The organism is Snodgrassella alvi, from assembly GCF_002777745.1.
Lineage (GTDB): Bacteria > Pseudomonadota > Gammaproteobacteria > Burkholderiales > Neisseriaceae > Snodgrassella > Snodgrassella alvi_D.
On the sequence record NZ_MEIO01000025.1, the window covers coordinates 173,014 to 230,684 of the forward strand.

Annotated in this window: 45 protein-coding genes and 2 tRNA genes (1 of these 47 running past the window's edge); 16 read left to right on the forward strand and 31 right to left on the reverse strand. The window is 42.4% G+C overall.

The features are described 5' to 3' along the window. The 3 genes from recD to sbmA all read left to right on the forward strand — a co-directional run. Window positions 1–494, forward strand: partial view of an exodeoxyribonuclease V subunit alpha gene (gene recD, locus BHC51_RS01910; RefSeq protein WP_100153180.1) — the 3' end only. The gene continues 1,291 nt to the left of window position 1, outside the view; the window shows 494 of its 1,785 coding nt (coding positions 1,292–1,785); its start codon lies beyond the left edge, outside the window; its stop codon occupies window positions 492–494. A 138-nt stretch (window positions 495–632) separates the two neighbouring features. Continuing rightward, a complete protein-coding gene (locus tag BHC51_RS01915) occupies window positions 633–1,346 on the forward strand; it encodes a 5'-methylthioadenosine/adenosylhomocysteine nucleosidase (protein WP_100153181.1) in 714 nt (237 codons plus the stop codon). A gap of 684 nt (window positions 1,347–2,030) precedes the next feature. Continuing rightward, window positions 2,031–3,233, forward strand: coding sequence for a peptide antibiotic transporter SbmA (gene sbmA, locus BHC51_RS01920; RefSeq protein WP_100153203.1), 1,203 nt, complete (start codon window positions 2,031–2,033; stop codon window positions 3,231–3,233). Between the two features lie 336 nt (window positions 3,234–3,569). Here sbmA and BHC51_RS01925 read toward each other — a convergent pair whose 3' ends face one another. Continuing rightward, entirely contained in the window at window positions 3,570–5,336 is a 1,767-nt protein-coding gene (locus tag BHC51_RS01925) for a cation:proton antiporter (protein ID WP_100153182.1), read from the reverse strand. Window positions 5,337–5,723: 387 nt separating this feature from the next. On the opposite strand from BHC51_RS01925, the gene fumC reads away from it, so the two are divergent. Beyond that, on the forward strand, window positions 5,724–7,112 hold the full coding sequence (gene fumC / locus BHC51_RS01930; RefSeq protein WP_100098850.1) for a class II fumarate hydratase: 1,389 nt from the start codon (window positions 5,724–5,726) through the stop codon (window positions 7,110–7,112). A gap of 125 nt (window positions 7,113–7,237) precedes the next feature. Here the strand turns inward: fumC and BHC51_RS01935 are convergent, their stop codons facing one another. The 6 genes from BHC51_RS01935 to BHC51_RS01960 all read right to left on the reverse strand — a co-directional run bounded on the left by BHC51_RS01935 (window position 7,238) and on the right by BHC51_RS01960 (window position 14,308). Beyond that, window positions 7,238–7,684 (reverse strand): META domain-containing protein, encoded by a 447-nt coding sequence (locus tag BHC51_RS01935; RefSeq protein ID WP_100123735.1) that lies wholly within the window; start codon window positions 7,682–7,684, stop codon window positions 7,238–7,240. A gap of 91 nt (window positions 7,685–7,775) precedes the next feature. Then, complete coding sequence (locus BHC51_RS01940; RefSeq protein WP_180296404.1) at window positions 7,776–8,618, reverse strand: RnfABCDGE type electron transport complex subunit B; 843 nt, start codon at window positions 8,616–8,618, stop codon at window positions 7,776–7,778. Window positions 8,619–8,758: 140 nt separating this feature from the next. Then, a complete protein-coding gene (locus BHC51_RS01945; RefSeq protein WP_100153184.1) occupies window positions 8,759–10,159 on the reverse strand; it encodes an efflux transporter outer membrane subunit in 1,401 nt (466 codons plus the stop codon). Further along, window positions 10,156–11,400 (reverse strand): HlyD family secretion protein, encoded by a 1,245-nt coding sequence (locus BHC51_RS01950; protein WP_100098854.1) that lies wholly within the window; start codon window positions 11,398–11,400, stop codon window positions 10,156–10,158. Before BHC51_RS01950 ends, BHC51_RS01945 begins: the two co-directional genes overlap by 4 nt. A 14-nt stretch (window positions 11,401–11,414) precedes the next feature. Next, window positions 11,415–13,094 carry an MFS transporter gene (locus BHC51_RS01955; protein ID WP_100098855.1) on the reverse strand — a complete coding sequence of 560 codons (1,680 nt, stop codon included), beginning with the start codon at window positions 13,092–13,094 and terminating at the stop codon, window positions 11,415–11,417. 1,138 nt (window positions 13,095–14,232) lie between these two features. Beyond that, window positions 14,233–14,308 (reverse strand) — tRNA-Thr (locus BHC51_RS01960). Between the two features lie 201 nt (window positions 14,309–14,509). Here BHC51_RS01960 and BHC51_RS01965 point away from each other — a divergent pair. Beyond that, entirely contained in the window at window positions 14,510–15,730 is a 1,221-nt protein-coding gene (locus BHC51_RS01965) for a uracil-xanthine permease family protein (RefSeq protein WP_180296405.1), read from the forward strand. A 291-nt stretch (window positions 15,731–16,021) separates the two neighbouring features. Here BHC51_RS01965 and BHC51_RS01970 read toward each other — a convergent pair whose 3' ends face one another. After that, a complete protein-coding gene (locus tag BHC51_RS01970) occupies window positions 16,022–16,225 on the reverse strand; it encodes a cold-shock protein (RefSeq protein ID WP_025330479.1) in 204 nt (67 codons plus the stop codon). A 226-nt stretch (window positions 16,226–16,451) separates the two neighbouring features. Between BHC51_RS01970 and clpS the strand changes: the two genes are divergently transcribed. After that, on the forward strand, window positions 16,452–16,757 hold the full coding sequence (clpS, locus tag BHC51_RS01975; RefSeq protein ID WP_100098857.1) for an ATP-dependent Clp protease adapter ClpS: 306 nt from the start codon (window positions 16,452–16,454) through the stop codon (window positions 16,755–16,757). A 144-nt stretch (window positions 16,758–16,901) separates the two neighbouring features. Next, on the forward strand, window positions 16,902–19,196 hold the full coding sequence (gene clpA / locus BHC51_RS01980; RefSeq protein WP_100153185.1) for an ATP-dependent Clp protease ATP-binding subunit ClpA: 2,295 nt from the start codon (window positions 16,902–16,904) through the stop codon (window positions 19,194–19,196). Between the two features lie 246 nt (window positions 19,197–19,442). Here clpA and BHC51_RS01985 read toward each other — a convergent pair whose 3' ends face one another. The 3 genes from BHC51_RS01985 to BHC51_RS01995 form a co-directional block, all read right to left on the reverse strand. Next, window positions 19,443–21,026: a phosphoethanolamine transferase gene (locus BHC51_RS01985; RefSeq protein ID WP_180296406.1), complete on the reverse strand. Its 1,584-nt coding sequence runs from the start codon at window positions 21,024–21,026 to the stop codon at window positions 19,443–19,445. 7 nt (window positions 21,027–21,033) lie between these two features. Next, window positions 21,034–22,035, reverse strand: coding sequence for an FAD-binding oxidoreductase (locus BHC51_RS01990; RefSeq protein WP_100098860.1), 1,002 nt, complete (start codon window positions 22,033–22,035; stop codon window positions 21,034–21,036). A 198-nt stretch (window positions 22,036–22,233) separates the two neighbouring features. Continuing rightward, window positions 22,234–23,025 carry a basic amino acid ABC transporter substrate-binding protein gene (locus BHC51_RS01995; RefSeq protein ID WP_100098861.1) on the reverse strand — a complete coding sequence of 264 codons (792 nt, stop codon included), beginning with the start codon at window positions 23,023–23,025 and terminating at the stop codon, window positions 22,234–22,236. Window positions 23,026–23,267: 242 nt separating this feature from the next. Between BHC51_RS01995 and panC the strand changes: the two genes are divergently transcribed. From panC to BHC51_RS02010, 3 genes are all read left to right on the forward strand, one after another. Then, window positions 23,268–24,113 carry a pantoate--beta-alanine ligase gene (gene panC / locus BHC51_RS02000; protein WP_100153187.1) on the forward strand — a complete coding sequence of 282 codons (846 nt, stop codon included), beginning with the start codon at window positions 23,268–23,270 and terminating at the stop codon, window positions 24,111–24,113. Between the two features lie 47 nt (window positions 24,114–24,160). Beyond that, entirely contained in the window at window positions 24,161–27,859 is a 3,699-nt protein-coding gene (locus BHC51_RS13000; RefSeq protein WP_257384753.1) for a DNA translocase FtsK, read from the forward strand. Window positions 27,860–28,452: 593 nt separating this feature from the next. Beyond that, window positions 28,453–28,830 carry a DUF805 domain-containing protein gene (locus tag BHC51_RS02010; RefSeq protein WP_100153188.1) on the forward strand — a complete coding sequence of 126 codons (378 nt, stop codon included), beginning with the start codon at window positions 28,453–28,455 and terminating at the stop codon, window positions 28,828–28,830. A gap of 548 nt (window positions 28,831–29,378) precedes the next feature. Here the strand turns inward: BHC51_RS02010 and BHC51_RS13240 are convergent. The 10 genes from BHC51_RS13240 to thrS all read right to left on the reverse strand — a co-directional run bounded on the left by BHC51_RS13240 (window position 29,379) and on the right by thrS (window position 39,174). Beyond that, window positions 29,379–29,606 carry an integrase core domain-containing protein gene (locus BHC51_RS13240; protein ID WP_100153204.1) on the reverse strand — a complete coding sequence of 76 codons (228 nt, stop codon included), beginning with the start codon at window positions 29,604–29,606 and terminating at the stop codon, window positions 29,379–29,381. 1,545 nt (window positions 29,607–31,151) lie between these two features. Next, window positions 31,152–31,228, reverse strand: a tRNA-Pro gene (locus tag BHC51_RS02025). Window positions 31,229–31,263: 35 nt separating this feature from the next. Next, window positions 31,264–31,590 carry a hypothetical protein gene (locus tag BHC51_RS02030; RefSeq protein WP_100153189.1) on the reverse strand — a complete coding sequence of 109 codons (327 nt, stop codon included), beginning with the start codon at window positions 31,588–31,590 and terminating at the stop codon, window positions 31,264–31,266. Then, entirely contained in the window at window positions 31,574–31,876 is a 303-nt protein-coding gene (locus BHC51_RS02035) for an integration host factor subunit alpha (protein ID WP_100098866.1), read from the reverse strand. The genes BHC51_RS02030 and BHC51_RS02035 overlap by 17 nt, the downstream gene beginning before the upstream one ends. Before the next feature lie 100 nt (window positions 31,877–31,976). Next, a complete protein-coding gene (gene pheT, locus BHC51_RS02040; protein WP_373885677.1) occupies window positions 31,977–34,352 on the reverse strand; it encodes a phenylalanine--tRNA ligase subunit beta in 2,376 nt (791 codons plus the stop codon). A gap of 252 nt (window positions 34,353–34,604) precedes the next feature. Beyond that, on the reverse strand, window positions 34,605–35,594 hold the full coding sequence (pheS, locus tag BHC51_RS02045) for a phenylalanine--tRNA ligase subunit alpha (protein ID WP_100153191.1): 990 nt from the start codon (window positions 35,592–35,594) through the stop codon (window positions 34,605–34,607). 277 nt (window positions 35,595–35,871) lie between these two features. Then, a complete protein-coding gene (gene rplT / locus BHC51_RS02050) occupies window positions 35,872–36,228 on the reverse strand; it encodes a 50S ribosomal protein L20 (protein WP_025330521.1) in 357 nt (118 codons plus the stop codon). Between the two features lie 12 nt (window positions 36,229–36,240). Then, window positions 36,241–36,438 (reverse strand): 50S ribosomal protein L35, encoded by a 198-nt coding sequence (gene rpmI / locus BHC51_RS02055; RefSeq protein ID WP_100098926.1) that lies wholly within the window; start codon window positions 36,436–36,438, stop codon window positions 36,241–36,243. A 288-nt stretch (window positions 36,439–36,726) separates the two neighbouring features. Further along, on the reverse strand, window positions 36,727–37,260 hold the full coding sequence (infC, locus tag BHC51_RS02060; protein ID WP_257384754.1) for a translation initiation factor IF-3: 534 nt from the start codon (window positions 37,258–37,260) through the stop codon (window positions 36,727–36,729). A 6-nt stretch (window positions 37,261–37,266) separates the two neighbouring features. Further along, a complete protein-coding gene (thrS, locus tag BHC51_RS02065; protein ID WP_100153193.1) occupies window positions 37,267–39,174 on the reverse strand; it encodes a threonine--tRNA ligase in 1,908 nt (635 codons plus the stop codon). Between the two features lie 245 nt (window positions 39,175–39,419). Here thrS and tgt point away from each other — a divergent pair, with 245 nt between their 5' ends. From tgt to BHC51_RS02080, 3 genes are all read left to right on the forward strand, one after another. After that, window positions 39,420–40,535 carry a tRNA guanosine(34) transglycosylase Tgt gene (gene tgt, locus BHC51_RS02070; protein ID WP_100123997.1) on the forward strand — a complete coding sequence of 372 codons (1,116 nt, stop codon included), beginning with the start codon at window positions 39,420–39,422 and terminating at the stop codon, window positions 40,533–40,535. Between the two features lie 121 nt (window positions 40,536–40,656). Continuing rightward, window positions 40,657–42,039 (forward strand): argininosuccinate lyase, encoded by a 1,383-nt coding sequence (gene argH, locus BHC51_RS02075; RefSeq protein ID WP_100123985.1) that lies wholly within the window; start codon window positions 40,657–40,659, stop codon window positions 42,037–42,039. Between the two features lie 1,332 nt (window positions 42,040–43,371). Further along, window positions 43,372–44,499, forward strand: a complete 1,128-nt coding sequence (locus BHC51_RS02080) for a hypothetical protein (RefSeq protein WP_143558732.1) — start codon at window positions 43,372–43,374, stop codon at window positions 44,497–44,499. 326 nt (window positions 44,500–44,825) lie between these two features. Here BHC51_RS02080 and xerD read toward each other — a convergent pair whose 3' ends face one another. The 8 genes from xerD to rph all read right to left on the reverse strand — a co-directional run bounded on the left by xerD (window position 44,826) and on the right by rph (window position 51,580). Next, complete coding sequence (gene xerD / locus BHC51_RS02085) at window positions 44,826–45,725, reverse strand: site-specific tyrosine recombinase XerD (protein ID WP_100098874.1); 900 nt, start codon at window positions 45,723–45,725, stop codon at window positions 44,826–44,828. Then, on the reverse strand, window positions 45,719–46,177 hold the full coding sequence (locus BHC51_RS02090) for a methylated-DNA--[protein]-cysteine S-methyltransferase (RefSeq protein ID WP_100123987.1): 459 nt from the start codon (window positions 46,175–46,177) through the stop codon (window positions 45,719–45,721). Before BHC51_RS02090 ends, xerD begins: the two co-directional genes overlap by 7 nt. Beyond that, window positions 46,170–46,616: a peroxiredoxin gene (locus BHC51_RS02095; RefSeq protein ID WP_100123988.1), complete on the reverse strand. Its 447-nt coding sequence runs from the start codon at window positions 46,614–46,616 to the stop codon at window positions 46,170–46,172. The genes BHC51_RS02090 and BHC51_RS02095 overlap by 8 nt, the downstream gene beginning before the upstream one ends. 36 nt (window positions 46,617–46,652) lie before the next feature. After that, window positions 46,653–47,036 carry a hypothetical protein gene (locus tag BHC51_RS02100; protein ID WP_100123989.1) on the reverse strand — a complete coding sequence of 128 codons (384 nt, stop codon included), beginning with the start codon at window positions 47,034–47,036 and terminating at the stop codon, window positions 46,653–46,655. A 72-nt stretch (window positions 47,037–47,108) separates the two neighbouring features. Then, window positions 47,109–48,347 carry an MFS transporter gene (locus BHC51_RS02105; protein ID WP_218966109.1) on the reverse strand — a complete coding sequence of 413 codons (1,239 nt, stop codon included), beginning with the start codon at window positions 48,345–48,347 and terminating at the stop codon, window positions 47,109–47,111. Between the two features lie 7 nt (window positions 48,348–48,354). Further along, on the reverse strand, window positions 48,355–49,287 hold the full coding sequence (gene ttcA, locus BHC51_RS02110) for a tRNA 2-thiocytidine(32) synthetase TtcA (protein WP_100123991.1): 933 nt from the start codon (window positions 49,285–49,287) through the stop codon (window positions 48,355–48,357). A gap of 109 nt (window positions 49,288–49,396) precedes the next feature. After that, window positions 49,397–50,638 (reverse strand): aspartate kinase, encoded by a 1,242-nt coding sequence (locus BHC51_RS02115; RefSeq protein WP_100153195.1) that lies wholly within the window; start codon window positions 50,636–50,638, stop codon window positions 49,397–49,399. Window positions 50,639–50,842: 204 nt separating this feature from the next. After that, window positions 50,843–51,580: a ribonuclease PH gene (rph, locus tag BHC51_RS02120; protein WP_100153196.1), complete on the reverse strand. Its 738-nt coding sequence runs from the start codon at window positions 51,578–51,580 to the stop codon at window positions 50,843–50,845. A 161-nt stretch (window positions 51,581–51,741) separates the two neighbouring features. Between rph and BHC51_RS02125 the strand changes: the two genes are divergently transcribed. After that, entirely contained in the window at window positions 51,742–52,614 is an 873-nt protein-coding gene (locus BHC51_RS02125; protein WP_257381396.1) for a YicC/YloC family endoribonuclease, read from the forward strand. Between the two features lie 101 nt (window positions 52,615–52,715). Here the strand turns inward: BHC51_RS02125 and dapC are convergent, their stop codons facing one another. Both dapC and BHC51_RS02135 read right to left on the reverse strand, forming a co-directional pair. Next, window positions 52,716–53,903: a succinyldiaminopimelate transaminase gene (dapC, locus tag BHC51_RS02130; RefSeq protein WP_100123998.1), complete on the reverse strand. Its 1,188-nt coding sequence runs from the start codon at window positions 53,901–53,903 to the stop codon at window positions 52,716–52,718. A gap of 159 nt (window positions 53,904–54,062) precedes the next feature. Beyond that, window positions 54,063–55,232: an NAD(P)H-dependent flavin oxidoreductase gene (locus BHC51_RS02135; RefSeq protein ID WP_100123992.1), complete on the reverse strand. Its 1,170-nt coding sequence runs from the start codon at window positions 55,230–55,232 to the stop codon at window positions 54,063–54,065. A gap of 345 nt (window positions 55,233–55,577) precedes the next feature. Between BHC51_RS02135 and BHC51_RS02140 the strand changes: the two genes are divergently transcribed. Beyond that, on the forward strand, window positions 55,578–56,105 hold the full coding sequence (locus tag BHC51_RS02140) for a C40 family peptidase (RefSeq protein ID WP_100098883.1): 528 nt from the start codon (window positions 55,578–55,580) through the stop codon (window positions 56,103–56,105). A gap of 58 nt (window positions 56,106–56,163) precedes the next feature. Continuing rightward, the gene (locus BHC51_RS02145; protein ID WP_100153197.1) at window positions 56,164–57,369 is read left to right on the forward strand and encodes an acetate kinase; all 1,206 of its coding nucleotides are present in this window, start codon (window positions 56,164–56,166) and stop codon (window positions 57,367–57,369) included. The last annotated feature ends 302 nt before the right edge of the window (window positions 57,370–57,671 follow it).

Below are 57,671 nucleotides of genomic sequence, written 5' to 3' on the forward strand. Positions count from 1 at the left end.
AGTACCGGCGTTATTTACGTATGCAGTTACATCTTAATACTGATAGCTGGTTTGCAGGGCTGCCGATTCTGATTACTCAGAATGATTATGGGGTTGGTTTGTTTAATGGTGATATTGGTGTAATTCTTCCTGATAAGGAGAATTCGGGGCACCTGCTTGCTTATTTTGCAGATGGCGGGAATTATCGTGCTATTTCGCTTAGCCGCCTGCCTCAGCATGAGGCTGCATTTGCGATTACTGTACACAAAAGTCAGGGCTCGGAATATGAGAGTGTCTGGTTACTGGCTCCTCAGGCGCAGGCAGCAGCAGATGACCCGCTGTTTAACCGCTCTCTCTTGTATACTGCACTCACCCGCGCCAGACAGCAGTTTACGTTTTGTGGCACACCCAGACAGCTCGCACAAAGTGTAAAAAATACTCAGCAGCGGCGCAGCGGGTTAGGCGCAGCCCTGGCTCAATTAGCTAAAAAAAAGGTACAGCTACCTTTGTTTTAATTCTTCCATATTTAATTTTATCAGTTTATTTTCACTGACCATGCTGTGAAACTTGCTTTTATGTATATACAATATTCTAGTTGGTGGAATAAATTTATGCTATTCTGTTTTATTAGAAAATTTTTCAAAGACTGAGTCATGCCTAAACCTTTGATTGCAATTATTGCCGCAATGCAGCCTGAGCTGGATTATTTACTTGAACAGCTGGATAACCGGCAGGATAGTGTGGCTGGTGCTGTACATTTTCATCGAGGTGAAATTAAAGGTGTACAGGTAATTCTTGCACTGAGTGGCATAGGTAAAGTTAATGCTGCACTTACTACCTCTATTATCATTGAAAGGTTTGTGCCTGATTATATTATTAATACTGGCAGTGCCGGTGGTCTGAAAGGTGGTATTCAGATTGGTGATGTGGTGGTTGGCAATGAGGTAGCTCATCATGATGTTGATGTGACTGCTTTTGGCTATGTGCTCGGTCAAGTGCCACAGTTGCCGCCGAGATTCTTTGCCAACCAGCATTTAATCGATGCTGCTAAACAGGCTGCACAAGTGTTTACCGGTGCTGGAATTCATACTGGCTTAATCGTTAGTGGCGATCAGTTTATTGGTACTGCTGAACAAAACCGCTTTATTAAAGAAAAATTTGTTGATGTGGTTGCTGTTGAAATGGAAGCTGCTGCAATTGCGCAAACCTGCCATCAGCTCAATACTCCTTTTGTGATTATCCGCGCTATTTCAGATAATGGTGACGCTAATGCTTCAATTAGCTTTGATCAATTTTTGCAGCAGGCGGGAAGAAATTCAGCACAAATGGTGATTAATTTAATAACTTCAAATTTGAAAATGAGCTAATCTGCAAGATAAGTAGTATTTATCGATTAATAGCTAATAATACAAATCTAGTTATTAGCTTAATTTATATTTGTTCTTCTAGTGTTAGCCGGTTTTACTGTGGTGGCTGGTCAATAATTACAATATAAAATTGGGATTTATATCTATAAACAATAGATTGGATCTATAATCTATAAACTTCAAAAAGGTTATGCTGTAAATTATCAGAGGCAAACAGGCTATTATAAATTCAACGTCATAAAGATATGGTAAATGTAGCTGTGCGGATGTATCTGATTTGTCAGCTATTACTTGGTTTTATTGCATACTAGCAAAAGCACAGGTGATTGTGCTCCTAGATATCTAAAAGTAGATAAATACTACTTAATTTACTTTTGACTGCGTTTCAGCGAGAACACTGAATAGATATTTTAAGCTATTCGCTGATTTTGTGCTGCACCAGAAGACTTAAGTACAGATACGGCGTTAAATCTTTATGATTAAAATAATCTGCTGAAAAATAAATCAAACTTTATATAAATTAAACTATATTAATTGACTTTGTGTAAAAGTCACTATTTAATAGCTGCTTTACAATTTATCTGGTTGTGTAAGCACGGTAGCGGAAGACAACAATAGCTACAATAGTTTAAAACCAGCAATATTTTGTTTATCAACTGGCAATTATTTCATCAGGATGAAATTGTGTTCCAATCATTTTTCCCGAAGCCCCGTTGGTTTTTCCTATCTGCCATACTGTGGATTGGTATAAATATTGCTCTCTGGTATGCGGGGGGTAAAGCAGCAGGTGAGTGGTTTGGCTGGCCGGAAGGCTATGCAGTCAAGCCGCTAGCTATTGATCTGTCGCGCTTCTGGTCACCTGCATTTTTATGGTTTTATGTTTGGTTTGTGCTGGCTACAGCTATTTTTGCTATGTTCTGGTCTGTGGTGACGCGACATCCCTGGCAGCGATGGTCAGTATGGGGTTCGGCCTTAATCCTGTTTAATATCTGGTTTAATGTGCAGGTAAATGTAACCATTAATGCTTGGTATGGCCCGTTCTGGGATATGATTCAGAAGATGCTGGGTAGTGGCGGTGGGTCAATCAATAGTATTTATCAGAATATGCTCACTTTTCTGCTAATTGCAATGGTGGCGGTCACCGTGATTATGCTGAATGCTTTTTTTGTTAGCCATTATGTCTTTCGTTGGCGTACAGCTATGAATCAATATTATATCGACCACTGGCCAAAATTGCGCACTGTTGAAGGTGCCTCTCAGCGCGTTCAGGAAGATACCATGCGCTTTGCCACGATTGTGGAAGAACTGAGTGTGAGTCTGGTACGGGCAGTTATGGTACTTATTGCGTTTTTACCCATTCTGTTTCAATTATCCAGCCATGTACCGGTATTACCTCTGATTGGTGAAGTTAAATACTCGCTGGTCTGGGCAGCATTAGGCTGGTCATTATTTGGTACGGTATTGTTGATGGCGGTGGGTATCAAGCTGCCTGGCCTGCAATATAATAATCAGAAAGTGGAGGCGGCATATCGTAAAGAATTGGTGTATGGGGAAGATAATTGTGAACGTGCACAGCCTGCTACTTTGAGACAACTCTTTGAACGGGTACGGATTAATTACTATCGGTTGTATTTTCACTATGCTTATTTCAATATGGTGAGCACTTGGTATCTGCAGCTGGACGGGCTGTTTGGCTTGTTTGTGTTATCACCGTCTATAGCCGCAGGTACGATGACTCTGGGGTTGATTAATCAGATTGTGAATGTGTTTAATAATGTGCGCGGGTCATTTCAGTATCTGATTAGCTCATGGAAAACCATTATTGAGCTTTTATCAATTCATAAACGTCTAAAGGCCTTTGAATCTATCTTGAATGAGAAAAATTAACTCCAGTAATGTGCACGCATCTACATGTTGAAATGTATTTTGCTTAAATTTATTAACCTGAATAAATAAAAATATCAGTTGCAATAATTAACGGTTGTGAAATTATCTGTATTTGTTGTGCTTTGAGGCGGTTTGTTTGGACAAATCTGTTATAGCTGTCTAGGTTTGGCTAATAAGCTGAATATGTGAAATCCATAGAATAAATAGTTTGGTCAGGTATCTTGATCAAATAAAATTTAGTTTATATGTTGTTTATCTAATATTACTTTCTGGATTTTGGTTGGCTAATTGTGAATTACAACAATATTTTTGGGGTACTGAGGTTGTTGTTATCTATTAGTAATCCAGAGCAATCAGTCGTTTGCCAATTGCCGTAGCTGGCTGAAATTCAGTACTGATGATGTACAGACTATTGTTTTTATCCTGAATAAACAGTGGTATTGCCTGTGGGTGATCATGGCAGTACTGTTGATAATCGTAGGCGGCAGTAATATTGGTAATTTTAATTCGTGCCTGCTTGTTGAGCATGTTTTCCAGTTTGCTGAAAGTAACATCTTTCCCAAACAGTTGGCGGAAAACGTACTGATGCTGCTTTTGTGTGCGGGAAGTTAAATCCTGTTCTTCGGCAAAACGGATGCGGTAAATATTCTGTTCACCAAACTCATGTCGAAACTGTAGTTCACATAATGTGTTCAATTCTTTGTCACGACTGACCGCAAACAGGTGGCCAATGCCAATCAGGTCTAGCTGGGTTTGTGCATTTTCTGAAACTGGATTGCCAAAATAAGTTCGCAACCCTTGCATGCGTGCCCGAGCAATTTGTACATAGTGATAATCGGCCACTAAAACATCAATATTCAGTTGTTTGAGAGTAGTGGCCAGCATGAGGGCAACTTCATTGCTGCCGACAATCAGTACACCGTTATTACTCGGTTCTCGTACTCTGAGTATGCTGGCAATGGTTTTTGCACCCAAGCCCTGAATCAATACTGTACCGATAATGATCAGAAAAACCATTGGTGCCAGTAGTTCGGTGCCGGCTAAATGTTGATTTTGTAAGCGTAGTGCAAACAGTGAAGCAATGGATGCAGCTACAATACCACGTGGTCCAATCCAGCTTATCATCAGTTTTTCCTGTACGCTCAAACCGGAACCGATAGATGAAAACCATACGGCCAGAGGGCGGGCGACAAACATTGCGATGAATAACAGGGCAAAACCGCGCCAGCTAAGACCAAGCAATGCTGCCACATTCATACGTGCAGCCAGAATAATAAATAAGGTAGGAATAAATAACAGGGTGAGGGATTCGTTAAAGGCCAGTATACTTTGCCGGGGAAATTGCGGCCAGTTGGCCAGAGCCAGACCAAGAATGGTAACGGTTAACAGACCAGACTGGCTTTCCAGATAATTGGACAGAGAAAACAAGGTGAGGACAAATGCAAAGGTCACTACATTGCGCATGTATTCAGGCAGCCAATAGCGTTTGATGGCATTGGCCAGAAACACGGCACCCAGACCACCGCAGATGATGGCTACAAGGACAATTTTGCTAAATAGTAACAGTGAGTTTTCATGCCCGTTGGAAACGATGTATTCGTATACCAGCACTACTGCAATGGCGCCAATCGGATCGATAATGATCCCTTCCCAGCGCAGAATATTGGCAATTTGAGTACGCGGACGTACGCTGCGCAGCATTGGTGCAATGACTGTTGGGCCGGTAACGCAAACAAGGGAACCAAACAATATGGCTACGCGCAAATCCAGTTTGAACAACCAATATGCTGCCAGTGATAATACTGCAATGGTTATCAGTGCGCCCAGCGTAACCAGATTCTGAACAACGCGGCCGTGCTGCCTAATTTCGTGAAATTGCAGGGTGAGGGCACCCTCAAACAGAATAATGGCCACACCAAGTGAAATACAGGGAAAAAGTAGGTTTCCCATTACCGCATCCGGTTGGAACCAGCCCAGTATCGGGCCAATTATGATGCCAGCAAACAGCAAAAACAGCACAGAGGGTTGTTTCAGATACCAAGCCAGCCATTGTGCACTCATTCCGAGTGCCAATAATGCTGAAAACTGAAAGGCTATATCCATTATTTATGCTTTTGTTGTTTATCAGATTCCTATTTTGCCATAAACTGATTTATGTATTGTTAGTTCATTTTTATGGTTGCTGTGGTGGTTGCGATAATCTGAATGATGAATGAGCACTCTGGCTGCACTCCGTAAATCTATTTTGGTATAAATAAGTAAATTATAATAAAATCTAATGGTAATATTTTATTCTTATATTAATTGATGTTTGTAATTGCAATAAATTGGTGGCTAAGTTGCTTGAATCACTGCACAATTAAGCCTGTTTATAGTGGTAATGGGGATTAAGTATATTCCAGAGGGTATAGGAATGTAATTAATGTCTGACTGGTATGCAAATTATTGTTTTTATTTAAATAATAATGTGCGCACAATCATGGAGACGATATGAATACACGTATTGAACATGACAGCATGGGTGAAATCGCTGTATCTGAAAATGTTTATTGGGGAGCGCAAACTCAACGCAGCCTGCAGAATTTTGATATTGGCGGTGAAACTTTGCCACCAGCTATGATTCAGGCGATGGCTCTGGTTAAAAAGGCAGCGGCATTAACTAATCAGCAGCTTGGTCGCATCAGCGATGAATGTGCCAATCTGATTGTGCAGGCCGCTGAACGTGTTCTGGCAGGCGAGCTGGCTGACCAGTTTCCATTGGTAGTATGGCAAACTGGTTCTGGCACTCAGAGCAATATGAATATGAATGAAGTTTTGGCTAATGTGGCCAATGAAATTGCTGGCCAGCCGCGCGGCAGCTATAAACCGGTGCATCCGAATGATCATGTTAATCATGCTCAATCTACTAATGATTCATTTCCGACTGCCATTCATGTGGCTACTGCTATTCAGATTAGCCAGAATCTGATTCCTACTGTGCAGGCTCTGCGTAATACTTTGACCGCTAAAGCTGAAGCTTTTAAAGATATTGTTAAGATTGGTCGCACTCATTTGCAGGATGCAACACCGCTAACTCTGGGGCAGGAATTCAGTGGTTATGTTAGTCAGCTGGATCATGGGTTGGATCGTTTGCAGCAGGCATTGCATTGGTTGTATGAATTGCCATTGGGTGGTACAGCTGTAGGTACTGGCCTGAACAGTCATCCTCAATATGCGGAAAAGGCTGCGGCAAAATTGGCAGAACTGACAGGTTTACCGTTTGTGACTGCTCCCAATAAATTTGAGGCTCTTGCCGGACGCGACGCTGTGGTATTTGCTTCAGGCAGCCTGAAAACGCTGGCCGTAAGTCTGAATAAAATTGCTAATGACATCCGATGGTTAGCCAGTGGTCCGCGGTGTGGTATTGGAGAAATTACTATTCCGGCTAATGAGCCTGGCTCGAGTATTATGCCGGGTAAAGTAAATCCAACCCAGTGTGAAGCGATGACAATGGTGGCTGCTCAGGTAATGGGTAATGATACGACGATTACAGTAGCAGGTGCTTCTGGTAATTTTGAATTGAATGTGTTTATGCCGGTGCTGGTGTTTAATGTTCTGCAATCAGTGCGTTTACTGGCAGATGCCTGCAACAGCTTTAATCTGCGTTGTGCCGAAGGCATTGAACCGGTACGTGAAAAAATTGATGCTAATTTGCATCATTCATTGATGCTGGTTACTGCTCTAAATCGTCATATTGGCTATGAAAAAGCAGCTAAGATTGCCAAAACTGCTTATGCTCAAAACACAAGTCTGAAACAGGCTGCAATTGAGCTGGGTTTTCTGACTGCGGAAGAATTTGATAAATGGGTTATTCCGGAAGACATGATTGCACCGCATTAATGTTATAAGCTAGCTAAAAAGCCACATTGTAATGAATATTCAATGTGGCTTTTTGTTAGGATGCTTTCGGTAATACGCAATAGCTGCTTTGCTGGTGTGTAATGAATTGTTGGTATTGCTATATTTTATTTCTTTTTATTTTCAGTTTCTTGTAGTAAGCGTGCCTCAACCCGAACATAGTTACTTTTATCCAGTAATTGCAAACGTACACCAAAATTGTCATTAATAATACGCCATGATTCAACAAAACCCAGTGTGCCGGTGCCGGTGCGTTCATCTTCGATATTGGCACACAGTTTATTGATACCAGATGGTCTGCTTAAGTGCAGGGTATGATGTATATCGCGATAAGTACCACTTAGCTGGTTACAGCCAAAGTAAGCAAAGTATTGTTGGGTTTTGGGGTCAAAACGAATGCGTGCAGACATATCGGGCGTGGGTTCGCCATTCAGGGTACGAATTTGCCAGTTACCAGATAAATGTCTGCTATAGGGTTTGTTGTATGTAAAAGTGCAGGCGTTAACCATAAGTAGTGTGGTTATGCAGGCTAGAATCGGCTTTAGTTTCTTCATTTGTTGAATTTCGTTGGTTTATGCTTTTTTAAATAATTTTGATATGACTACTAAGTTTAGCATTTTCATTTAATTCTATCAGGTTAAGTGCTTATTGTTGGGATTCGCGCTGTTGCTTATGTAAACGCAACCATTCCAGTGCATCGGCTTTCTGTTGTTCATTACCATATTGGAAATCACGCATAGCACGACGATAGCTGGCCTGCTCCTGAGCCTTAGCGATTTGTTGTTGCTGGAATGAATCCTGATTATCAGGAACTCGTCGTTGTAGCTGCTGGGTTTGTGCTTTTGCCATGGCTTTGGCAATCAGCGCAGCGGGATTAATGTTGGCGGCTGATTTTGCTGTTGCTGGTGTCGCTGTTATTGTTGCTTTTTGCTGGTATGCATGCTGCTGCTGTTTTTTTAAATGCTGTAAGCGTTGCAGCCGTGCAGTGCGGTGCTGAAATCGTTTATTGGCTTGAGCAGCAGCGGCAAAACGCTCGTCCTGCTGGTTATCTGCCACTAGCCGAGCTTGCGGCAGCCAGTGATCATGCACTGGCTGCATACGGATACAGTCTACCGGACAGGGTGCAATGCATAATTCACATCCACTGCATTCACTAGTGATTACGGTGTGCATTTGTTTGGTAGCACCCAGAACGGCATCAACTGGACAGGCTTTAATACAGGCAGTGCAGCCGATGCATTCTGATTCATCAATCACTGCTATTGCTTTGGGTTGCTCCGATTTAAGCGGGTCAGCAGGTGGCAATACTGGCACATTCAGTAATTGCGCCAGATCCCGGATGACAGTGATGCCGCCCGGAGTACACAGGTTAATGGCAGCTTCACCTCGGCTTAACGCTTGTGCATATGGAGAACATCCCTGATAACCGCATTGCCTGCATTGGGTCTGGGGTAAAAGCCGGTCAATATGTTCTGAAGCAATAGACATAATAAAACTACAAAGCTGAATACTGGAGAAATAACTATTCTAACATACAGGTCAATCAGCAAATTTGCCTGTGTCTTCAGGCTATTTTCAAATATATTAATGGTTTACAAGTGCTGTGGTGATATTTTAATGTATATTGATTAATATTGTGGTTTTTGATCTATTTTCCAGCCTCCGCCTAGAGCCTGATAGAGTGCAACCTGCGAGTTTAGATAATCTGCCTTACTCTGAATAAGCTGACTTTCTACACTAAGCAGGTTGCGCTGGCTATCCAGAACATCCAGATAGGGAGAATAACCAGCATGGTAGCGATTCGTTGCATGATGCAGGGCGTTGGCTAGTGCATCACGTTCCATCACCAGAGCCTGTTCCTGTTCCTGTAAATGATAGCTGCCGGATAGCTGATCCTCGACTTCTTTCAGCGCAGTTAATACAGTTTTACGATAATTCCATGCTGCTTCGTTACGTTTGGCTACATTGAGGTCAAAATTGGCCTGTATTTTGCCTCTTTCGAAGATGGGCGCCAGGATACTGCCGCCTATACTCCAAATATTAACTGGTTCTTTAATAGGTGCAGTAGAAAATATGCGGCCAAATGTAGCGCTGATTTTCACTGATGGTAAAAACTCTGCCTGTGCTGAAGCCAGACTGGCGTCACTAGCGGCCAGCAACAATGATGACTGTACGATATCTGGACGGTTTTTCATCATGTATGAAGGCAACATGGCGGGAATGGCTGGTGCATGCAATGCAGACAGTGATAAACCACGTTCGATAGTGCGGCTACTACTGCCCACCAGCATACTCAGTGCATGCTCCTGTTGGCTGATACTGGATTGAATCACTGGAATCTGTTGCAGTGTGGCGGCATACTCTGCCTGTGCCTGATTCAATTCCAGTTGTGAGGTATAGCCGACATTAGCTTTAGATTGGGCAATTTTGAGTTCACGTTGTCGTGTATCTAGTGTTTTTTGTAGTAGATTTAGTTTTTCATCCAGTGCACGTAGGGTAATGTAGGATTTAACCGTGGTGGTAATGATGCTTAAACGGGTAGCTGCGGCAGCAATTTCAGAGGCATACCTGTTCAGGCGACCCGCTTTAAACGCATTACGGTTTTTACCAAATATATCCAGTTCATAGGCAGCCTGAAAGGCAGGCTGTTCTACTCTGGTAATGGCAGTCACGCCAAAGGCATTCAGGCTTTTCTGGCGAGTGGTGCCACCACTGGCGTCGACACTGGGTAATAATGAAGCTCGAGAGGCGTGTTCCTGAGCCAGCGCTTCTTGTATCCGCGTTTTTGCCAGAGCAATATCGACGTTATTGACTAGAGCTTCTTTAATAAGCTGGTTTAGAACCGGATCATTTAGCTGTGCCCACCATTGCGCAGCAGCATCTTGTGTCGTTTGGGTATATTGTTCATGCCATTGTTCCGGTACTGCTACCTGCGCTGTTGCCGGAATGCTGGGTATCTGGGGAATACATCCACTTACGCTGATGGATAATGCTGTCAGGGCAAATAGTTGGATTAAAGATGCTTTCATGCTTTCACTCTGGTTGTGTCAATACTCACGACCACCGACATGCCCGGGCGCAAACGTTCAAAAAATTCACTATGGTCATCAATACGGATACGTACGGCAATACGTTGCGGTACTTTAACAAAGTTACCTGTGGTGGTATCTGGCTTGATGGCTGAAAATTCACTACCGGCAGCTGGTGAAATTTTTTCCACAGTACCCCTGATTCTGACACCATTAAGTGCATCTACGGTAAACCATGCTGGCTGTCCAACGCGAATATTAGCTGTTTGTGCTTCCTTGAAGTTGGCTACTACCCATTTTCGTGCTGGTACCAGAAACATTAATTGTGTGCCAGCATTCACCAACTGGCCGTTTTTAACACTGATTTCACTCAGTCGGCCATTTTCCGGTGCCCGCACAACAGTATTAGACAGGTCGATCAGTGCCAAACCCAGTTGAGCCTGTGCATTATCAACGTTGGCTTTCAGCCCGCTTTTGTTGACATGTGTACTTTTCAGGTCTTCCTGAGCAACACGATATTGTGCTTTGGCTTCTGCTACGCTGGTTTGTGCCTGTTTCAATGCAGCACGTGTCTGGTCGCGTTCACGTAAAGACAATGAACCATCCGCTACCAGTATGTTGACACGAGTCATGTCTGCCTGAGCTTTTTCCAGCTGAGCCTGTGCGTTGGCAATGGCTGCTTCACGTGCGGCCAGCGTGGCTTCTTTACTGCGGCGGTTTTGTTCATAATTGGCTAGACTGCTGTCTTGCAAACCGATCCCGGCTTCGGCAGCAGCAACTTTCTGTTTATAAATTCGATCATCAATCTGAATTAATGGTTGGCCGGCTTTAACATCGTCAAAATCTTGCACATATACTTTGGTAACGTACCCGGTAACCTGTGGGCTGATGATTGTGGTTTGACCACGTACGTAGGCATTATCTGTAGAAACCATGGAGTTGCGAAATGGTGGTAATTTCCATGCATGTAAAATCATCAAGACCCCCAGCATCAGTACCAGTACCAATATAGCGTTAACAAACCATTTGCGTTTCGGTGGCTGCCACTGACTGGCTGTTGCTTGGGCAGGGGATGAATTATTTGTGCCTGCTGTTGTGGAAGATTCTGTGGTCTGACTGCTAGTTGCTTGTGCTGATTTTTGCTCAACATCAGCGTTACTGGCTGATGATGCTTGCTTGTCATTTTGGCTTTGATCAGTTTCAGGCTTTTTGCTTGGTCTGTTTTTCTGTGCGTTAATCATTGTTATCCTTAATATTATTGTTTTGGCGGTTCCTGCATTGCACGCTGGCGGGCTGCTGCAAAATTTTTCAGCTCTCGCCCAATTGGATTAGTGCCATGTACCTGATGCCACCAGCGATGCGCGCCGACAACCAGAAAACAGATTAACGAACCGATACCGACTGTCACAAATAAATCATTGTAGGCAGCTACCTGTGCCAGCATGCTATCCTGCTGAATCAGTTTGCTGGCACCATACGCATGATTCCATGTGCTGTCGAAGCTGAAACGCTCGCTGGCAAGTGCATTTTGCTGGATTAGGTGATTAACCTGCGGGTCTGTAAGATAGGAGCCATCGGCACTATTAATTAAATGTATGCGTGTCCGGATAGTGATAAATGCATTAAGCAGAGCTGAACCAATCAGTCCGCCAACCGTCTGGGAAAAACCGAATACCGCGGAGAAACTCATAATGTATACCGAGTCTTTTGCAATAGCCCGAATCAGCCCCTCCATCATTACTGGACCGAAGAAAAACAGGGAGGCGAAGGCAATCATAAATTCCGGTATATAGAAATTGACCGGTCGTGACCACTGATTTTGCCCGACTTCCATAAAACTGGCGATAGCAATAATGGCAAATGAAATGACCAGAGGTAATTTAATATCAATAGGTTTGAACGTGAATACGCTGGTAATCAGCCCCAGTGCCGCACCACAGGAAGTAACAGCATAAAAATGCATCATTTGGTCGTTACTCAGACCTAATACCGTCATTAAACCGGCTGCACCCATATTCTGCTCAGATAAGGCAACCCGAATCAGTGAACCAAAAATCAAAACTTGAAGCATTCCGTTGGTATGCATCATCCATTTGATATCAAGCATCGGCCGTTTGCGATTGTATTCAATGATAACGGAAAGCATACAGCACACGACACCGGCCACAAACAGCCAGCCAATCCAGTCTTTGTCCCACCAGACAATTCTTCCCTGTACTGCTCCGGCAGAAATAAACGCAATACCGGCTGCCATTAAGGGAAAGCTTATGAGGTCAATTTTTTCAAATGATTTTTCCAGATAGCCGGAGGGAATGGGCAATAGCCACACTGCTGCGCATACCAGCAGCGCCATCCCTAACTGGAAGCTGAAGATAAGCTGAAACTGTTCGTGCTGTAACAGCAGGGGGGAGATAAATCTTGCCAGCGGTTGACTAAGCTGGGTTAGTCCAAGACCAAGTATCATGCCTTTAGCGCGATGAATGGTTGGCATGGCCTGCATCATGTAATACATGGCCATGCTGTTTAAACTGCCGCCTACAAGCCCGCTCATACCGCGGGCGAATAATTCCATATGATAGCTATGGAAGAAAAACTGTAGACTATTGGTCAGTATCAATCCCAGAATAATATAACTTACATAACGCGGCAGGCCGAAATTCTGGCGGATTTTGAATAATAATACGCTAATAATGGCACTGAACATGTAATAGGATACTTGTATCCAGCCACCCTGTTCAGGTGTCAGCCCCAGATAACCTTGCATCTGCGGAATATTGGCCAGCATCATGCCATTGGTGAAGCCGGCAGTTAAACCCACAAGTACACCAATGATGGCATAGCAAACACGCCGTTGCCACGGATGGTCTGGGAACGAGGGCGAACCTGCCATCATGGGGCGTTCATGCGGTTTTAACTGATAAGTGGTGTGGGACATGAGGTTTTTACTGCCATATATGATTTGTTCTAGCAGCTACAATTAAAAATGCTATCCATTAAGCCTGAATAAATCCAGATGGATGGATAGTTTAGGTATTGCTTGAATCATTCTAAAACAAAATATTGATTTCTACGAACAATCTTTATAATTTTTTTATAAATCTGTCTATTTCAGGTTGTCAATAATTGGGTTAAAAATATTTGGATGATTTTATATATTACAATAACTTATATAATTTATTCATGTGCAATCAAGAGTATATGTTAGTTTCTTATTTAAGTTATATGAATAAATAACATAGTGTATCTAAGCGGTATAGAAAATTTGGCAAAGAGAAAAGCTCCTGAAGGAGCTTTTGAAAAATTAATTTTCTTTTACATCTCTGGCGATGGATTCGTCAAATTCTTTTTTTTCTTTCTGATTCGCTCGGTAATAGATTTGTAATCAGTGCCTTGTAAATATGCTGGTGCCAGTTGGGGATTCAATGAATAAATTAACATATTAATGTCTGGTATAAGAGTTCATTTGCTCGCGTATTGATTTCAGCCAAATGTTCCTGCTAGATGTCTGTTTTATCCATATTGTTTACCAATCATGATTAATTGCACCACCAGATAAGTCAAAAACACCTTGTCCGCGGCAATAATTATATGCAGCTCCACATTGATGATAGGCTATATTAGGAATTTTGCCTTCAGTACACAATACAAATTGTGTGGCGCTTCGTCGCAGTTAAACACCAGATATAAACAAATGTGCTTCATTATTTTTCCTTTTTGAAGAATTGCTTATATTCTTCTGAATAGAATTTTTGCTGGCTGCATTTGCCTTTAGTATTGAAAAACTTAAAATAGCCAGTGTGATTAAGGTAATTTTTTTAACATGATGATTCCTAATTACTTCTGGTTGAAAAATTAAGTATTTATAAAATACATTATATTTATTTAGTAATACAGTTAGCTGATTTTTGACATTTTTACCTGTTTTTTATTATTAATAAGATAAAAATAGCCGGAGTAATTTTAAGATAGGCGATGAATTGAATTTCACTACATTAATCTAGGTTGGTAAGTTAAGTGCAATCAATTTGCCAAAAAAATATAGCGTAACCACTGGTTACGCTATATTTTAGAATTGGTGCCGGCACCAAGAGTCGAACTCGGGACCTTCTGATTACAAGTCAGCTGCTCTACCAACTGAGCTATGCCGGCGAAAGAGGTGCGTATTATGCGCAATAAAATTAAATTGCGCAAGCCCTTTTGGAAATTATTTTTCAGATTTACAAATAAACCGCTGTTTTTTTAGTTTATTAAAATATTCAAGCTTTAGCTTACTGGCGACAAATTATAACTATTTTTTATAGCGCTCTATACTATAATGGGGAGTTTTGTTTATTTAATGGGGAGTATCAGGTGGGACACCATTTGAAACTTGCGCTTGCAGGCGCACAAATCCTGTTTGTTGCATTTGGTGCTATGGTTCTAGTGCCGCTGCTAACTGGATTAAATCCGGCACTAGCATTGATGGGTGCTGGTATTGGTACATTATTGTTTCAGATTTGTACCAAGCGCAAAGTACCGATTTATCTGGGGTCTTCATTTGCATTTATTGCACCGATTATTTATGCCATGCAGGAGTGGGGGCTGGCTTCTACCATGTTTGGCTTGTTCGCTGCCGGCTTTATGTATTTTATTTTTGCTGCACTGATTAAATGGCGTGGACTAGCATCGGTGCACCGTTTGCTGCCACCGGTAGTCATTGGACCGGTAATTATGGTGATTGGACTATCAGTAGCAGTGGTGGCCAGTAATATGGCTATGGGCAGATCAGGTGACAATCAGGTGGTGGATTATGTGCATTCGCTGCTACTGTCAGGTTTTACATTTGCCATTACAGTGATTGTAACGGTATTTGGCAGCAAAATGATGCGTTTGATTCCGATTCTGATTGGTGTGGCGTCAGGCTATATTATGGCTTTGTTTACTGGAATGGTAGATACCAGTGCGATGGCTGCGGCTCCGTGGTTTGCAATACCTCATTTTACAACGCCGCAAGTTAACTGGCAGGCAGCGCTGTTTATGCTGCCAGTAGCTATTGCACCTGCTATTGAACATATTGGTGGGATTATGGCTATTGGTAAGGTTACCGGCCATGATTATGTAAAAGACCCGGGTTTGCATCGTACTTTAGCAGGAGACGGTTTAGGGGTGTGTATTGCCGGTTTGATTGGTGGTCCTCCTGTGACAACCTACGGTGAGGTTACAGGGGCTGTGATGATTACTAAAAACAGTAATCCGGTAATCATGACATGGGCAGCTGTCTTTGCGATTTGTATGGCCTTTTTAGGCAAGTTTAATGCGTTTCTCAGCTCCATTCCTTTGCCGGTAATGGGAGGCATTATGTTGCTTTTATTTGGCACGATCGCTTCACTGGGGCTGAAAACGCTGATTGATGCCAAAGTGGATCTGATGGAACCACGTAATCTGGTTATTGTCAGTTCAGTGCTGATTGTAGGTGTAGGTGGTATGGTAGTGAAAATTGGCTCTATGGCATTTGCTGGTGTGGGGTTATGTGCTTTGCTGGCGATAGTGCTGAACTTAGTATTACCAGCCAGATCGTCTTCTCAGGCTTGATTAACCATTTTTTGAATTTATGGTCAAACCGCAGTTGTCTTTAGGCACTGCGGTTTTTTTTGCAGTTGGTGATTGTCAGCCGGAGCTATTGATGCAATCAGATAATTTTTCGAATCAAGACTGGATCAGAGATTTATCTGAAAATTTATGGCTGGTTTGATGTACCCATTGGGTATAGATGCATTGATAAACAATAGGTTACTGATAGGAGCGAAAATGTATTTTCAGTACCAGACAGAAAAATAGCGGCATTTGCCGCTATTTTTATACTAACCGGACAACCGGCTAAGATTAAGCTGCTTGAATGTTAGCCGCTTGTTTACCTTTTGGACCGGTGGTCACATCAAAAGATACACGTTGACCTTCTTTCAAGGTTTTGAAACCATTCATGTTGATTGCAGAGAAGTGTGCAAATAAATCTTCGCCACCTTCATCGGGTGTAATAAAACCAAAACCTTTAGCGTCGTTAAACCACTTAACAATACCAGTTGCCATGAAACTTCCTATACATAAAAAACAAAATAAAGAACAAGTTTGCGACACAGTAAGGCCAACAAAGTAGTGAACGACTGTACGACAGTTTGTCTGGCAGACTATGTCTGACTTGTTAAGTAGTCTTTTTACATAGGTTAAGAACTAACGTCAAGCAAGCTTACTGAAAAATGATAAAATTATTAAAACCGTTACCAAAAACCCACAGATACATGTAGATTTATGCACAATGTCAAATACGAAGACACAAACTGTTAGCCAGAACCAGAAAACCGTGATAAAGCCACCAAAGCGCTACAAGGTGGTATTGTTGAATGATGATTATACGCCAATGGATTTTGTGGTGGCGGTGTTGATAGATGTGTTCCATTTACCACACACGCAGGCCATTGCCATCATGTTGATGGTGCATGAATCCGGAAGGGGGGTGTGTGGTGTGTTTCAGAAAGATATCGCCGAAACCAGATGCAGTCAGGTTTTATTGCGTGCTGAAGAGGCCGGCTTTCCGCTGCAATGTCTGGTTGAGGAGGCCTGAAATTTTTGATTTTAGTAAAGTATGTGTGAAAGAAATACCCTATAGGGGCTACTTGATTTTTATCGTGTATGCTTCATGTTTATGCCAATGATTGAATTTGGTCACAGTCATAATTGATAACGTTATTTTGTCAGGAGGTCGAATATGATTTCGGCACAGCTCGAAAAAATTTTGCAGTATGTTTATGCCGAGGCTCGCAGCCATGCTTTTGAATTTATTGGTATTGAACATTTACTGCTCGGCCTGCTACAACAAAGTGAAGACGTAAATGAAGTGCTACAGGCTGTGGGCGTGGATAATAGTCTGTTGGCTAAACAGTTACAGCAAAGTATTCATGAAAATACGCCGGTGTTGTCGGAAGAGGAGTTGGAAAAGTCAGAGTTGCAGCCCACACTTGGATTTCAGCGTGTTTTGCAACAGGCAATCATGCATGTGCGTGCCGCTCAGGCTAAAGGTGAAGTAACGCCGGTAGATGTACTCGTGGCCATTATGTCCGAAAAGGACAGCCATGCGATGTATTTTCTTGAATCCCAGTCGGTAAACCGTTTGGATGTGCTGCGCTATCTGACTCTGGGCAATCCTAATCTTACTCAGGATAAAGATGTAGAACAGAGTAGCGACAATGATGCAGCCAGGCCTGAAGCAAAAGCTTTAGAGCACTATACAGTGAATTTAAATATGGAGGTTATGGCTGGACGGATTGATCCGTTAATTGGCCGCAATGAGGAAATACAGCGTCTGATTCAGACTTTATGCCGGCGGCGCAAGAATAATCCTTTACTGGTAGGAGAGGCTGGCGTTGGTAAAACGGCTTTGGCGGAAGGGCTGGCTTATTTGCTGGTACACGATAAAGTACCTGAGTCCATTAAGGGATCGGTGGTTTTTTCACTAGATATGGGGGCTTTACTGGCTGGGACTAAATACCGTGGTGATTTTGAGGCACGACTGAAGGCTGTTATCAAGGAACTAAGTGCGCTGGATAAAGCTGTGTTGTTCGTTGACGAAATTCATACCATCATTGGTGCTGGTAGTGTGTCTGGCGGTACGATGGATGCTTCTAATCTGCTTAAACCAGCACTTGCTAAGGGCAGTATGCGGTGCATTGGTGCAACGACCTATCAGGAGTACCGTACCATTTTTGACAAAGATCATGCATTGAGTCGGCGTTTTCAGAAGATAGATGTAGTGGAACCTTCTGTACCCGAAACTGTACAGATATTGCAGGGATTGCGTCCGGCTTTTGAGCATTTTCATCAGGTGCGTTATACCCGTGCGGCGTTACAGGCTGCGGCTGAATTGTCTGCACGTTATATTAATGAGCGGTTTTTGCCTGACAAGGCCATCGATATTATTGATGAAGCCGCTGCAGCACAGAAAATCCAGCCTAAATCCAAACAGCGTAAGATTATTGGACGAGCAGAGATTGAGGCGATTGTCGCTAAAGTAGCACGTATTCCAGAAACTACAGTTTCACATGATGATAAGCAGATGCTGCGCTTTTTGGCAGATAATCTGAAAGCTAAGGTGTTCGGACAGGATCAAGCCATTGATGTACTGGCTGCATCGATAAAAATGGCGCGTTCTGGCTTGAAACAGGCAGATAAGCCGATTGGTAGCTTTCTGTTTGCTGGTCCGACAGGTGTAGGTAAAACCGAGGTAGCCAAACAGTTGGCACAGTTGCTGGATTTGCCACTACTGCGTTTTGATATGTCGGAATATATGGAACGGCATGCTGTTTCGCGCCTGATAGGTTCCCCGCCGGGATATGTAGGTTATGAGCAGGGTGGTCTTTTAACAGATGCAGTTAATAAACAGCCTTATTGTGTGCTGCTGCTTGATGAAATTGAAAAAGCACATCCAGATGTGTTCAATGTATTATTGCAGGTGATGGATTATGCCAAACTGACAGATAATAATGGGCGCAGTGCAGATTTTCGTAACGTCATTGTCATCATGACTACTAATGCTGGTGCAGCAGAGCTGGCTAAACATAATCTGGGCTTCACTGGAAAGTATGAGCAGACAGATAGTCTGGCTGCGATTCAAAAAACCTTTACTCCAGAATTTCGCAATCGGCTTGATGCTATTGTCCCTTTTAAAGTACTGAATGAAGAGATAATTTCTAAAGTGGTTGATAAATTTTTGCTGGCACTGGAACAGCAGTTACTGGCCAAACAAGTGGTGGCAGAATTTACCCCGGCTTTGCGTACTTATCTGGCGAAACATGGTTTTGATGCCGCATTAGGAGCACGACCGATGCATCGTCTGATTCAAGAGCGGATTCGTAAATTACTCGCAGATGAATTACTGTTCGGACACTTAAGCGAAGGCGGTGATGTAGTTATTGATTATCTGCCACAATCTGATGAAGTGATATTGGATTTTTCAGCTTCGAAGCTACTCGATCGGAAGAGTCTTGAATCTTTGACTATAGGATAAATTTGTAAAAAAACATAAATTCAAGATAAAAAAAAGTGTGGCAAAATGCCACACTTAAACACACACATCAAGAGGAAACCAATCAAAGTAAATTCATTATAATGTTTTTGGTTATAAGTGTTTTGATACATGTCAAATGTAAAGGTTTAATTAGACAAAATCTTGCATAAATTAAAAATCCCTGTTTTATAAAAAAAACAGGGATTTTTAATTACTGAAGAAAACCAGCTTAGATAATAAATTAATCTAACGCAAATTAGCGGGCAATGGGTCGCTTTGCAGTTGGCTCACGGGCTGTAAATGCTGATTGAAATCCAGAACCTGAGGTTGCGTACTGTTAACTGAGCTGAAAAACTGTTCGCTATAAGGTAGTTGTGGTGTACGAATACCTAGCCACTGCGCTATTCCATCTAAAAGTTCCAAACCACTGCGCTGGGATTTATTACGTGATTGTCCAGACTGGTCACTGTTTATCACTACTAATGGTACATGATAGTTTTGATAGAAATGATCATTGTGGCGCAGAATACTTGTAGAACGCACAATACTGTTTTTTTCGTAACTATTTTTATCATGGCTTAAGCCGTGATCACTGAAGTACAGCATACTAAACGATTGACCACTGGATTGTAAGACTGCATATATCTGACTTAACAGGTTGTCTGTTTGCCGGATACTATCGATATAACAGTTACTGTTGTTATTGTCTACGTAGTGGTGTGGTGGTTGTGACAAACGGTCACAAGGATTAGGATGTGAACCCATAATATGCAGTACAATCAAGCGCGATTGCGAGGCAGCCATTGGCTGAGTAAGAACTTTTTGTAATGGGGCGACAAGCTGATGGTCAAAGCTTCGCTCACCAAAATCGTATCCAGTTGTTTTCAGAAAGGTAACATGATTTGCCTGATGAGCAATGGTAGAAATTGAAGTATCGTATTGCCCCAGCGCACCCTGATTCGACAGCCAGACAGTATCCATACCGGCTTTTTTGGCCAGAGTAATGACATTATTTTGTATACTGAAAGATTTGCCGTGGCTCAGAGTAAGGCCATGTAATAAAGAGATAGGGGTATTTGGCCCGGCTGATAACATATTATCCATAACAATATTGGCATATTTATCCAAAAATGGTGTATCAGCATATTTAAATCCATACAAGTGCATATAGTCTGCACGCGTACTTTCGCCAATAATCAAAACATAGTTACGGTAAAGTTGATGGCTGCTGGTGATTTGCCAGTTGTCCGGTTTGGCCAAATCTGCTTTCAATTTGGCTAGTTCGGCGAAGTAGGCTTGTGGTTGCAAATAAGCATCAGCCAGAAATTCTATTGGCTGCGCACGTAGAGCAAAACCGCCGGTGGTATAGCCTTTGCGGGCTGTTTGGGTCGTCATTACTACAAGGATAAGGACAAGCAAAAAGCCCCAGTAGCCGTGCCAGCGTGGTGTAGCTATAGTGCGGCTTACGCGCACTATAAGTAGAGGTATGGATGCCAATAAGAGGGTTGTAGCATAAGTGAGCCATGAAATAGCGCCAATATATTCACTTGCTTCACTTACGGTGGTACTTAATAATGAGGCAACAATACCAAAACTTGGTCGTCCATAAAGGGCAGCGGTAGGATGATAGAGTAGAATAATAATGGCACTTAGCCACATCAGGCCGCGCCACAGTCGTGGGCAAAAATGCTGTAAAAGCAGAGTGAGGAACCAGGTTTCAATAATCCGGTTTGGATTGGGCGGATAGGCCAGCGCATAAATCATTACAATACTGTAAATAAGTAACAGCACTACAGTCAGCAGATAATGTTTACGGAGTGTCAGTTTCATAAATAACTCAGGCAGCAGGAGTAAAATTATCGGCAAAAAATGCGTCTTCTGCCAGACTGGCTTGGCTGGTAAATAAATTTCGTGCATGGGTAATCATCTGCGGATGTCCGCATGCATAGACTGCATAGTTGCTCATATCAGGATGTTTAGATAATGCGATATCCTGTACATATCCCTGAGCACCTTTCCATGTTATTGCTGCTCGCGATAATACCGCAGTCCACTGCGCCCGCGCTAAACTGGCACAAAGTTTGTCTAGTAAATCTCTGTCGTATAAATCCCCTTCTGTGGCCATACCCCAATACACATATACAGGCTGCTGGTATTGTTGTTGAACCAGTGCAGCCAGCATTGCTTCAATCGGAGCAATACCAGTACCAGAAGCAAGCATAATCAGTGGTTTGCTCAGCCAGTTTAACTGAAAGCTGCCCAGAGGGCCATGAACACGGATAATGTCTTTTGGCTGGAGTCGGCCATCAAACAATTGTTCCGAAAATGCACCACCATTATGGTGGCGAACATGAATAACCAGTTGCCGAGTATCGGCATTAAAGGCGGCAATAGAATAGCTGCGGCGTAAATTATTAGGCATAATAATGTCAATGTATTGCCCGGCAATAAAATGGAAATACTTTTTTTGTGCCAGTTTCAGGCTGACAATAGCAATATTCGCGCAATAACGGATATCCTCTATTCGTGCTGTCAGAATTTGCGCTGGGTGACTATTCCTGCCTTGATAATTTGGTAGGTACAAAGTAATGTCACTGTCTGCACTTTGGCAACATAACAAAAAATCCTGCTGATTATGATCTTTACTATTTAGTGCTGCCTGAGTATTGGTCTCAGAAATTTTGCCGTTGACTAACCGTGCCTTGCAGGCTCCGCAGCAGCCGCTTTTACAGGCATGTGGCAGCATTAAACCTTGTTCAATCGCCGCCTCAAGCAGCGATTTCCCCTTTTGTGTGCCATAAGTTTCACCAGCCGGTAAAATAGTTACCCGATAACTCATATCTTCTGTTTTATATTATTTTAACAAAGTAGCTATTTTAGAGGGCGGCAGAACAAAAGCCAAATGCAAATGAGAGTTGTAACCACTTATAGGCCAGAGTAGGTAAAAAAAGCAGTAGAACTGCTGTATCGCAATACAAAAGCCCGTTAGGCTGAATAACGGGCTTGAATTGACGCTGTTTAACTGTTTACAGAATATTTAATTCGAAAAATATTTAGCATAAATTTTGTCGTACTCACCACTGGCACGGATTTTTTTCAATGCCTCATTTAACATTTCCGCAGTCTCTGTATCGCCTTTGCGTACAGCAAAGCCATAATGGTCTATCCCAAATTCAGGTACTTTATTAATAGTAAATTTACCCGCACCATTTGCCTTAACATAATTACTGATAACTGCACCATCAGATACCATCGCTTCAACTCCACCGTTTTCCAGCTCTTTAATGGCTAAAGGTACACTGTCAAAACGAGCAATTTTGGTGCTCTGCGCACCAAGTACTTTCTGAACGGCTAGATCACCAGTCTGGCCTGTTGCTACAGCTACTCGGTGCATATTGTTTAATTCAGCCAGTGAATGAAAATTTTTTGTTTTCGGTGTTAATACCATCATAGATATATCAAAATATGGATCACTGAAATTCATACTCTGTTTGCGCTCTTCAGTGATGGTTACACCTGAAGCCACAATATCCAGATCGCCATTATTCAGACTGGCAAACAGACCATCCCATGGATGATCTTTAAACTGTACCTTAAAATTACCGGCATTGGCCATTGCATTCATCAAGTCTATATCAAAACCAGTTAATGAACCGTCTGCGGTGCGGGACTCAAACGGTGCAAATTCGGCATTTGTGCCGACAATATAAATTTTGTCGGCACCAGATTGGGCAGGCGCCGAAGCTGAATTATTATTGCTGCCACCACAGGCAGTTAAAACCAGCGTAGAGCACATAGCCACAGTGGCCAGCCAGTGTTTGATTTTCATGATGACTCCTTGAATTCCGATTAATTTATTGAGCGAAGGTTACTAACTATACAACAGTTTGCATCACAAAATATGCATCCTTACTGCTATGTTCTGCTTGATAGTAACATATTTAACTAGTGACACAAGTTTTATACATGTCTGTAAGGGTGGCTAGCAGTGTTATAATTCTGCTTTCACAAATACATGACAGTATTTAACAGTAAACAGGTCATGTGTGATATAGTTTTACAGGATAGATAATGCTTATAATACATACCATTACAGAATTACGTGCGTGGCGGCAGCAGAACAGACGAGTGGCTTTAGTGCCTACCATGGGAAATTTGCATGAAGGCCATTTATCACTGGTGCGTGCAGCCAAAGCTCATGCTGATGCAGTGGTGGTGAGCATATTTGTAAACCGGATACAGTTTGGAATCGGTGAGGATTTCGATCAGTATCCACGTACTCTTGAACAAGATATAGAAAAGCTGATTGCAGAGGGTGCAGATGTAGTATTTGTACCGGCTGAGAATGAACTTTATCCAAATGGTATACAGCGTTATTTTGTAGAGCCACCGGCAATCCAGAATGAATTATGTGGTCGCAGCCGTCCTGGACATTTTCGCGGTGTGGCTACAGTAGTAACCAAACTGTTCAATATTGTGCAGCCAGATGTGGCTTGCTTCGGTAAAAAAGATTACCAGCAGCTCGCCGTAATAAAAGGCATGGTGCAGGATTTGAATATGAATATAGAAATTATTCCGGTAGAAATTGAACGAGCAAAAACCGGTTTGGCTTTGTCCAGTCGTAATGGCTATCTTACAGACAAAGAGCGTGTTCAGGCAGCCCAGTTATCAGCTCGTTTGCAAGCTATCGCCAAAGCCATTGCTGAAGGAAACAAAGATTTTGCCGCTCTTGAAAACAGCGCAGTAACATATTTGCAGCAGCATGGCTGGCAAGTGGATTATATCGAGGTTCGACAGGCACAAACGCTGACAAAAGCACAGATCACTGATAATGATCTGGTGATTGTTGCAGCCGCTGTACTGGGAACCACCCGTTTGATTGATAATATAGAAGTGCATTTGTCATATTCCAAATAAAAATAGTCTGTTAACCAGATATTAACCAAAAGGCAGCGTGAATACGTATGTGGTGGATTGTATTAATACTGTTAATTATTGCTATAGGCGCATTATTTTGGTGGCGCAATATTCAGGAACGCAAATGGCAGCTGGAGATGAGCTACTTATCCCGATATGAGAATCGGTTTCAGCATGGCCAAATCAACGTACCCGAGGCGGCTAAAGAAGCGCCACTGTTAAATCGCATTGTATCCAGTGTAATGTCATTTCGTGCGCAGCGTAATCAGACGGCACAACCATCCCCATACAACCAGCAGCCATCCACTACTGCACCAGCACAAGCTGAGACTAAGCTTACATCAGAGTCTAGCCATGTACCTGTTGTATCTACGAGTGTTAGTGAACAGTCAAAGCTGGATTCACGACCGGCCGAAATCAGCCAGCCGCTCCCTGTAGCGGAACAGCCGCTTCCTAAACAGATTACCATTACTGAGGCCAGTCCCAAACCTGAAATAAAAGTTCAAGGTGCACCTGAAATAACAGAAGTTTCTGAGAATAAGATAGGTACCGACTATCAGTTGCAGACATTGGATAACAGTCAGCAGCTTCCGGCAAAAGCATTGGAATTGATGAAAATGCAAACTGAGATCAGCAATAATACTCAATTGGAAGCGGAGCCAGAAGCCGAAGACTATCCTGATCAAGTTACTGAAACAGAAGACGAAGCTTTGGTAGAGGAAAATATACTGGTTTCCAGTCAGGAAACCGTAAAGCCAGCAGTGGTATTAACACCCAATAAGCATTTGGAAGTCATTACTCTGGCTGAAGCTACCCGTAAAGTAGCTACGCACCCACTTACCGAGGCGGTAACCGAATCTGCTCCTATACTTGAAGTTATCCAGCTCAACTGGCAACACAAACCAGTAAGCAGCCAGAATCAGCAGCGTAATCGGAGTGCAAAAGAAATAACAGCTGATGACCCTGTATTAAATAAGGTTCGTTCACGCACCAAAGCCGAACAGGCTGCTTTACTTAAAGCACGAGCATTGAAAAATTTTGATCTGGATGATTTGCAGCTGGCCACCCAGCGCAAGCTGGGCAATTCGGTAGGAGTACCATCTCATCTGACTCATTCAGTGCCATCATTATCAAACCATTCATCCCAAGAACATAGAAATAAAGGTGAATATAATGGCGTGCAAGTTATTGATGAAGAAGATATCCGTTTAAACCTACTGCGCCAACGACTAGCTCGCCAGCGTTATCAGAAAGTTTCTGATCACATTAATTCAGGCTATAGCGCACCGGTAATAGCAGAAGATGAAGTTTATGCCAATCTGGCTAAAACTGATTCACCAGTTAATAAACAAAAATTCCAGCGGCCAGTAGTGCGCGAAAGTGTTATACCAGCGGCTGCACGCATCAGTAAACGTCATGCTGTCAAAGTGACTGCACCAGTGGCTGATATGTCTGTAGAAACTGGTTACACAGGTATTGCAGGTAGTGAATGTGCACCATTGTCAACACGTTTTACTCCATTTCATCCGTTGCCGGAAGCCACTACTACCGCACCAGTTGTGAGCGAACCGATAGCAGATGATTACACCGGAGCACATGTAGTCAATGATACACCAGCTAGCCTCGAAACAGCCGGCGTGGATAACACCATTACAAATATTGTACGCTCAAGAAGAAATCAAGTTCATTACAAGCCAGATTTATTGCCAGTATCACAGACAGTATCAGCAGATATTAGTGCTGCCAGCCTTACCAGACCTGCTAGCCCTTATTATGATGATACTGTTCATTCTGTGCTTGATAATGATGGAACAGCTTCATATATATTGGATGAAAATGATGGCGATGTTGCCATAGCAGAAGCCCCTGTATTGGCAACTGAAGATCCTTATTTCGCAGATACCGATATGCAGACAGACTCAATACCAGCTTCTTTTCCGAAGCTTGGGGAGTCTGCGGCAGAAGAAACAGATATAGACGTATCCAAATACTGGCCACAAGTGGAAAAACAGCCTGCTAACAGCACCGAAATGGTAATCACAGCTGATGAAATGGCAGCGAAAGAACCTTCTTCCAGCCAAGCTGAAGCCATCCCGCCTGTTAAAAACACTAAAGTGATTCCGCCTTTAAACCGGCAGCGGTCGCAAAAAGAGCAGAAAAAAAATTCTAGTGCACAGCAGCAAACCGCAATCGGTATGGCATTACAAAAAGCATTGCACCATACTACAGCAGCTAAACCTGCACCGCAGTTAAAACCACAATTACCAAGCATGGATTTATTATTGCCGCCATATTACGATCCGGCAGCACAGCAAAGTGAAGAAACCTTACTTGAAAATGGCATCACCATCGAAGAAAAACTGGCAGAATTTAAAGTTAAAGTCCGTGTAATTGATGCCTTTGCCGGACCAGTAATCACCCGTTATGAAATCGAACCGGCACAGGGGGTACGCGGTAGCCAAGTAGTCAATCTGGAAAAAGATTTGGCGCGCAGTCTGGGTTTTGCGTCCATTCGCGTGGTGGAAACCATTCCGGGCAAAACCTGTATGGGGCTGGAATTACCTAACCCGAAACGGCAGATCATCCGTTTGAGAGAAATTTTCTCAGCACCGGTATTTCAGCAGTCCCGCTCCAAACTAACACTGGCTCTGGGGCAGGAGATTACCGGCCAGCCGGTTGTCACAGATCTGGCCAAGGCACCACATTTATTGGTTGCCGGTACAACTGGTTCAGGTAAATCAGTAGGCGTTAATGCCATGATACTGTCGATGCTGTTTAAAGCAACACCTGAAGACGTGCGCCTGATTATGATTGATCCGAAAATGCTTGAATTAAGCATTTATGAAGGTATTCCGCATTTACTCGCCCCAGTAGTAACAGATATGAAACTGGCAGCCAATGCGCTAACTTGGTGCGTAAACGAAATGGAAAAACGTTACAGGCTAATGAGCCATGCTGGTGTACGTAATCTGGCAGGCTTCAATCAGAAAATTGAAGAGCTGGCAGCGCATAACAAAAAGCTGTTTAATCCGTTTTCTCTTAACCCAAGCGATCCAGAGCCTTTGGAAAAACTGCCTTACATAGTAGTGGTAGTGGATGAATTTGCAGACCTGATGATGACGGCCGGTAAGAAAATTGAAGAACTGATTGCTCGGCTGGCACAAAAAGCCCGAGCTGCCGGTATCCATCTAATACTAGCTACTCAGCGCCCCAGTGTAGATGTAATTACAGGTCTGATTAAAGCCAATATTCCGACACGTATTGCCTTTCAGGTGTCTAGCAAAGTTGACAGCCGTACCATTCTTGACCAAATGGGTGCTGAAAACCTGCTTGGACAGGGTGATATGTTATTTTTACCACCAGGCACAGCTTATCCTGAGCGTGTACATGGCGCATTTGTTGCCGACGAAGAGGTACATCGTGTGGTGAATTATCTGAAACAGTTTGGCGAACCAAAGTATATCGATGATATTTTAACTGCGGGTGTCAGTGATGATGATATGTTCAGTAATGGTTCCTCACGCAGTAATGAAGATGAATTGGATCCGTTGTACGATGAGGCAGTGGCACTGGTAGTGAAAACCCGTAAGGCAAGTATTTCCTCAGTACAGCGCCAGCTGAGGATAGGTTATAACCGTGCTGCGCGCTTAGTTGAGCAGATGGAAACAGAAGGCATTGTGTCTGCTGCCGAGGGTAACGGCAATCGAACTGTACTGGCACCACAGAATAGCCATCTAGATGAGTAGTCACTCCTAAAAGAGCTATTTGCATCTATATACATAAATCAGAATCTTTTAAAACGCATACACTTTGTATGCGTTTTTTATTTTCATTAAACTACTATATGTCAGATAGTGATTTTAGTAGATCATGCGTATGCAAGTTATCAGCGTACTAATATAATAATATTACTTATATGTCATATGATAAATATTGTTAAATTTAATGTATTTGTATGTACAGAATGAACGAATCTGCTGTGATTGTGTTGTTTTAATAATCTGTCCATTTGAAAAAAATCAATATCCAGGCGAATTTTATTAAGTGGATTATTGCTGTTTTACCCGATTTACTATTAGTTTAGGCTATTTATCCAAAGGATAAATAGAGATAATTGCAAACTATTGCAGATAATATATTAATAAGTGTATGAAATTTAAACTCATAGATAAAAAAAATAAAATTGATTATTAAATTATCTAAAAAATATAAATAATGTAAGCAATTGTTTTAAATATTAAATCGTTTGTGGTGGTTCTGAATTGGTTTTAATATGAATTGCTATATGTGAAATTTAACTTTTTAAATATGAATATGTCAATTATCAGGAGATGAGCTTATGATTGAATCTTACAAACGTTTCTGGCATAACATTTTGAATTTTTCTGGCACATCCAATCGAGCTGATTATTGGTGGCCTATAGGAATAAATTATGTTCTTGGTATGATTTTAATGTATGCTGTTGAAAAAATGCTTGGGCATTCAATTAACGATATCTATACATGGGGTGATTGGACAATTAATTTTGTCGTACTTATGATTGGCCTTGTGGTATGGATTGCTACATTGTCATTAACGTTCAGGCGCCTGCATGACACAAACCGTTCCGCGTGGTGGATTCTGATTTCTCTGCTACCTTTAATTGGGCAAATATGGCTCATTATCCTGATGTTACTACCGAGTAAGCCTAATCGCTTCAGACAAGGATTCTTTTAATCTGCTTTTTTGATTGGTACTCAGATACAATACAAGTGATAAAATCTCCAGTTACTGTATTGTATTTTCTGTTTATAACCAGTCTGCTTCAGCAGCCATCTTCCACTTAGTGGAAAAGTGCTGCTGGGCAAAGAGAAACTGAAAAAGATTCATTTACAGCTAAAAAATTAATATACTGATAAGTTAAGTTGATCATCATTTAATATCTTTTTGTACTCTTAAAAAGGTGGGATTGATAAAAATCGGTGCTAGTAAGTGTGGCTAATGTCTATATACACTTCACGTAGACAATATCACCGTGTATTTTAGTGTTTTTATATTTAATTGGTGCCGTATTACTTAATATCTTATGAGATGGTATGATTTTCATCATATATCAAATCGGTAAATTGTCAGGTACAGTGTTGGTTAACATAAAACAACGGATTTAATCATGTCTGCATTAAGTCAGATTAAGTAATCGCCGTAACCATAAGATTTATTTTATTTTGATCGAGTAAAGGAATTTTGTAAATACCCCCAAGTTAGTATAGGATTCAGATAGAAAATTACGCAGCTTGTTTTAGGGTTTTATATTCACTCAGAGTCATATTATTTAATGTTTCATGAAGTCTTTCCGTGTTATAAATGGTTAGCCATTCTTCGGTTACCTGTATTGCTTGTTCCAGATTATTAAATAGATATAAATCTAGTACCTCTGTGCGATAGGTGCGATTAAATCGTTCAATATATCCGTTTTGATATGGGCTACCTGGTTGAATATAATCTATGGTTATACCATGTGATTTTGCCTAGTCGATGAATGTTTTTCCGGTAAATTCCAATCCATTATCCACTCGTACTGTGAGTGGATAGCCATGATATGTGGCCAGTTTATCCAGATAACGGGTAACCTACCAGCCGGTAAACTGACGCAATATCGATGCGATTAAAACATTTAGGAAAGCCCCAGCGTAAATGCCTATCCGTGAGCACTAAGTACTGACATAATCACAGAATTATCCGATAACTTAGGTTGATAACTAAGCACAGCGGTTTATGCCAACAATAGCGCAGCTCATGGCAATAGTGACAGAATGATTTTTCTTGCAGTTGCACAACAGCCTAAGCCTTACGTGTCCCAGTTGGTACTATATAGCTTTTTCATAATTTCCTCCTGATGCTGAGATTTTAAACTGAGCTCAGCAAACATCTGCTTAAGTTTATGATTTTCAATTCCAGTTGCTTTAAGCATTGATATCTGAGGTTTCCATACCACCCTATTTATCACGCCATTGATAGGAAGTTGAATTCCCCATACCATATTTATGGCATAGTTCTTTGATAGGGATACTGGCTTAAGCTTCTTTTAAAATAGCTACGATTTGATGTTTCAGTCATTCTTTCATGCTTAAATCCTCAATGGGTGAATAAAGAGAATTTCCTACTTTTATGTTGTACTATTTTAGGGGATAGTTACAATTTGATAATCAGTTGTTAGATAAATATTTCAATAAATTTAATATTCAACACACTCTAAGCAAAAAGGCTGTCCGTAGAATAATGCGGTGGCAAAGCGACTTTTAAAACCATAAAGCTATAGAAACAGAGTTTGTTAAAGGAAAAGAATTCGTGCGAATCGAAGAATTGCACTAATCCTTTGCTGTTTATGTTTATTGATATAATCATAAACAGTTACATTTATCGCTAGGTTATTTGTCACCGGTAGAATTTTACAAACAATCACACCTCAATTTTGTTGTTTAAATAAGTGTTACCATTCCAACATTAATTAAGACGGCACCCATTAAATATAAAAATCTAAAACAGGCAGTATAATTTTCTATGTGAATCGTGTTCTAACTATGGGGTAGTTACGGATATTAATTGTTATATTTTGTTTTGTAGCTAGTTTTTTAGATAAATATCCTTATTGATTTGATTTTATTCTGTGTTTCTGACATCTATTGTAATGGTTATGATTACATTTTGAATGATGGCAATGAAATTAGGTTAGTTGAAAATGTTGAAATGGCGGTGAAGAATATATGTTGGTTGTATGGGCTGGTGTTAGGTAGTGCTTACTTTAATATTAAAAGTTGATTTGGAGATTTTACGCATCTGGAAGCTGTTGATTTTTGCAGAACACGCTTCAGATGAGTAATTTAGCTTTTGCTGTTGCAAGAATATATTATACTGGGAGTTATGCAGAAGTTAGAGTTGGAAATTGATTAGTTTTCTGAGTAACTTTAGATATTTATTAGATTATAAGTTGAAATAAGTTAGGTTTTATAAAATGCCCGATAAAAAAATACAGCCTTAAGAGGCTGTATTTTTTATTTTGGTCGGAGTGAAAGGATTCGAACCTTCGACCCCTTGCACCCCATGCAAGTGCGCTACCAGACTGCGCCACACTCCGACTTCGTAAAGGTGGGGATTATAAAAGTAATCGTTTTACTTGGCAAGTACGCTATTCAAGTTATCAATTATTTTTTCGATTTGCTGACGGGTCTCTATGGCGTTTATAGCCGGATTGCCATCAGCATCCACCTGATTACGTGTAAACGGATCAAGATATGGTTTAAAGCTATCGCGCAATTGTCGAATTTTAATTACATCAGCACGGGTATAATGCCGGCCACCATAGCCAATAACTACGCCGTGGGTCTGCTGCCAAGCAACAAACTGTTCTGTACTGATGTCAGCAAGACGGCATAACTCATCTAGAGTGAAATACCGTTGTGCTGGAATGGGTAACAGTTGCTTAGGCTTGTTTTCCATTGTAGTGATCAACCATACCTTTCAATTTTTGTGATGCGTGGAATGTTACAACGCGTCTGGCTGAAATAGGTACTTCTTCGCCGGTTTTAGGATTACGTCCTGGGCGTTGTGGTTTGTCACGCAATTGGAAATTACCAAAGCCGGAGATTTTGATATGTTCCCCTTGTTCTAGTGTACTGCGAATTTCTTCAAAAAATAATTCTACAATTTCTTTGGCATCATGTTTACTCATGCCTGCAACTTTTTCTACCAGAATATCTGCAAGTTCAGCTTTTGTCAGCGTCATATTAAAACTTCTTTCTTTAAAGAGGGGGCTATTATCCCCAAATTAGTGTGTGTTTTCAAGTGTGTAAATTTTTAGCCAAGCAGCTTGTTCGATTATGCTTTTAAGTGCGTAATTGTGCACCAATTGTGCTGCCTATATCAATGAATTTTTTCATTATTTCTTCAACTTCTTCATCGGTTAGTGTTTGTTCGGTGCTTTGCAGAATAATTTTTATAGCCAGACTCTTGGTATTTTCAGCTATTCCTTTACCGCGATAAACATCGAATATTGATATTTCTTGAATTGCTGGATGCTTTACTGTGGCCAGTGTGTTAATTAACTGTTCGGCAGTAGTTTGCTCCGATACGATAAATGCCAGATCACGCCGTACTGGCTGAAATTTAGATACTGGCTGATAAGTAATTCTGGCCTGTGTTAATACGGCGCTTAAATCCAGCTCGAATAAAATGGGTGATTGGGGTAAATCATATTTTTGTGTCCAGCGTGGATGCAGCTCACCGATAACACCAATTACTTTATTATCAATAATGATTTCAGCAGTTCTGCCGGGATGTAAGGCTGGATGCTGTGCGGTACGATAATCAACTGTGTGTGCACTCAATAAGCCAGCAACATCATTTTTAACATCGTAAAAATCAACATTGCGTGTTGTTACAGCCCACTGCTCAGGCAGAACTGAACCATATGCCAACCCGGCAATTTTTTTGGTTTGAGTGTATTTTTCGTCTTGTTTATCAAATACGCGAGCTACTTCGAATAATCTTACTCGGTTTTGTTTACGATTAAGATTATTGTGCAGTATTTCAATCAGTCCGCCAAACAGGGTGGAGCGCATGACACTGAGCTGGCTGGCTATTGGGTTCTGCAAACGAATTGGGCTGGTATTGTCTGCCAGATCACGTTCCCATGCTTCTTCTACGAATGCATAGCTTACTACTTCCTGATAGCCGCAGTTTGCCAGCTGATGATAAATGCTGAATAAGGGTTTTTGTGTTTCTGGTAAGGCCACCATGTTTAATTTGCCATTGGTGTGGTCGTCTGGAATGTTTTCATAACCATAGACGCGGCCAATTTCTTCAATCAGGTCTGCCTCGATTTCAATATCAAAACGGAAGCTTGGTGCGGTTACAATAAAACCATCCTCACAAGTCTGTGGATTGAGCCCTAAGTGTTGCAAGATGATGTTTATATCTGCTGCTGCAATGGTAACGCCCAATACTTTTGCTACTCTTGCTGTACGTACTTTTACCTGTTTGGTGGTTGGTAATATGCCTGTTGCTTCAGTGATTGTGCCAATATCGCCGCCACAGATTTGTTTGATTAGGGTAGTTGCGCGTTCAATGGCTTCTTGTTGTAGGTTGAAGTCTACACCCCGTTCAAAGCGAAATGATGAGTCGGAACCAAATCCATATTGACGAGCTTTGCCGGCAATAATATCTGGTGTAAACCAAGCACTCTCGATAACAACATTTTGGGTATCAGTTGTAACTGAGCTGGCAGCACCACCCATTAATCCGGCAATGCTCAATACTTGTTTCTCATCTGCAACCACCAGTGTATTACTGTTTAAGGTAACTGTTTTTTCATTCAGACAGGCCAATGTTTCACCCTCTTGGGCTCGGCGGACAATCAGTTTACCGGTAATTTTGTCTGCATCAAACATGTGTAATGGCTGTCCCAGCTCAAGCATGACGTAGTTGCCGATATCAACCAGTGCGTTGATGCTACGCAGGCCACTGCGTTCCAGTCGCTGTTTTAGCCATGCTGGTGTGGCAGCATGTGAATTGACTCCGCGTACTACTCGGCTGAGAAAGCGGCCACAGTCTTCCGGGGCATTGATGCTAACTGGCTGGCAGGCCTCCGTTGTTGGCTGATTAGGAGTGATTTCTATTGGATTTAATACTGTCTGGGTTAGTGCGCCAACTTCACGTGCTATGCCTTTTATGCTCAGGCAATCTGCTCGATTTGGAGTAATTTTCAGGGTTAGTAAGTAATCATCTAACTCTAGATAATCACGAATATTATTACCAACGGGTGCGTCGGCAGGCAGAATTAGTAGGCCGTTTACTTCATCTGGCAAGCCTAATTCTTTTGCAGAACAAAGCATTCCATTGGATACCTGACCGCGCATTTTGGTGGGTTTGATTTTGAAATTGCCCGGCAAAATGGCGCCAGGTAAGGCGCAGGGTACTTTGATACCTGGCTGTACATTGGGAGCGCCACAAACGATTTGTATCAGTTCACCTGTACCTGCATCAATTTGGGTAATGTTGAGCCGATCTGCATCAGGATGCTTGGTTACTGTTTTAACTTCAGCAATGACTACGCCACTAAAGGCAGGGGCTGCCAGACTGGTTTCTTCTACTTCCAGTCCTGCCATAGTCAGTAAGTGTGCCAGCTGTTCGGCTGGCAATTGAGGATTAACCCATGAATATAGCCAATTTTGAGAAAATTGCATGATGCTTCCAGTATGTATTCTGTTGCGGTTTAATCCAAAAGTGTGGTGGTTATGCCTGTAATGATGGTTTACTTGATTATTTAATCAGTTTGGATGCTGCATCTTCACTTTTGGGTTTGATGTTATTTGCAGATGAATCTGCTGTAACAGGTATCAGGTTATTTTCAGCTTTTGTGCTGAAGCTAAAATCAGGAACAAATAAATGGTTGGTTTAATGCCATGGTTATTGCTCCTACCTTTTATTGTTTTTCGATTATGTGACAATTAATTTTAATCCTGAAACTGTTTCAGGAAGTTTAGATCATTATCGAAAAACAGGCGTAAATCGTTGATACCGTAGCGAAGCATGGCAAAACGGTCAAGGCCGATACCAAAAGCAAAGCCTGTGTATTTTTCGGCATCTATATTGACATTTTTCAATACGTTTGGATGTACCATGCCACAGCCACCCACTTCGAGCCAGCCGCGTTCACCCATTATGTCAATTTCTGCAGAAGGTTCGGTAAACGGAAAGAAGGAGGGGCGGAAGCGCACTTGTAAATCATCGCGCTCAAAGAAACGACGGATAAAATCTGTAAATACGGCTTTTAAGTCAGCCATGGTTACGCCTTCTTCAATCCACAAGCCTTCTGCCTGATGGAACATGGGGGAATGTGTTGCGTCTGAGTCTACCCGGTATACACGTCCTGGTGCAATAATGCGGATTGGTGGTTCTTTTTTGTCCAGCATGTAACGAATCTGGATAGGTGAGGTATGGGTGCGTAATACGTTTCCATTTTCTACATAGAAGGTATCTTGCATGGCACGCGCCGGGTGATTGGGCGGAATGTTTAAAGCCTGAAAGTTGTGAAAATCGTCTTCGATTTCCGGCCCGTCTGCTACGGTAAAACCCATGCTATGAAACAGTTCTACAATGCGCTGCAAGGTTAGTGTAACTGGGTGCAGGCCTCCCAGATTCTGGCCGCGTCCGGGTAGGGTAACATCCAGTGCTTCTGCGGCAAGTTGTTGTTGAAGTTTTGCTTCGTTTAGGACATCGCGTTGCTGGTTATATGCAGCCTGAAACTGGTTTTTGCACTCATTAATGTGCGCACCAGTGGTTTTGCGTTCTTCTGGTGACATTTTTCCCAGAGTTTTTAATAAGGCATTGAGTTCACCAGTTTTACCCAGATAGCGAGCTTTGACTAATTCTAATGCAGGTAAATCAATGGCTGAGTTAACAGCAGCGATGCCTTCGGCAACGATGCGGTTGGCGTTTTCCATAACGAGATTCTTTACTTAAAAATTAAACGAAGTAGTGTTTTTATGCTCTTTGCCTTGCTGTTGAATACGCTGGAATTTTTATCAATACCAAGCCTGAAATGGGCAAAACAGGCAATATAACACGCTATAATAAAATATGTGCTAAAAGGTTATTTTAACGCGAAATTCGTGTGGTCAACAATGCTGAACGATGGTTTGGTTATGATTGGGATTGTTTGATAAGGCTGGAATACAAAAAAAGGAAACCGAAGTTTCCTTTTTTCCCAAAACCTGTTTATCAGGCTAAAGCAGCTTTTGCTTGTGCTGCCAGTTGGGCAAATGCAGCCTGATCGAAAACAGCCAGATCAGCCAATACTTTGCGGTCGATAACGATGGCAGCTTTTTTCAAGCCATTCATGAATTTGCTGTAAGACAAACCATTTTGGCGAGCGGCTGCGTTAATACGCACAATCCACAATTGACGGAATTGACGTTTGCGCTGACGGCGGTCACGGTAAGCGTATTGACCGGCTTTCATTACTGCCTGTTTGGCAATACGATAGACGTTTTTACGACGGCCGCGGTAGCCTTTGGCTAATGCTAAAACTTTTTTGTGACGGGCACGAGCGGTAACACCACGTTTTACGCGAGGCATAGTTCAAACTCCTTAAGCGTAGGGTAACATTTTGTGGACAGAAGCCATATCGCGTTCATTCACCAGAGAGGTGCCACGCAATTGACGTTTGTTTTTGGTGGTTTTTTTCGTCAGAATGTGACGTTTGAACGCATGTGCGCGTTTTACACCACCGTTACCCAATACTTTAAAGCGTTTTTTCGCGCTTGATTTGGATTTCATTTTCGGCATGGGAAAACTCCATTGTTGTTTGATCAGGCGAGGGGTGGCTATAAATAGCACTTTAACCCACACACCACGGTTTTTGCCGCTTAAATATTGATTCATGCACAGCGGCGATGCACAAAGAGGGAAATTATAATATACCTGTGCCGGTAAGACAATATGGCAGTCATTATCTGCTATTTATGCATGTGCAACAGGTAAATATATTTGCTGTATGTGCCAATATATGAAAAGCCTCATTTTATCTGAGAAAAAATGAGGCTTTTTTATGACAGGCTGAAACTTAGATAATGGTTATTTCTTTTTCGGTGCAATAATCATTACCATCTGGCGACCTTCCATTTTAGGAAACTGCTCAACGGTGCCGATTTCTATCAAATCAGCTTGAATACGCTTGAGTAGTTCTGCACCCAAATGTTGGTGCGCCATTTCGCGTCCGCGAAACCGTAAGGTGACTTTTACTTTGTCGCCGTCAGTCAAAAAGCGGGTGATGTTGCGCATTTTGATCTGATAATCACCTTCATCAGTACCAGGACGGAATTTGATTTCCTTAACTTGCACCTGTTTCTGCTTTTTGCGCTGCTCGTCGCGTTTTTTGGCTTGTTCGTATTTGAATTTACCAAAATCCATTAATTTGCAGACGGGCGGCTTGGCGGTAGGGGCGATTTCCACCAGATCCACATCGTGCTCTTCAGCCAGTTTCATGGCTTGTTGAGTAGATACTACACCCAACTGTTCACCAGTTGGACCAATCAAACGCACTTCTTTGATGGTGATTTCACCGTTGATGCGTGCTTCGCGTTCTTGAGCGATGGTCGTACTCCTTATTCACGTTTAATGAAGAGACAAGGTTTCCTGTTTCAGTTGGGTAATGAATGTTTCTATATCCATCTGACCCAGATCTTCGCCGCCGCGTTTGCGTACGGCAACCTTGTTGTCCTGTTTTTCTTTCTCGCCTATGACTAATTGATAGGGTAGGCGTTGCGTACTGTTATCTCGGATTTTGTATCCAATTTTCTCATTACGCAAGTCTAAATGCACGCGGAAGCCTTCTGCGGTTAAACGCGTGGCAAGTTGCCGACAGTATTCGGTCTGTGCTTCGGTAATATTCATTATTACCATTTGTACCGGCGCCAGCCATAGTGGGAATGCACCGGCATGATGTTCAATCAGGATGCCGATAAAGCGTTCTAGTGAACCTAGTATGGCACGGTGAAGCATTACTGGGCGAGCACGGCCGTTTTCTTCAGTCACATATTCGGCACCCAGACGTTCTGGCAGAACAAAATCTAGCTGGATGGTGCCACATTGCCACGAACGACCTAATGCGTCTTTTATGTGATATTCCACTTTGGGGCCATAAAAAGCGCCTTCACCGAGTAATTCTTCCCAAGTAACGCCACAGGCTGTCAGGGCATCACGTAATCCTTGTTCAGCTTTATCCCAGATGGTATCGGAACCAGCACGTTTTTCGGGGCGGAGGGATAGTTTGACAGCTACGTCGTTAAATTCAAACTGGCGGTAAATGCGCATTACCAGTTCGTTGAATGCTTTGGCTTCGCTGACGATCTGATCTTCTGTACAGAAAATGTGTGCATCGTCTTGAGTAAATCCACGTACGCGCATTAGGCCATGTAGGGCACCGGATGGTTCGTTACGATGGCAAGAGCCAAATTCAGCTAAGCGTAACGGCAGATCACGGTATGAGCGTAAACCTTGATTAAAAATCTGGATATGGCCAGGGCAATTCATGGGTTTAACAGCATAAACACGTTTTTCCGATTCGGTAATAAACATGTTTTCTTTGTAGTTATCCCAGTGACCGGATTTTTCCCACAGACTGCGATCCATAATCATGGGCGTTTTGATTTCCTGATAGCCGGCGGCAGAGAGTTCGCGGCGCAGATGCTGCTCAATAATCTGCCACAGTGACCAGCCTTTTGGATGCCAGAATACCATGCCCGGTGCTTCGTCCTGCAAATGGAATAAATCCATTTGTTTGGCCAGTTTGCGGTGATCGCGTTTTTCTGCTTCTTCTATACGCTGGATATAAGCTTTTAGGTCTTCTTTGCTGGCCCAGGCTGTGCCATAGATGCGTTGTAACTGTTCGTTTTTGGCATCTCCGCGCCAGTAGGCACCGGAAAGCTTGGTCAGTTTGAAGTTTTTCAGGAAGCGGGTGTTGGGAACATGTGGCCCCCGGCACATATCAACGTATTCCTGATGGTAATACAGACCCATTGCTTTTTCTTCAGGCATGTCTTCTATCAGGCGTAGTTTGTAATCTTCATGGCGCTGCTTAAATACGCTGATTACTTCGTCACGCGGGGTAACTTTTTTGATTACATCATAATTTTGTGCAATCAGTTCTTTCATGCGTGCTTCAATAGCTGCTATGTCTTCGGGCGTAAAGGGGCGTTCGTACCAGATGTCGTAATAAAAGCCATCCTCAATTACTGGTCCTATAACCATTTTAGCTTCAGGATATAGTTGTTTAACGGCATGGCCGACCAGATGGGCGCAGGAGTGGCGAATGATTTCGACACCTTCTTTATCTTTTGCGGTAATGATGCTGATCTGTGCATCTTCTGTTACCTGATCACATGTATCTACCAGTTTGCCATTAATCTTACCGGCAATTGCGGCTTTGGCTAAGCCTGCGCCTATGGAAGCGGCAATGTCGGCTATGCTTAATGGCGCTTCAAACTGACGGACAGAACCGTCTGGCAGGGTAATGTTTAACATGCATACTCCACAAACAACAGACCAGGCTCGCTTGATACAAGTGAGAAAATCAGGTGGCTGCTTTTGATTATATTTATCAATTAAAGGGTTGGATAAAAGCGACAGCTGTTGGTTAACTTTCGCTTCGGGTAAGGAATTTATTTTAACGATTTGGATTTTGCTTGGCAATGCTTGCCCGGCGAAATGTGGTGGTTTCGGCTATAATCGGGTATTCTGTCATAATTATTGTTATTATATTTAATTATATGCTGAAGTTTACTTTACAGTGTACTGATGGTTTTGCGCGTCGTGGTACTCTGGAATTGAATCACGGTACTGTGGAAACACCAGTGTTTATGCCGGTTGGGACATATGGTTCAGTTAAGGCTATGTCGCCACGTAATCTGGAGGAAATCAAGGCGCAGATTATTCTGGGTAATACTTTCCATCTGTGGTTACGGCCGGGGCTGGATGTTATTCGTGATTTTGGCGGGTTGCACGATTTTATTGGCTGGAATCGGCCAATGCTGACTGATTCTGGTGGTTTTCAGGTATTTTCTCTGGCGCAAATGCGTAAGTTAACGGAAGAGGGGTGTACTTTCCGCAGTCCGATTAACGGAGATAAGCTGTTTTTGTCGCCTGAAATTTCTATGCAGATTCAAACTGTGCTGAACTCCGATATTGTGATGCAGCTCGATGAGTGTCCGGATGGAAATGTGGATGCAAAAGAAGCTGAGAAGTCTTTACAGATGAGTTTGCGCTGGGCAGAACGCAGTAAAAACGAGTTTGAACGTCTGAATAATCCAAATGCTTTGTTTGGTATTGTTCAGGGTGGTATGTATGAGGATTTGCGTGAGCAGTCTCTGGCTGGATTGGAGGAAATCGGTTTTCCGGGCTTGTCTGTAGGCGGACTATCTGTGGGTGAACCGAAGCCGGAAATGTACCGTATTTTACGGGCTATTGGACCTAAGCTGCCGGCGCATAAGCCGCATTATCTGATGGGCGTGGGAACTCCTGAAGATTTGGTATATGGGGTGGCATATGGTATTGATATGTTTGACTGTGTGATGCCAACCCGCAATGCACGCAATGGCTGGCTATTTACCCGCTTTGGTGATGTGAAAATCCGTAATGCGATTTATCGCCATGATCAGCGACCACTGGATGAAAGTTGCGACTGCTATACCTGTTGTAATTTCAGTCGTGCTTATCTGCATCATTTACAACGTGTCGGCGAAATTTTGGGTGCTCAGTTAAATACTATTCATAATTTGCGCTATTATCAGATACTGACTGCGGAAATGCGGCTGGCCATTGAGGCGGGTAAATTCAGTGAGTTTCAAACGTGCTTTCATGCTGATCGTGCCCGTGGCGTATTGTAATTAGATTTTTGATATTGCGTTGCTTTTCTTTGTATTACTAGTGAATATAATGGGTTGCTGATGGATTGGTATGCTATCGGCAATTTTCTTTGGATATTATTGGGTATAGTGGAGAAGTAGTATGGGTAAGAAAGCATGGTCCGGTCGTTTTCATGAACCGGTTAGTGAGCTGGTTAAGCAGTACACTGCATCAATATCATTTGATCAGCGTCTGGCACAATGTGACATTCAGGGTTCATTGGCACATGCGCAGATGCTACATCAGGCTGGTGTGCTGAGTGCGGAAGATTTGTCTGCAATTAATGCTGGTATGCAGGAAATTTTACAGGAAATAGCTGCCGGAAAAATTGACTGGTCGGTTGATCTGGAAGATGTTCATATGAATGTGGAACAGCTGCTGACACAGAAGGTGGGTGATGCTGGCAAGCGCTTGCATACAGGCCGTAGCCGTAATGATCAAGTGGCTACGGATATCAGGCTGTGGCTGCGTGAAGAAATTGATCATATTGTGGAACTAATTAGGGATTTGCAGTCCGCGCTGGTTGATTTGGCTGATAATAATGCTGAAGTGGTGATGCCTGGCTTTACTCATATGCAGGTAGCTCAGCCTGTTAGTTTTGGCCACCATATGCTGGCTTATGTTGAGATGCTGGGGCGAGATTGTGAACGTATGTTTGATTGTCGTCATCGTGTTAACCGGATGCCATTGGGTGCTGCTGCACTGGCAGGAACTACGTTTCCGATCAGGCGTGAGGTAACTGCGCAATTACTCGGTTTTGAAGCAATTTGCCAGAATTCTCTGGATGCTGTGTCTGATCGTGATTTTGCCATTGAATTTGCTGCTGCTGCGTCAATTTTGATGATGCACCTGTCGCGTCTGAGTGAAGAGTTGATTTACTGGATGAGTCCGCGCTTTGGTTTTATTGATATTGCTGACCGTTTTTGTACTGGCTCCAGCATTATGCCGCAGAAGAAAAATCCGGATGTACCTGAACTGGTGCGCGGTAAGAGTGGGCGTGTAGTGGGGCATTTGATGGGCTTGATTACTTTGATGAAGTCACAGCCACTGGCTTATAACAAAGATAATCAGGAAGACAAGGAGCCACTTTTTGATACGGTAGATACTCTGGTAAATACTCTGCGTATTTATGCGGATATGATGCGTGGTGTCAGTGTGAAACCTGAGAATATGCGTGCTGCTGTGTTACAGGGCTTTGCGACAGCGACTGATTTGGCTGATTATCTGGTTAAAAAAGGTTTACCGTTTCGCGATAGTCATGAGGTGGTTGCACGTGCGGTAAGATTGGCGGAAGAGCAGCAGCATGAGTTAAGTGAGTTACCGCTGGATGTGCTGCGATCATTTTCCACTTTGATAGATGAGGATGTGTATCAGGTACTTTCTCCTGAGGGTAGTCTTAATGCGCGTAGTCATGTTGGTGGTACGGCGCCAGCGCAGGTGCGTGCACAGGTTGCACGCTGGCGTGAGTTTTTACAAACTGTTTAAATTTTATTACGTTTGATGTTTTATGTAGTTAATTTAAAAATCAGGCAGATTAATTTCTGCCTGATTTTTTGTATTTGTTTGTTTGGAAAATTTTGTTTTGGCCGGTGATTTATTTTTAAAGAGTATTGTAAAATGTATTTTTTATTAACTGCTTAATTTTTATTGGTTTTATTTTTTGAAAAGTTGTGACTGAAAGATACTATAAAGGGGATTGTAGGGAATGGTGCTATTAAGAATGCTCATTTTAAAACCGGTGGGATGGTTATTATGTATGTGTTATTAATGCAAATACCTAACTGCATGAATGGGTCTTTAGTTTCTGTTTGCATTCTTGAATATCTGAAATTAATTTAAGAATTTATATTCAATTGTACATACGTGAGATTGACCAAGAATAAATTTAGTGATCAGGTTATAAAATCTTAATGAAAGAATAATTCAGGCATCTGAGAATTCATATGATTTAGTTTTGTTGTGTAGTTAATAAGAAAGATTCACGGGCTCTTAATTTATATTTTAAAAACTTATGTATTTTGGATGGCAGATGTGAATTCTTGTTGATATATTTTTGTTCTACGCAAATCTGTTATTGATGTTGATATTTAGCTTATGTTAGATCATAAAATGGTGGATTTTCAGCATAATCTGAATTAAATGTTAAAAATTGTTTGGATACAGTACCTATTTTCTTATAAATAGACTTCAGACAAAATCGTTTTCAGTTGAAATCTAGATAACGGCGAATTAGTAACTGAGATTAATATATTAGTTGATTATTTTATTTATAATTTATTGAATCTACGTGAATTTATATTGAAGATGGCTTAATGTTGCTGCATAATGGTTTTCTTCTGCTACCAAAATGTTGGCATAAGGTGATACTGTGATCGTTATGTGTTACTCATTTGTAATACTGGCGGAATTCTCAGGTTTTCATATGGTATCTGGTTTATCTGCCTCATGATTTTGCAATTTTGATAGATAAGATTAAATTTTTTTATAAGAAACAATATTTCGATAGGTTATTTCATAAAATTACCTTGGGAGTCTGGATTATCTGGCTATCTGTTGTATAGATAATAGTTTAGGCAGGTATGCTTAATTTTCTATTATGAAGATTTTTTCCAGTATATTTCATCAGTCTTAACTATCATTTGAATGGTATTGGAATCAACTCAGTTAATATAAAGGAAAAATTATTCAAAATATGCTGGTTATTTGTGTTTAATTAATTTACAATTATTAACCTGTTTGAATTTATCTTTGTTTTTCTTTATATTTTAAAGGGCTGTTATGCGATTGCAGATTACAAAAATGGTTTTGGTGCTGGCTGTGGCTGGGCTGGTATCGGCTTGTGGAAATAAGATAGAAGAATCACCCGATAAGATGGTTCGTGCTGGTATGCAGCGCATGATGACGGAAGATAATCAGTTTAATTTCACTGGTACTGTTAAACTGGAATTGGGAAATCAGGCAGGTGTAAACGCTGCAGATAAAAGTACCGATGTCATTGCGCATCAGGCAAGTGATGCTTCCGAGGAGCTATCTGAAGTAGAATCAGATTATTACAAACAGCAAATGGAATCTGTCAACAGGGTAATGGGAATAATTAGTAAATCAGTTTCGATTCCGGTTACTGGTGCGGTGGATATTAAGAAGGGACGTGTGGAAGTTATTCCAGAGTTTCGTTATGAAAACAAAAATGCACTAATTTCTTATAAATTTCCTGTTCATATAGATTTTAATAATCTGTCTGTATACATGGATGCTTCTGCAATCACTAATCTATCAGATATTACGAATGAACAATCTAATCCTCAATTAGTGATAGGTGAGCGATATATTCAGCTGGCTTTACCACAGGACAGAGTTCAGCATTTACCAATTGCTGACTTGTTGAAGAGTCTGCCTAAGGCTATTGATGATGGTTATGCTGCTATTGAATCTGGCGCATTTAGCAAGGTAGCCGTGGACGAATTTGGTAAAGGACTGGAAGCAAAATCTCAGGTTAGATTTAATTCAACCTATGCCATGAGTTTGAAATACGATGTTGCTATGCTGCAAAGTCTTTCTCAGGCTTTGAAGCAGGCTGCTAGTAAAGCTGGTTCAGATAGTAAGTATCAACCACAGGATTATGCAGTTTTACAAAATATTGTTGATGGTCTGATATCTGTCTATTCAGGTAATAATGGAACGGCGAATACGCCTTTTGGTTTTTATATGGCGCAATTGAAGAATAAGTCGGAACCAATTGTCTATAATTTCTATTTTGATTCCAAAGGTCGAGTTTTAGGTGTTCGCACCCAGATGACGTTACCGATGAATGAAATGAAGGGATTGAAAGGACCGGTAAATATTGATTATACAGTTCAGTATGAGTACAACGGAAATCCAAAATTTACTATGCAGCCTACGCCGCAGAATTCAGTTAATATTGGTTCTCGTTTAGGTTTATACTGATAATTAAGTAAGGTTTTTATTTGATTTAAATAATTTTTGGCCAGTATGCTTTGCATACTGGCTTTTTTATGTTGTGAAATCAGTTATTTTTATACATGGTTTGAATATTGTGATCGGGATAGTTAAAAACTGATGGTCGAATATATTAAGCTGGGTATAATATAAGCAAATTTTTATCGCAAAATAATGGTTTACCGTCATGAGGTTACTGATATGGATGTATTACGTCTATAAACGTCAGTTGCCAATGTATTTTGTTTCAGTACGGCAAATTAAAATACTATTCGGTTAAGTTGGCTTATCTACAATGAGTTTTGCTTTATATTTTATCCGCGCGGATGATGCTGATGTATAAGTTGTTTGAGGCGTTCATTGGCTACATGGGTATAGATTTGGGTAGTACCTATATCGGCATGTCCCAGTAATAGCTGGACTACACGTAAGTCTGCACCATGGTTAACTAGATGGGTGGCAAATGCATGGCGCAAACCGTGGGGACTGAGATGGTGAATGCCCGCTGCACTGGCATATTTAGTGACAATCATCCACGCCAGCTGGCGACTAATGGCGGTTTTTTTCTGGCTGACAAATACAGCATCACATGCTCGACCTTTAAGTAAAGCTGGACGAGCGTGAGTAAAGTAATTTTGCAGCCAGTCTGTTGCTTCTTCACCCAGCGGTACCATGCGCTGTTTATTTCCTTTACCAATGGTGCTTAGCAAACCGTTATGTAAATCAATTTCGTTAATGTGCAAATTAACTGCTTCGCTAACACGTAAGCCCGTAGCGTACATTAGTTCTAATAAGGCTTTATCGCGCAGGCCATGTGGTGTTTCGGTATCTGGAGCCGCCAATAGGGTTTCTATTTGGGCTTCAGAAATAATATCGGGCAGATGTTGGCCTTTTTTAGGCATTTGTAGCTGCTCGGTAGGTAAATCCTGACGCCGGTTGTATTCCTGCATCCAGCTGAACAGACGTTTACATGCTGATAAAGCTCTTGCTTGTGAAGACGGTTTTTCACTATCGATAAATATTGTGGCAGCGAGCGATAAAGCATCTACGTTGAACCAGTTCATATCCTTTGGCTGCAAACGACGTGCTATTTTGTTCAGATCGCGCCGGTAGCTCTCCAGTGTATTGAATGCCAGTTGTTCGCTTAGCCATAAGTGTTCAAGCAGCGACTCTATTGGTTCAAGCAGTTCTGGCGGTAAAGGTTCGTTTACCATGTTGCTCCTTCATGAGTGAGCAACCAACGTTTAATATTGAGCTCGAAAGAATTATTACTAAGGCTGAACCCGCCTAAACCGCTAGCAGATACAACCCGATGGCACGGAATGATAATTGGCAAGGGATTTTTGCCACAAGCCTGCCCAACTGCTCTGGCTGCACTACCCAGTATACGAGCAATATCGCCGTAGGTGACTACCTGACCATAGGGAATACTGGCAATTACTTGCCAGACACGCTGCTGAAATACGGTACCAGCAGATGAGGGCGGGTAATTAAATGCTTGCAGTTTGCCAGAAAAGTAGGCATCAAGTTGTTGAGCCCAGAATCCTGTCAGTTTGGGCAGGGTTTCTGTCATGGTTGTCTGCCAGTGAATTGCTTGTAGTTGCTGCTGCTGATTAAATTCCAGAATCAATGGGCAGCAGGGCGCATGATAGGAGAAGCTAGGCATGTTGTTGCAGGGTATCTAAAACGATTTGGGCATGGCCGGCTGCCTTAACTTTGCGCCACTCATGAATGATATTGCCATTCGGATTCAGGATAAATGTGCTTCTTTCTATACCGAATACTTTTTTGCCATACATGTTTTTTTCTTTGAGTACATCGAACTGGTGGCATACTGTTTCTTCGCAATCTGACAATAGGATAACGTTGAGTTCATATTTGCAGATGAAATTGTGATGGCTTTTTTCTGTATCGCGGGAAATTCCGATAACGTTATAACCTAGTCGTTTGAATTGTGGCAGTAGTGCACTGAATTCTTGTGCTTCAGTGGTGCAACCGGGTGTGTTATCTTTCGGGTAAAAATAAACTACGGCTGGCAGGTGTTCGGCAATGTTAAAATTGTTGCCATCGGCATTGGGCAGGCTAAACAGCATGGATTTTGACATTGTATATTTTCCTTTGTAAGTATTTTGTTTCTACAGTCAGTTGCGAATAAAGGCAGTGATCAGGGGATCGTTGCCAATCAGGCGGCTGCAGTGTCCATGGATGTTTGGGTCGAAAGTGGTACCTACGGGTAAGGTATCGGCAGAATAAAAATGTTCTCCGGGACCAAAACGGCGGGTGCTACCGTCACGCAGGCCAATTTCCATGATTCCTTGTAACACAAATAGCCATTGTGGTTTATCGGTACAGTGAAAATCACTCTGAAAACCAATTGGGCTATGGCGTAATTGTAAACCTTCTGCATTTAACCAAGGTGACAATTGGCTTTTTTCATTGCCTTCGTTTAATTCAATTTTTTCTTCTTTGAAGCGGGCATAGCCATCGCTATCGGTATATAAAATGACTTTGGTAAATGTTGTCATGGTATTTTCTGATGTCTTTATGGTAAAAAATCAGTGCAGGATATTTCAAGTCTGCACTGATGGGTAACTTAATTAACCAATAACGCCAAGGCTGTCGTCTTTGGATGGGGTTTGGTTATGTTTGGGTATGAGCCATATGGTTGCAATGATGTCTAAAAGATAGATAGATGCTAGTAAACATAAGGCTGCGTAAAATGACCATTCTTTGACGAAAAAGCCGATAACCAGTGGTCCGAAACCGCCTACACCACGACCAAGGTTGAATAATACATTCTGGGCAGTGGCACGAACATGTGGTGGAAAATTATCAGATATGAGTGCACCATAGCCGCCTATCATGCCATTTACAAATAGTCCCATAATGGCACCACAGATAAGTAATGCGGTTGGATCCTGTAACTGGGCATATTGTGCCACCATGATAAAGGAACCAATCTGGTAAATCAGGAAGATTTTCCAGCGGGCAAAGTGGTCGGCCAGAAAGCCGAATAGCCAAATACCGATAATCATGCCGATTACGGTGACTGCTGTCCAGTTACCGGAAGCGGTCAGGCTGAAACCCAGTTTATTGGCCAGATAGCTGGGCATCCAGATCATTAAGCCGTAGTAACCAAAGTTTTGTACTGCACACAGGATAAAAATACCCAGACTGGTTTTGGCTGTTTGCCGGTCTTTAACCAGTAAGCTCAGCCGTGCTGAAAATGACAGTTCGCCTTTGGCTTTGTGTTCACGGGTAAACTGTTCCGGTTCGCTGGTATCATGACGGATAAAGTAAGATGCTACAGCAGGGAATAATCCTACCAGAAACATGCCGCGCCAGCCGATAATATTGAGCAGGAAAGGTGTGATGAAAGCCGCAGCCAGTACGCCAAGTTGCCAGCCAATGCCGACAAAAGCTGAAGCGCGGTTGCGTTTTGCTGCTGGCCATACTTCAGCAATCATGGCCATACCGATACCGAATTCACCGCCCAAACCCATGCCGGCCAGTGCGCGATAAATCAGCAGGTCGTAATAACCCTGAGCAATGGCACACAGGCCGGTAAATACGGCAAACATAAGGATGGTGAGTGATAGCATGCGTACTCGGCCAAAACGGTCGCTCAGGTGACCAAACACGATGCCACCGATGACGGAACCGATTAATGTCCATGTTACTAGTGAACCGGCCTGTGAGGTATTCAGTCCAAGGTCGGCACTGATAGCACTGAGCATGAAGCCTAGTATCAGTAAGTCAAAACCATCCATAGCGTAACCGCTGATTGCGGCAACCATGGCTTTTGCGGGAGTTAATTTTTTTCTTGATTGATTCATAAGGGATTTATTGGCGGGAATCTAAGATGTTAATAATGGGTTTACCTGTTTGTACGGACTGGGTTATTTCATCTGTATGTAGCAGGGTTGTTAAGGAGGAAAAATTTTCACGATCAAAGGCAATATCGCCACCGTGTGGTAGTTTCTGTCCTTGTTGCAGGCCGGTGAAGTTGAATAATCTATAGTCTGCTAGATGTGAGGGTACTACGTTTTGCAGTGCTGAAAACATGGATTCAATGCGACCGGGAAACTGTTTATCCCATTGTTGCAGCATCTCTTTAATAACCTGTCGTTGCAGATTAGGCTGAGAGCCGCACAGGTTGCATGGAATAATCGGGAATTCCTGCATTTGTGCATAGCGAATCAAATCTTTTTCTTTAACGTAGGCTAATGGTCTAATAATGATGTGCTCACCATTGTCAGATAACAGTTTTGGCGGCATGGCTTTGAGTTTGCCACCATAGAACATATTCAGAAACAGGGTCTCCAGAATGTCATCGCGATGATGACCCAAAGCTATTTTGGTACAGCCATTTTCTTTGGCAACGCGATACAGAATACCACGGCGTAAACGGCTGCACAGGCCGCAGGTGGTTTTGCCTTCATCTATAACTCGTTTGACTACGCTGTAGGTATCTTCTTCGATGATTTGAAAAGGTACGCTCAGACTATGTAAATAGTCGGGCAATATATGAGCAGGAAAGCCGGGCTGTTTCTGGTCAAGATTAACGGCCAGAATTTCGAATTGTACCGGTGCGGATTTCTGTAGCCTGAGCAAAATGTCTAGTAATGCATAGCTGTCTTTGCCGCCAGAGAGGCAAACCATGATTTTATCGCCCTCTGCAATCATCTGGAAGTCATTAATGGCAGCGCCAACCTGATGCCGGAGTCGTTTGATTAGCTTATTGTTTTCGTATTCGCGTTTGGGTGTATGAGACATGGATGCAGTACTAATTTAAGCAAATAGCCGCCATTGTACAATAATTAAAGGTCGGCTGATGTGGCTCAGCCGACCTGTGATAAAATTTACAATAATTAAAAGAAAATTTTTAGCTTCTTTTTGCTGCTTCTTTATCCAACTCAAATATCTGGTGGAGCACTCGGGTAGCCAGCTCCAGATATTTTTCATCAATTAACACGGATACTTTGATTTCTGAAGTTGAAATCATCTGGATATTGATATTTTCTTTAGCCAGTGTACGGAACATGGTAGAAGCAATGCCAACATGTGAGCGCATACCCATGCCGACTATAGATACTTTACATACGGTATCATTGCCACAAACTTCACGGGCACCGATTTTTTTCTGTACTTCATGCAGGATATCCAGAGTGTTTTGATAGTCACTACGTGGTACGGTAAAAGAAAAATCAGTGGTACCGGCAGAACCGACATTCTGTATTATCATGTCCACTTCTATATTGGCATCGGCTACAGCACCGAGTATCAGTGAGGCCATTCCAGGGGTATCCGGTACACCGCGCACATTAATTCGTGCTTGATTTTTATCAAAAGCAATCCCGGATACTGCCGCATGTTCCATCATATTCTGATCCTCTTCAAACGTAATTAATGTGCCTTTGCCACTGTTCTCAAGACTGCTTAAAACGCGTAGCCGCACTTTGTATTTGCCGGCGAATTCTACCGAACGGATTTGTAATACTTTACTGCCCAAACTAGCCAGTTCCAGCATTTCTTCGAATGAGATGGTGCTAAGGCGTCGTGCCTCGGGCACTACACGTGGATCGGTGGTATAAACGCCATCTACATCTGTATAAATCTGACATTCATCGGCTTTCAGTGCTGCAGCCAGTGCTACTGCTGAGGTATCAGAACCACCACGGCCGAGTGTAGTAATGTCATTATTGGCATTGATGCCTTGAAAACCGGCAATAATGACAACTTTGCCTGCATTCAGATCGGTACGGATGTGTATTTCATCTATTTCATCAATCCGCGCTTTGGTATGGGCACAGTCGGTTTTAATTGCTACCTGCCAGCCGGTATAACTTTTGGCATCCACTCCAATGCTATGCAGTGCCATGGCCAGCAGGCCGATTGTCACTTGTTCGCCCGTTGATAGCACAACATCCATTTCACGTGGATTAGGCTTTTCCTGAATTTCATGTGCCAGTGCTACCAGACGGTTGGTTTCTCCACTCATGGCGGATACAACCACGACAACATCATCACCATTGGCTCTGGCCTGTGCTACTCGACGCGCTACATTTTTTATACGCTCTACAGTTCCTACCGAGGTACCGCCGTATTTCTGTACGATTAACGCCATAATACTGCTTGCTTTCTGAGTTGTTTTAATGTCTAAAAAGGAGAGACTGTGTTAACACTGCCTACTTGATTATCCTGCCAGGGCGTTCTTTTTAGCATTTTTATCATGCAAAAACAAGACGCTGAATCAGTATTTTGTTAGATTCAAGTGGCCTGTTTTAAATAATTTTTAAGTTTAGAAAATAGGTAATTGTATTTTTGTGAATTAATTGTCGGCGAGTGCTTGTTGCTGGGCAATGAGAATTTGCTCGATTCCTTTTTGTGCCATGGTGATTAAATCATTTAATTGCTGGATGCTGAAGGTGGCGCCTTCGGCTGTTCCTTGGATTTCAATCAGTTGTTGTGACGAAGTCATGACTACGTTGATATCGGCATCACAAGCGGAATCTTCAGGATAGTTCAGGTCGAGCAGAAGTTTACCATTAAGTATGCCGACGGAAATAGCAGCTACTGCTTCACGAATCGGATTTTCATTGATTACGCCACTGGCGAGTAGTTTGTTAACAGCCAGTGACAGGGCAACAAAGGCGCCACTGATACTGGCTGTGCGTGTACCACCATCAGCCTGAATGACATCACAATCAATTAATATCTGACGGCTGCCCAGTTTTTCCATATCTACAACTGCACGTAACGAACGACCAATCAGACGCTGAATTTCCTGAGTGCGGCCAGACTGTTTTCCGGCTACGGCTTCGCGGCGCATACGTCCGTTAGCTGAAGCTGGCAGCATTCCATATTCTGCTGTTACCCAGCCGCGCCCTTGATTTTTGAGAAATGCTGGAACATTTTCATCGATGGTGGCTGTGCAGATTACTTTTGTATTGCCGCAACTGATCAGTACGGAACTATCTGCCTGTGCTAGAAAATGAGGAACAATACTAAGTTTTCGTAGTTCGTTGTCAGCACGATCAGTGCGATTAGGTATGGTGATATTTTTCATACTGGCAGCTATGGTTGAGTGATTGATGGAGAATTATATAACTAGTGTGCTGCCATTCATACTAATTAAGCCTTTTGTAGTTGAAGGTGTTTTCGTTATACTTGATTTAATTGCCAGTTTAAACATAATCAGGCAGGAATAAACGGTTTAAGGAAAATATTATGTTATACAGTATGACTGGCTATGCAAATGCTTCAGGACAGTTTGGAAATCGTCAGATCAATATTGAGCTTAGGGCAGTTAATCATCGCTATCTGGATATTCAGTTTAAAATTAATGAAGAGTTACGCCGGTTTGAGGGGCAGATGCGCGAACTGATCAGTGCACAGGTGGCGCGGGGTAAACTAGAGTGCCGTATACAGATTCAGATGCTTCCTAGCCAAAGTACTGAGAATCTACCGATTAATCACAAGCTGGTAGAGCAACTGGTGGGATTTAATCATGAGTTACGGAGCCAGTATAAAGATTTGGGTAAATTGACGGTGGCAGATATTCTGCATTTTCCCGGGGTGCTGGTTGCGGCTACCGAAGATGAAGAAGTGCTGTTAAACGGGGTGCTGACGCTACTCAAACAGGTATTAACTGAATTTAAGACAGCACGGGAAAGGGAAGGGGAAAAACTCCAGCAGCATTTGCTGAACCGGCTCAATGATATGAATGATATTGTGGCCGCGATGCAGCAGCTGTTTCCGCAGTTATTGCAGGATTATATGGATAAGGCTGAAACACGTTTGCGCGAAGCGGTGGCTCAGGTAGATGCAGAGCGGCTGAAGCAGGAATTTGTCTTGTTTATGCAAAAGGCAGATGTTGACGAGGAATTAAATCGTTTAAATACTCATATTGCTGAAGCACGGCGTTTGATACTGGAGCAGCGTGGCAGTGTGGGCAAACGTTTGGATTTTCTGATGCAGGAACTGAACCGCGAAGCCAATACTCTGGGTAGCAAAGCCATAGCAATGGAATGCACTCAGGCATCAGTTGGTCTTAAAGTGCTGATTGAGCAGATGCGCGAACAGGTACAGAATGTTGAATAATCTGTAATTGTGGTTGTATTGATCAGAACCAGAATTATCTGTAAAAACTAATGGTAATTCTGGCTTTCTGTTGACGGCTTCGTTATATGAACAAAGAGCTGCTAAAAAGACAGATTAACCATGCGTTTGGCTGCTTCAATACATTCTTCGACACTGGAAACCAGTGCAATCCGAACATAACCAGCACCGGCATTACCGTAAGGCGTGTTGCGGGCAAGATATCGCCCCGGTAGTACTCGGATAGCTGCTTTTTGCCATAATTTTTTGGTAAAGGCTAAATCATCACAATCGGGTACTGACAGCCATAAATAAAACGATGCATCAGGTTTCTGTGTGGCAAATTTTTGCTGTAATATTGGAATAACTTTGTCAAATTTTTCCCGATACTGTTTACGATTGGCAATAACATGTTCTTCATCGTTCCATGCTGCAATACTCGCATATTGAACCGGAAGACTCATGGCACTGCCATGATAAGTACGATAAAGCTGGAATTTGGCCAAAAGTTTACTGTCGCCGGCTACAAAGCCTGAGCGTAATCCGGGCGCATTGGAGCGTTTGGACAGACTGGTAAACATAATGAGTCGGTCAAATGTTCGCCCTAATTGAGTGGCTGCCTGTAATGCGCCCAAAGGCTTTTTGTCATTATCAAAGTAAATTTCTGAATAGCATTCATCCGAAGCAATCACAAATCCGTATTGATCCTGTAAGGCGAATAATTTCTGCCATTCTTCCAAATTCATCACTGCTCCGCTCGGGTTACCCGGGGAACATACAAATACCAGTTGTACCTTAGGCCATGTGTTGTTATCGATTTCCTGCCACTGTGGCATAAAATGAGGAGCCCAGCAATTAACATACTCTACACGTGCACCTGCCAGCAGAGCTGCGCCTTCATAAATCTGATAAAACGGATTTGGGCTGATAACTACGGGCTGAAATTGGCTACTGGTATCAATGATGGTCTGGGTGAACGCAAACAAGGCTTCGCGGCTACCCAGAACAGGCAGAACTTCTGTATCGGAGTTAACACTTAATCCTGCATAGCGATGGTTGAGCCACTGGGCACAGGCCTGACGCAGTTGTGGTATACCGGCTGTAACTGGATAAACAGCAATTCCGTCCAGATGCTGAATCAGAGCATTGGTGAGTACGGCAGGGGTGGGGTGTTTGGGTTCACCGATATGTAATGATATTGGTTGCAGACCAGCTGGTGGTTCAATACCATCCATTAATTTTCGTAATTGAGCGAACGGATAAGGCTGTAATAATTCCAGTTTAGGATTCATAATGGTAAGTGCGGAAAATTGTAAATGTTTTGATACTACCATCAATCACATTACCGCGGCAGTGAGCAGATATTATCTGATGGCACATTTGTAATCGGAGGCAGTGTTATAAATAAAAAGCTACATGACTTAAGTGGCTTTGCATGCAGGCACAAAGTCTCAAGCAGATTTCTGTATTGCTTGTGTATTTCCCGTTAGCAAGTAGTCAATGGTTTCTTTTACACTGCGCATAGCAGTACCGAATGGCAGAGGATCTTTACCGCGGAAGAATAATCCTTTATCGGTTTCGCCTCGCCATGCAGCAGCAAGTTTCAGGTCAATACAGAACTGGCCGACTTTTTCCAGCCCATCACGCAAACCACAGACTGACAAACAGTTAATACCCTGAGTGCAGCGTCGCGGGTCTGCTTTTGCATTGGCCTGCAAAATACTTTCGCGCTTCATATAACTGTCAAGAAATTTGGTTTTAACGCCACGAGCCGGCAATCCGGCGACAGACATAAATTCCACAATCTGTTCTCCTTCGGCACCGGCCAGAGTTTTCTTGAAATTAATATGAGCATCTCCTTCTTGAGTAACAGCGAATGCGGTACCAATCTGCACGGCAGCAGCACCCCATTCTTTCAGAGCGGTAGTAATTTTCTGGAAGTTAGCCATACCACCCGCCACGATTAATGGAATTTTTTCCCGTTCTAAATCAAGTTTCTTGAATAGTTCAAAAGTTTCTGTAAGTACGCGTTTGAATTCAAAGCGTTCATCATTCACGCCGGCTACTGTGGCTGCACCCAGATGACCAGCCGCATGAGCAGGATGTTCAATTACTATTGCATCGGGCAGGCGATTTTTTTTCATCCAGCGCTTGAGTACAATGGCTATCCCGCGGGATTCAGACAGGATAGGCATTAAGGCAACATCAGGAAAGTTTTCTGTCATGTCGGGTAAATCTAAAGGCAGACCAGCACCCATGACAATTGCGTGTGCTCCTGACTCACAGGCTTGTCGTACCATCGCCGGATGGTCTTTGACTGCTTTCATCACGTTAACTGCAATCATGCCACGTCCCTGAGACTGGGCTAGTGCAGACTTAATTTCTCGATCCAGAGCAATACGGTTTAGAGTGTCGTATTTTTCCTGCGTTGGATTTTGCTGAGATTGCTCCAGCAAATCAGGATGCAAATGACGTAAATCCACGCTGGCAATCGTACCCACGCCATTTTCACGCGCTACTGCACTGGCCAGACTAGACGCCGACACTCCGACGCCCATACCACCCTGAACAATTGGTATAAGATGATGATTGCGAATAATCAGTGGTGCAAATTCCTGCATATTGCTTCCTGTCTTTGTGATGTAAATAAGTGGTGCTTCATGACGTCACCTAAACTAAAAGCCTGTAATTACTACTGTAAATCTATTAAGTTTGTACTTAATCCAGCTGGCTTTTATAAATTAGTGCATCTACTCTATTCTTGCTCAAAGTCACTGTCAAGAGAATCAAAGCTTCTTGATGGTTCTGGATTTGGCTTTATAATTAGTTTTGTAGGATTTGTACGACAAGGTTAGGTAATGTAATGATTGGCTGTTAAGCCTTAATGCCTAGAGAAATTATTACCAACTCATGTTATATTCACGCAGTGAGCATGAATCAGGTAATCACAACAGGGTAAATAACTAATGGTTACATGTAATGCACAGCGGCGTGCCATTTTGGGTGCGCTGGTTTTATTTCTGTCAGCCTGTGGTACGGGTAGCCGAAAAAGAGTTCAGCCGGACAAAGAGCGCCATCTGGCTCCAATCAGGATTACTAAAATCAGCCATCGGCAGGGAAGTCAGGAATTGCTGTTGCAAAGCATGAGCCTGATTGGTACGCCTTACCGTTATGGCGGTAGTACTCGCGATAACGGATTTGATTGCAGCGGTATGGTGCAATATGTTTACCGGCAGGCATTGCAGGTTAATCTTCCTCGTACCGCACGTGATATAGCTGCTGTTTCCACCCCAATCCGCACGCGAGACTTGCAGGTTGGGGATTTGGTATTTTTTAATACCTCGGGACAGGCTTATTCACATATGGGGTTGTATATCGGTAACGGTAAATTTATCCATGCTCCTTCCAGTAATGGCGTGATTCGTACTGCCAGACTGGATCAACCCTATTTTAGCCAGCGTTTTACAGGTGCACGAACGCTGTTTGCCCGCTAATCAAAAGAATTAACTATTCTTTTTATGACTAAGTAATCACAGTAAACAGGACAATAACATGAGTGAGCAAGATTTGGTATTGGTACTCAATTGCGGCAGTTCTTCCGTAAAGGCTGCGGTAATGGATGTGGCTGAAAAAGAAGTTTTAATGAGCTGTCTGGCCGAAAAAGTAGGCAATACTGATGCTTTCATTACCTTCAAAATAAATGGTGAAAAACATAAACATGCCTTAACCGGTGGTCACGACCATGTTGCTGCTGTAATGGCCTTGCTGGAACAGTTAAAAGCGCTGGGTTTATACGACCGGGTAAAAGCCATTGGCCATCGCGTAGTACATGGCGGTGAACGCTTTACCCAGTCTACCGTGATTACACCTGAAGTAATGCGTGATATTGAGGCCTGCATTGTACTGGCGCCGCTGCATAACCCAGCTCATATTCTGGGTATACAGGCAGCACAACAGGCATTCCCGGAATTACCTCAGGTAGCCGTATTTGATACCGCTTTCCATCAAACCATGCCGCCGCATGCCTATCATTATGCCATTCCGTCAACCTTGTATACCCGCTATGGTGTACGTCGTTATGGTGCACATGGTACCAGCTATCGCTATGTTGCACAGGAAGCCGCGGCATTTTTGCAGCGTGATGTCAATGAGATGAACATGGTGATTGCCCACTTGGGTAATGGCGCATCTATCACTGCGGTTAAAAACGGCCGTTCACAGGATACCAGTATGGGTCTGACACCTCTGGAAGGTCTGGTAATGGGTACACGCTGTGGTGACATCGATCCAAGCATTTTCTCTTTCCTTGCTTCAAATGCCAAAATGAGCATTGAACAGATTACCGAAATGCTGAACAAAGAAAGCGGATTGCTGGGTCTGTCTAATCTTTCCAACGACTGCCGTATGCTGGAAGAGGCCGCCGCCAATGGACATAAAGGTGCAGAGCTGGCTCTGGATGTATTTGCCTACCGTCTGGCTAAATACGTAGGTGGCATGATGGTTGCCTGCGGTAGTCTGGATGCGCTGGTGTTTACCGGTGGTATCGGTGAAAATTCTACCCTGATGCGCGAAAAAGTAGTGAACTATCTGAATGTGTTTGGCATGATTCTTGACCACGATGCCAATATGGAAGCCTGCTTTGGTACACCGGGTGTGATTAGCACTAAAGACAGCAAAGCTGCGGTTATGGTTATTCCAACCAATGAAGAGCTGATGATTGCGCAGGATACTGCTCAGTTAACTGGTATGCGAATGTAATGCTTTAATATTTATATTAGGACGCATATCGTCTTAATTTATTCAGTAATAAAACTGACTTTATGCAATATTAAAAATAAAGTCAGTTTTTTTATGTATTTCATTTAATTGAGTATGTTTCTTAAAAAAGAATGCTTCTTTGTACATATGTTAATCAAATTTCTAAAAGTAAATTTAATAATGCTAAGAGTTAATTCGACTAAATATTGAAGAGAAGATTCGTGATTGAATCTTCTCTTTTTTAAATCAATATTTAATTAAAATATTGTTTACTTTATATATAAAAAATCAAATTTTTAATT

Bases quoted from the DNA above. Each gene is read 5' to 3' on its own strand.
- BHC51_RS01915 (WP_100153181.1), top strand. From the start codon at position 633: ATGCCTAAACCTTTGATTGCAATTATTGCCGCAATGCAGCCTGAGCTG.
- BHC51_RS01925 (WP_100153182.1), bottom strand. From the start codon at position 5,336: ATGGATATAGCCTTTCAGTTTTCAGCATTATTGGCACTCGGAATGAGT.
- fumC (WP_100098850.1), top strand. From the start codon at position 5,724: ATGAATACACGTATTGAACATGACAGCATGGGTGAAATCGCTGTATCT.
- BHC51_RS01935 (WP_100123735.1), bottom strand. From the start codon at position 7,684: ATGAAGAAACTAAAGCCGATTCTAGCCTGCATAACCACACTACTTATG.
- BHC51_RS01940 (WP_180296404.1), bottom strand. From the start codon at position 8,618: ATGTCTATTGCTTCAGAACATATTGACCGGCTTTTACCCCAGACCCAA.
- BHC51_RS01945 (WP_100153184.1), bottom strand. From the start codon at position 10,159: ATGAAAGCATCTTTAATCCAACTATTTGCCCTGACAGCATTATCCATC.
- BHC51_RS01950 (WP_100098854.1), bottom strand. From the start codon at position 11,400: ATGATTAACGCACAGAAAAACAGACCAAGCAAAAAGCCTGAAACTGAT.
- BHC51_RS01955 (WP_100098855.1), bottom strand. From the start codon at position 13,094: ATGTCCCACACCACTTATCAGTTAAAACCGCATGAACGCCCCATGATG.
- BHC51_RS01970 (WP_025330479.1), bottom strand. From the start codon at position 16,225: ATGGCAACTGGTATTGTTAAGTGGTTTAACGACGCTAAAGGTTTTGGT.
- clpS (WP_100098857.1), top strand. From the start codon at position 16,452: ATGTCAAATACGAAGACACAAACTGTTAGCCAGAACCAGAAAACCGTG.
- clpA (WP_100153185.1), top strand. From the start codon at position 16,902: ATGATTTCGGCACAGCTCGAAAAAATTTTGCAGTATGTTTATGCCGAG.
- BHC51_RS01985 (WP_180296406.1), bottom strand. From the start codon at position 21,026: ATGAAACTGACACTCCGTAAACATTATCTGCTGACTGTAGTGCTGTTA.
- BHC51_RS01990 (WP_100098860.1), bottom strand. From the start codon at position 22,035: ATGAGTTATCGGGTAACTATTTTACCGGCTGGTGAAACTTATGGCACA.
- BHC51_RS01995 (WP_100098861.1), bottom strand. From the start codon at position 23,025: ATGAAAATCAAACACTGGCTGGCCACTGTGGCTATGTGCTCTACGCTG.
- panC (WP_100153187.1), top strand. From the start codon at position 23,268: ATGCTTATAATACATACCATTACAGAATTACGTGCGTGGCGGCAGCAG.
- BHC51_RS13000 (WP_257384753.1), top strand. From the start codon at position 24,161: ATGTGGTGGATTGTATTAATACTGTTAATTATTGCTATAGGCGCATTA.
- BHC51_RS02010 (WP_100153188.1), top strand. From the start codon at position 28,453: ATGATTGAATCTTACAAACGTTTCTGGCATAACATTTTGAATTTTTCT.
- BHC51_RS02030 (WP_100153189.1), bottom strand. From the start codon at position 31,590: ATGGAAAACAAGCCTAAGCAACTGTTACCCATTCCAGCACAACGGTAT.
- BHC51_RS02035 (WP_100098866.1), bottom strand. From the start codon at position 31,876: ATGACGCTGACAAAAGCTGAACTTGCAGATATTCTGGTAGAAAAAGTT.
- pheS (WP_100153191.1), bottom strand. From the start codon at position 35,594: ATGGAAAACGCCAACCGCATCGTTGCCGAAGGCATCGCTGCTGTTAAC.
- rplT (WP_025330521.1), bottom strand. From the start codon at position 36,228: ATGCCTCGCGTAAAACGTGGTGTTACCGCTCGTGCCCGTCACAAAAAA.
- rpmI (WP_100098926.1), bottom strand. From the start codon at position 36,438: ATGCCGAAAATGAAATCCAAATCAAGCGCGAAAAAACGCTTTAAAGTA.
- thrS (WP_100153193.1), bottom strand. From the start codon at position 39,174: ATGTTAAACATTACCCTGCCAGACGGTTCTGTCCGTCAGTTTGAAGCG.
- tgt (WP_100123997.1), top strand. From the start codon at position 39,420: ATGCTGAAGTTTACTTTACAGTGTACTGATGGTTTTGCGCGTCGTGGT.
- argH (WP_100123985.1), top strand. From the start codon at position 40,657: ATGGGTAAGAAAGCATGGTCCGGTCGTTTTCATGAACCGGTTAGTGAG.
- xerD (WP_100098874.1), bottom strand. From the start codon at position 45,725: ATGGTAAACGAACCTTTACCGCCAGAACTGCTTGAACCAATAGAGTCG.
- BHC51_RS02090 (WP_100123987.1), bottom strand. From the start codon at position 46,177: ATGCCTAGCTTCTCCTATCATGCGCCCTGCTGCCCATTGATTCTGGAA.
- BHC51_RS02095 (WP_100123988.1), bottom strand. From the start codon at position 46,616: ATGTCAAAATCCATGCTGTTTAGCCTGCCCAATGCCGATGGCAACAAT.
- BHC51_RS02100 (WP_100123989.1), bottom strand. From the start codon at position 47,036: ATGACAACATTTACCAAAGTCATTTTATATACCGATAGCGATGGCTAT.
- BHC51_RS02105 (WP_218966109.1), bottom strand. From the start codon at position 48,347: ATGAATCAATCAAGAAAAAAATTAACTCCCGCAAAAGCCATGGTTGCC.
- ttcA (WP_100123991.1), bottom strand. From the start codon at position 49,287: ATGTCTCATACACCCAAACGCGAATACGAAAACAATAAGCTAATCAAA.
- BHC51_RS02115 (WP_100153195.1), bottom strand. From the start codon at position 50,638: ATGGCGTTAATCGTACAGAAATACGGCGGTACCTCGGTAGGAACTGTA.
- rph (WP_100153196.1), bottom strand. From the start codon at position 51,580: ATGAAAAATATCACCATACCTAATCGCACTGATCGTGCTGACAACGAA.
- BHC51_RS02125 (WP_257381396.1), top strand. From the start codon at position 51,742: ATGTTATACAGTATGACTGGCTATGCAAATGCTTCAGGACAGTTTGGA.
- dapC (WP_100123998.1), bottom strand. From the start codon at position 53,903: ATGAATCCTAAACTGGAATTATTACAGCCTTATCCGTTCGCTCAATTA.
- BHC51_RS02135 (WP_100123992.1), bottom strand. From the start codon at position 55,232: ATGCAGGAATTTGCACCACTGATTATTCGCAATCATCATCTTATACCA.
- BHC51_RS02140 (WP_100098883.1), top strand. From the start codon at position 55,578: ATGGTTACATGTAATGCACAGCGGCGTGCCATTTTGGGTGCGCTGGTT.
- BHC51_RS02145 (WP_100153197.1), top strand. From the start codon at position 56,164: ATGAGTGAGCAAGATTTGGTATTGGTACTCAATTGCGGCAGTTCTTCC.